General features: G+C 67.6%; 45 protein-coding genes (2 of these 45 cut by a window edge). 23 read left to right on the top strand and 22 right to left on the bottom strand.

The window, feature by feature from the left end; all coding sequences use genetic code 11:
• Positions 1–768: the 3' portion of an alpha/beta fold hydrolase gene (locus ACWF82_RS07080; protein ID WP_452498819.1), read on the top strand. It extends 117 nt beyond the left edge of the window; the window shows 768 of its 885 coding nt (coding positions 118–885); its start codon lies beyond the left edge, outside the window; the stop codon is at positions 766–768.
• Between the two features lie 55 nt (positions 769–823).
• On the opposite strand, the gene ACWF82_RS07075 is transcribed toward ACWF82_RS07080, so the two are convergent.
• Entirely contained in the window at positions 824–2,212 is a 1,389-nt protein-coding gene (locus ACWF82_RS07075; RefSeq protein ID WP_452498817.1) for a WS/DGAT/MGAT family O-acyltransferase, read from the bottom strand.
• Between the two features lie 209 nt (positions 2,213–2,421).
• Between ACWF82_RS07075 and ACWF82_RS07070 the strand changes: the two genes are divergently transcribed.
• Positions 2,422–3,699, top strand: a complete 1,278-nt coding sequence (locus tag ACWF82_RS07070) for a PucR family transcriptional regulator (protein ID WP_452498815.1) — start codon at positions 2,422–2,424, stop codon at positions 3,697–3,699.
• A gap of 170 nt (positions 3,700–3,869) precedes the next feature.
• Entirely contained in the window at positions 3,870–4,559 is a 690-nt protein-coding gene (locus ACWF82_RS07065; protein WP_452498814.1) for an esterase/lipase family protein, read from the top strand.
• Positions 4,560–4,664: 105 nt separating this feature from the next.
• Here the strand turns inward: ACWF82_RS07065 and ACWF82_RS07060 are convergent, their stop codons facing one another.
• The 4 genes from ACWF82_RS07060 to ACWF82_RS07045 all read right to left on the bottom strand — a co-directional run bounded on the left by ACWF82_RS07060 (position 4,665) and on the right by ACWF82_RS07045 (position 7,287).
• On the bottom strand, positions 4,665–5,141 hold the full coding sequence (locus ACWF82_RS07060) for a hypothetical protein (RefSeq protein ID WP_452498812.1): 477 nt from the start codon (positions 5,139–5,141) through the stop codon (positions 4,665–4,667).
• Positions 5,142–5,523: 382 nt separating this feature from the next.
• The gene (locus ACWF82_RS07055) at positions 5,524–5,997 is read right to left on the bottom strand and encodes a hypothetical protein (protein WP_452498810.1); all 474 of its coding nucleotides are present in this window, start codon (positions 5,995–5,997) and stop codon (positions 5,524–5,526) included.
• Positions 5,998–6,257: 260 nt separating this feature from the next.
• Positions 6,258–6,491: a class II fructose-bisphosphate aldolase gene (locus ACWF82_RS07050; protein ID WP_452498808.1), complete on the bottom strand. Its 234-nt coding sequence runs from the start codon at positions 6,489–6,491 to the stop codon at positions 6,258–6,260.
• Positions 6,492–6,561: 70 nt separating this feature from the next.
• On the bottom strand, positions 6,562–7,287 hold the full coding sequence (locus ACWF82_RS07045) for an SDR family NAD(P)-dependent oxidoreductase (protein ID WP_452498806.1): 726 nt from the start codon (positions 7,285–7,287) through the stop codon (positions 6,562–6,564).
• 102 nt (positions 7,288–7,389) lie between these two features.
• Between ACWF82_RS07045 and ACWF82_RS07040 the strand changes: the two genes are divergently transcribed.
• A complete protein-coding gene (locus tag ACWF82_RS07040; protein WP_452499161.1) occupies positions 7,390–8,232 on the top strand; it encodes a LysR family transcriptional regulator in 843 nt (280 codons plus the stop codon).
• Between the two features lie 30 nt (positions 8,233–8,262).
• On the opposite strand, the gene ACWF82_RS07035 is transcribed toward ACWF82_RS07040, so the two are convergent.
• The 3 genes from ACWF82_RS07035 to ACWF82_RS07025 all read right to left on the bottom strand — a co-directional run bounded on the left by ACWF82_RS07035 (position 8,263) and on the right by ACWF82_RS07025 (position 11,366).
• Positions 8,263–9,306, bottom strand: a complete 1,044-nt coding sequence (locus tag ACWF82_RS07035; RefSeq protein ID WP_452498803.1) for an MCE family protein — start codon at positions 9,304–9,306, stop codon at positions 8,263–8,265.
• A 75-nt stretch (positions 9,307–9,381) separates the two neighbouring features.
• Positions 9,382–10,293 (bottom strand): alpha/beta hydrolase, encoded by a 912-nt coding sequence (locus tag ACWF82_RS07030; protein ID WP_452498801.1) that lies wholly within the window; start codon positions 10,291–10,293, stop codon positions 9,382–9,384.
• Positions 10,290–11,366: a saccharopine dehydrogenase NADP-binding domain-containing protein gene (locus ACWF82_RS07025; protein WP_452498799.1), complete on the bottom strand. Its 1,077-nt coding sequence runs from the start codon at positions 11,364–11,366 to the stop codon at positions 10,290–10,292. The genes ACWF82_RS07030 and ACWF82_RS07025 overlap by 4 nt, the downstream gene beginning before the upstream one ends.
• Positions 11,367–11,429: 63 nt before the next feature.
• Between ACWF82_RS07025 and ACWF82_RS07020 the strand changes: the two genes are divergently transcribed.
• From ACWF82_RS07020 to ACWF82_RS07000, 5 genes are all read left to right on the top strand, one after another.
• Entirely contained in the window at positions 11,430–12,038 is a 609-nt protein-coding gene (locus ACWF82_RS07020) for a TetR/AcrR family transcriptional regulator (protein WP_452498798.1), read from the top strand.
• A 134-nt stretch (positions 12,039–12,172) separates the two neighbouring features.
• The gene (locus ACWF82_RS07015; RefSeq protein ID WP_452498796.1) at positions 12,173–12,946 is read left to right on the top strand and encodes a hypothetical protein; all 774 of its coding nucleotides are present in this window, start codon (positions 12,173–12,175) and stop codon (positions 12,944–12,946) included.
• Positions 12,947–12,951: 5 nt separating this feature from the next.
• The gene (locus ACWF82_RS07010) at positions 12,952–13,521 is read left to right on the top strand and encodes a hypothetical protein (RefSeq protein ID WP_452498794.1); all 570 of its coding nucleotides are present in this window, start codon (positions 12,952–12,954) and stop codon (positions 13,519–13,521) included.
• Positions 13,522–13,528: 7 nt separating this feature from the next.
• Positions 13,529–14,332 carry an HTTM domain-containing protein gene (locus ACWF82_RS07005; RefSeq protein ID WP_452498792.1) on the top strand — a complete coding sequence of 268 codons (804 nt, stop codon included), beginning with the start codon at positions 13,529–13,531 and terminating at the stop codon, positions 14,330–14,332.
• 115 nt (positions 14,333–14,447) lie between these two features.
• Entirely contained in the window at positions 14,448–15,629 is a 1,182-nt protein-coding gene (locus ACWF82_RS07000) for a GGDEF domain-containing protein (protein ID WP_452498790.1), read from the top strand.
• On the opposite strand, the gene ACWF82_RS06995 is transcribed toward ACWF82_RS07000, so the two are convergent.
• The 3 genes from ACWF82_RS06995 to ACWF82_RS06985 all read right to left on the bottom strand — a co-directional run bounded on the left by ACWF82_RS06995 (position 15,608) and on the right by ACWF82_RS06985 (position 17,743).
• On the bottom strand, positions 15,608–15,847 hold the full coding sequence (locus ACWF82_RS06995) for an ester cyclase (protein ID WP_452498788.1): 240 nt from the start codon (positions 15,845–15,847) through the stop codon (positions 15,608–15,610). The two genes, ACWF82_RS07000 and ACWF82_RS06995, sit on opposite strands and share 22 nt — an antisense overlap.
• Positions 15,848–15,965: 118 nt before the next feature.
• On the bottom strand, positions 15,966–16,859 hold the full coding sequence (locus tag ACWF82_RS06990; RefSeq protein ID WP_452498785.1) for a hypothetical protein: 894 nt from the start codon (positions 16,857–16,859) through the stop codon (positions 15,966–15,968).
• Positions 16,860–16,939: 80 nt separating this feature from the next.
• Complete coding sequence (locus ACWF82_RS06985; RefSeq protein ID WP_452498784.1) at positions 16,940–17,743, bottom strand: bestrophin-like domain; 804 nt, start codon at positions 17,741–17,743, stop codon at positions 16,940–16,942.
• A 219-nt stretch (positions 17,744–17,962) separates the two neighbouring features.
• Here ACWF82_RS06985 and ACWF82_RS06980 point away from each other — a divergent pair, with 219 nt between their 5' ends.
• The 5 genes from ACWF82_RS06980 to ACWF82_RS06960 all read left to right on the top strand — a co-directional run bounded on the left by ACWF82_RS06980 (position 17,963) and on the right by ACWF82_RS06960 (position 23,041).
• Entirely contained in the window at positions 17,963–18,913 is a 951-nt protein-coding gene (locus tag ACWF82_RS06980) for an ATP-binding cassette domain-containing protein (protein ID WP_452498782.1), read from the top strand.
• A complete protein-coding gene (locus tag ACWF82_RS06975) occupies positions 18,910–19,722 on the top strand; it encodes an ABC transporter permease (RefSeq protein WP_452498781.1) in 813 nt (270 codons plus the stop codon). Before ACWF82_RS06980 ends, ACWF82_RS06975 begins: the two co-directional genes overlap by 4 nt.
• Positions 19,719–20,516, top strand: a complete 798-nt coding sequence (locus ACWF82_RS06970) for an ABC transporter permease (protein ID WP_452498779.1) — start codon at positions 19,719–19,721, stop codon at positions 20,514–20,516. Before ACWF82_RS06975 ends, ACWF82_RS06970 begins: the two co-directional genes overlap by 4 nt.
• Before the next feature lie 189 nt (positions 20,517–20,705).
• Positions 20,706–22,079 (top strand): cutinase family protein, encoded by a 1,374-nt coding sequence (locus ACWF82_RS06965; RefSeq protein ID WP_452498777.1) that lies wholly within the window; start codon positions 20,706–20,708, stop codon positions 22,077–22,079.
• A gap of 83 nt (positions 22,080–22,162) precedes the next feature.
• The gene (locus tag ACWF82_RS06960) at positions 22,163–23,041 is read left to right on the top strand and encodes a bile acid:sodium symporter family protein (RefSeq protein WP_452498775.1); all 879 of its coding nucleotides are present in this window, start codon (positions 22,163–22,165) and stop codon (positions 23,039–23,041) included.
• A 177-nt stretch (positions 23,042–23,218) separates the two neighbouring features.
• Here the strand turns inward: ACWF82_RS06960 and ACWF82_RS06955 are convergent, their stop codons facing one another.
• Positions 23,219–24,508, bottom strand: a complete 1,290-nt coding sequence (locus ACWF82_RS06955; protein WP_452498773.1) for a YbfB/YjiJ family MFS transporter — start codon at positions 24,506–24,508, stop codon at positions 23,219–23,221.
• 69 nt (positions 24,509–24,577) lie between these two features.
• On the opposite strand from ACWF82_RS06955, the gene ACWF82_RS06950 reads away from it, so the two are divergent.
• Complete coding sequence (locus ACWF82_RS06950; RefSeq protein WP_452498771.1) at positions 24,578–25,429, top strand: LysR family transcriptional regulator; 852 nt, start codon at positions 24,578–24,580, stop codon at positions 25,427–25,429.
• Between the two features lie 76 nt (positions 25,430–25,505).
• Here the strand turns inward: ACWF82_RS06950 and ACWF82_RS06945 are convergent, their stop codons facing one another.
• On the bottom strand, positions 25,506–26,606 hold the full coding sequence (locus tag ACWF82_RS06945) for an NAD-dependent epimerase/dehydratase family protein (RefSeq protein WP_452498769.1): 1,101 nt from the start codon (positions 26,604–26,606) through the stop codon (positions 25,506–25,508).
• 112 nt (positions 26,607–26,718) lie between these two features.
• Here ACWF82_RS06945 and ACWF82_RS06940 point away from each other — a divergent pair, with 112 nt between their 5' ends.
• A complete protein-coding gene (locus ACWF82_RS06940) occupies positions 26,719–27,738 on the top strand; it encodes a dienelactone hydrolase family protein (RefSeq protein WP_452498767.1) in 1,020 nt (339 codons plus the stop codon).
• Positions 27,739–27,849: 111 nt separating this feature from the next.
• Here the strand turns inward: ACWF82_RS06940 and ACWF82_RS06935 are convergent, their stop codons facing one another.
• On the bottom strand, positions 27,850–28,434 hold the full coding sequence (locus ACWF82_RS06935) for a QsdR family transcriptional regulator (RefSeq protein ID WP_452498765.1): 585 nt from the start codon (positions 28,432–28,434) through the stop codon (positions 27,850–27,852).
• Positions 28,435–28,540: 106 nt separating this feature from the next.
• Between ACWF82_RS06935 and ACWF82_RS06930 the strand changes: the two genes are divergently transcribed.
• Positions 28,541–29,689, top strand: a complete 1,149-nt coding sequence (locus tag ACWF82_RS06930) for a zinc-binding dehydrogenase (protein WP_452499159.1) — start codon at positions 28,541–28,543, stop codon at positions 29,687–29,689.
• The gene (locus ACWF82_RS06925) at positions 29,686–31,143 is read left to right on the top strand and encodes an NAD-dependent succinate-semialdehyde dehydrogenase (RefSeq protein ID WP_452498763.1); all 1,458 of its coding nucleotides are present in this window, start codon (positions 29,686–29,688) and stop codon (positions 31,141–31,143) included. Before ACWF82_RS06930 ends, ACWF82_RS06925 begins: the two co-directional genes overlap by 4 nt.
• A 61-nt stretch (positions 31,144–31,204) precedes the next feature.
• Here the strand turns inward: ACWF82_RS06925 and ACWF82_RS06920 are convergent, their stop codons facing one another.
• Complete coding sequence (locus ACWF82_RS06920; RefSeq protein ID WP_452498761.1) at positions 31,205–33,235, bottom strand: oxidoreductase; 2,031 nt, start codon at positions 33,233–33,235, stop codon at positions 31,205–31,207.
• Between the two features lie 183 nt (positions 33,236–33,418).
• Here ACWF82_RS06920 and ACWF82_RS06915 point away from each other — a divergent pair, with 183 nt between their 5' ends.
• Both ACWF82_RS06915 and ACWF82_RS06910 read left to right on the top strand, forming a co-directional pair.
• Positions 33,419–33,850, top strand: a complete 432-nt coding sequence (locus ACWF82_RS06915) for a nuclear transport factor 2 family protein (RefSeq protein WP_452498759.1) — start codon at positions 33,419–33,421, stop codon at positions 33,848–33,850.
• Entirely contained in the window at positions 33,847–35,682 is a 1,836-nt protein-coding gene (locus ACWF82_RS06910; RefSeq protein ID WP_452498757.1) for an acyl-CoA dehydrogenase, read from the top strand. Before ACWF82_RS06915 ends, ACWF82_RS06910 begins: the two co-directional genes overlap by 4 nt.
• Before the next feature lie 100 nt (positions 35,683–35,782).
• On the opposite strand, the gene ACWF82_RS06905 is transcribed toward ACWF82_RS06910, so the two are convergent.
• Together ACWF82_RS06905 and ACWF82_RS06900 are read right to left on the bottom strand one after the other, a co-directional pair.
• Positions 35,783–37,336 carry a long-chain-fatty-acid--CoA ligase gene (locus tag ACWF82_RS06905; RefSeq protein WP_452498755.1) on the bottom strand — a complete coding sequence of 518 codons (1,554 nt, stop codon included), beginning with the start codon at positions 37,334–37,336 and terminating at the stop codon, positions 35,783–35,785.
• Positions 37,337–37,512: 176 nt separating this feature from the next.
• The gene (locus ACWF82_RS06900; RefSeq protein WP_452498753.1) at positions 37,513–38,709 is read right to left on the bottom strand and encodes a PucR family transcriptional regulator; all 1,197 of its coding nucleotides are present in this window, start codon (positions 38,707–38,709) and stop codon (positions 37,513–37,515) included.
• Positions 38,710–38,896: 187 nt separating this feature from the next.
• Here ACWF82_RS06900 and ACWF82_RS06895 point away from each other — a divergent pair, with 187 nt between their 5' ends.
• Complete coding sequence (locus ACWF82_RS06895) at positions 38,897–40,072, top strand: PucR family transcriptional regulator (RefSeq protein WP_452498752.1); 1,176 nt, start codon at positions 38,897–38,899, stop codon at positions 40,070–40,072.
• A gap of 135 nt (positions 40,073–40,207) precedes the next feature.
• On the opposite strand, the gene ACWF82_RS06890 is transcribed toward ACWF82_RS06895, so the two are convergent.
• The 4 genes from ACWF82_RS06890 to ACWF82_RS06875 form a co-directional block, all read right to left on the bottom strand.
• The gene (locus tag ACWF82_RS06890; protein ID WP_452498750.1) at positions 40,208–42,697 is read right to left on the bottom strand and encodes an FAD-dependent monooxygenase; all 2,490 of its coding nucleotides are present in this window, start codon (positions 42,695–42,697) and stop codon (positions 40,208–40,210) included.
• 32 nt (positions 42,698–42,729) lie between these two features.
• A complete protein-coding gene (locus tag ACWF82_RS06885) occupies positions 42,730–49,890 on the bottom strand; it encodes an amino acid adenylation domain-containing protein (protein ID WP_452498748.1) in 7,161 nt (2,386 codons plus the stop codon).
• 310 nt (positions 49,891–50,200) lie between these two features.
• Positions 50,201–52,294, bottom strand: a complete 2,094-nt coding sequence (locus tag ACWF82_RS06880; RefSeq protein ID WP_452498746.1) for an MMPL family transporter — start codon at positions 52,292–52,294, stop codon at positions 50,201–50,203.
• A 333-nt stretch (positions 52,295–52,627) separates the two neighbouring features.
• Entirely contained in the window at positions 52,628–53,884 is a 1,257-nt protein-coding gene (locus ACWF82_RS06875; protein ID WP_452498744.1) for a glycosyltransferase, read from the bottom strand.
• A gap of 70 nt (positions 53,885–53,954) precedes the next feature.
• Here ACWF82_RS06875 and ACWF82_RS06870 point away from each other — a divergent pair, with 70 nt between their 5' ends.
• Positions 53,955–55,721 (top strand): tetratricopeptide repeat protein, encoded by a 1,767-nt coding sequence (locus ACWF82_RS06870; protein WP_452498742.1) that lies wholly within the window; start codon positions 53,955–53,957, stop codon positions 55,719–55,721.
• A gap of 11 nt (positions 55,722–55,732) precedes the next feature.
• Here the strand turns inward: ACWF82_RS06870 and ACWF82_RS06865 are convergent, their stop codons facing one another.
• Entirely contained in the window at positions 55,733–56,761 is a 1,029-nt protein-coding gene (locus ACWF82_RS06865; RefSeq protein WP_452498740.1) for a TauD/TfdA family dioxygenase, read from the bottom strand.
• 233 nt (positions 56,762–56,994) lie between these two features.
• Between ACWF82_RS06865 and ACWF82_RS06860 the strand changes: the two genes are divergently transcribed.
• On the top strand, positions 56,995–57,671 hold the 5' portion of the coding sequence (locus tag ACWF82_RS06860) for an ATP-binding protein (RefSeq protein WP_452498739.1). It continues 1,690 nt past the right edge of the window; the window shows 677 of its 2,367 coding nt (coding positions 1–677); its start codon is at positions 56,995–56,997; the stop codon falls past the right edge of the window.

Here is a 57,671-nt window from a genome sequence, read left to right as displayed (position 1 = left end):
CCGGGACCAGCGGGCGCACCCGTGCTGATACTGCTGCACGGCACCGCCTGCACGGCGGCCCTGAACTGGTTTCCGGCGCTGGAAACGCTGAGCGCGCGATATCGCGTGGTGCTGTTCGATCAGCGCTGGCACGGGCGCGGGATCCAATCGGCGCGGTTCCGGCTCGACGACTGTGCCGACGATGTGGTCGCGGTCGCCGACGCGCTCGGCCTGGATCGCTTTGTCTGCGTCGGCTATTCCCTCGGCGGTATCGTCTCCCTGCTCGCCGCCCATCGTCATCCGAACCGGGTGGCCGGGCTGGTGCTCTGCGCGACTCCGTATCGCTTCCAGGAGAAGTGGCGCGAGCGGGCGTTCCATCGTGGTTTCACCACCGTCGCCGAGGCGCTGGGCGACTATCCGTATCGCCGGGCCCGGCGGTTGACGCGTGGCCTGCCGGTCCTGCCGCCCGCCCTGGTGCCGGGGCAGCTACGGCGGTGGGCGGTGGGCGAATTCCGCAGTACGAGCGGATGGGCGCTGGCGCCCGTGCTGGCCGAGATCGGGACGTTCGACGCTACCGCGTGGCTGCCGGAGCTGCGGGTGCCGACCGCGGTGGTCATCACAACCAGGGACAGGGCGATCCCGGTGTACCGGCAGATCGAACTCGCGGCCGCGGTTCCCGGGTCGAGCGTTCATCCGGTCGCGGCGGGTCATGCGGCGTGCGCTGTCGCGCCGGACCGGTTCGTACCGGTATTGGCGGACGCGTGCCGGGCGGTGGCCGCGCGGCTGTAGTCGACGACCCTGTTCGACGCCGATGGCGAACAGGGCGGTCTTTCGGAGCGGGTGATCAGCCCCGAGCGCGTGCCGCGGCCAGCAGTTCGTCGATCACGGCGGGCACCGCGTCGGCCAGCGCGTCGACATCGGGAACCAGGTCACGGCAGGCGATGAACCCGAAATCCAGGTCACCGCAGTTCGACAGCACGGTGACGGTGAGCCCGGCGCCGTGGAAGACCGGGCCGAACGGGTACATGCCGTCCACCCGGACACCGAGGAAGTACAGCGGCATCGGCGGACCGGGCACATTCGAGACCACCAGGTTGTGTACCACCGGGTGCCGTTCGGCCAGCTTCAGCGACGAGTAGACGCGCGACGCGAGGCGAAAGGTGTTGGGCGGGGCGTACTTCGACCAGTCCTGGAGGAAGTCGGCGCCGATCAGATCATGTTCGGCCTTGGCGTCGCGGTTGGCGACGGCCAGCATCTCCAGCCGCTCGACCGGATCGGCGATATCGGTACCGAGGCGGCAGAACAGGGTCGAGACCTTGTTGATTCCCTCGGTGTGCCGGGTGGATTCGTGCACGGAAACCGGCACCGAGGCGACCAGAGAGCGGTCGGGCAGCTCGCCCCGATCCGCCAGATAGCGGCGCAGCACGCCACCGACCACGGTCAGCACGACATCGTTCACCTTCACCCCGAACGCGGCCTTGATCTCCTTGATCACGCCCAGGTCCGTCTTGGTGAACGAGACCGACCGTGTCCCGGTGACGGCCTGATTGAACGGCGTGCGTGGCGCGGAGAACGGAAGCGCCATCCCCGCCTGGTCGTTCCGCCGCCGTTGCGCGACACCCGCGACCATGCCGAGGGTTTTGGGAACCATGCCGAGCATCCCGGCCCTGCCGGGAAACCGGACCGCGGCACGCGCAATGAGCTCGAGATCGCCGGGCACCGGTTCCGGTTGCCACGGTTCGGGTTCCGGGCGACTGAGCCCCGGCTCCAGATCGCACAGGTGCATCATCATGTTCGTGCCGGTGATGCCGTCGACGGCCGAATGATGGTACTTGCAGACAACCGCCACCTTGCCGTCGTCGAGCCCCTCCACCACCGACATCTCCCACAGCGGCCGGCTCTGATCCATCGGCCGGCTTGCGATGTCACCGATCAGCGCGGCCAGACCGGCTTGCCCGCCCGGCTCCGGCAGGTCGACGCGCCGGATGTGGTTGTCGATGTCGAAGTCCATGTCGTCGACCCAGAGCGGATGGTCGAGGTTGAACGGCACCGGGTGGACCCGGCGGCGCATGTGCGGGATGAGAGGTAATCGCCTGCGCAGTTCGTCGCGGAGGTGCGCGAACGAGTACGGGCCGTCGGCCGGGTCGAGAATCAGCAGGGCACAGACGTGTAGATGCTGGGTATCGGTCTCCAGATAGAGGAAACTGGCATCCAATCCAGTGAGTCGTTCCATAGCCGAACCCTACTAGAACACGTTCTAATTTTGCTGTATGTCGGGCCGAAGTAGACGACTCTCACACTGCAGTCGGCCAGGCACCCACATCTACCCGCAGGTCCTCGATCGCCGGATATCCTGGGCGACGATCAGTGATGCAGGATCGCTGATCTCTTCGAGGCCGCCGGTGACTTCACAGCCGGACCGCAACGGGCAAGAATGGGGCGATGTCCGTGGATGAGGGCACCAGGCAGCCGCCGGCACTGCGGGTGCTGCTGTCGCAGCGCCGCTCCGCTGTCGCTCAGCAGATACAACACAGCGTGCGAACCGCGAGCGAGGCCGCAGGCTTACCCGAGCAGTACGTCAAGGCCGAGTGCGCGCCCACGATCAGCGCATGTGCTCGGGTGCTTCTCGACGCCATGAGCACTGAGCGATCGCTTGGTCGCACCGACATCGCGCGGGTGATCGCACCACTGGCCGAGCGTCACGCGGAGCACCGGCTGCCCTTGGCGGCCCTGCTGGAACTGGTGCACGCAACGGCGCGGGCGGCGGTGTCAGGGGCAGTCGCGCTGGCCACCACGCCCGAGCAGAGGTCCGAGCTCGCCGACATCGAGCAGCGGGTGCTCGATGTGACCGGGCATATCGGCATCATCGCGGCCGGGTCCTATTCTGTGGTCGAGCGGGAGATAGCCGGGCGCGACCAGGGTGCGCGCCGGGAGTTGCTGGCCGCGTTGCTGTCGGGTTCCCCGGCACAAGCCCACGCGGCGAAGGCCGGGATCTCACTGGCGGGCTCCTACACCGTGCTCGCGATCGACCTGCACGCCACTGCTGCCCACGAGGTGCCCGAGCTCGTTGCCCGGCGCCGCGAACATGTCATCGCCCGTGGTCTCGACGAGCTCTCCACCTCGACCGTCCTGTTCCAGTTCGACGGCAGCGCAGGGATCGCGTTGCTCGCCGACACCGCGATCGCCCCGGATCGATTCGATCAGCTCGCCGAGAGGCTGCGCTCCGCGCTGGATGCCACCCCCTATCTCGGACTCCTGCCTGGCGTCGCTCTCGAGGAGATCCCTTCCGCCGTCTCCGATGCCCGCGAACTCGCTTTGTTCGCCCGGCTCAGGGGCCGCCCGCCCGCTTGCTACCGTCTCGACGACCTCCTGCTCGAACTGCAGATCACCCGGCCCGGCCGGGCCAAACAACGCCTGATCGAACTGCTGGAGCCAGTGGCCGGATATCCGCACCTGCTCGCCGCCCTGCAGGCGAACCTGCAGCACGGCGCCGACCGGCAAGCAGCCGCACGGGAGCTGTTCGTGCATCCGAATACCTTCACCTACCGGCTCAACCGGATCACCGAACTCACCGGTCTGGACCCGACGCAGCCCCGCGAAGGCCGAACCTTGGCAGCGGCACTGACCATCCGCATCCTCGAAGGCCCGACGGCCGGTCGGAATCTGGCCAGTCCGAGCGACGATGCCGCCGCGTCGGACACCATCGAAGACGACTCGTGACCCCTCAGTCACCGCGTGTGCGACAGGCGAACACGGAGTCTGGTGCGCCTCGATAATTCCAAGAATACGGCGACAAGTTGAACGATTTAATTTCACAGTGCACGGGATGATTCCCCGCGAAGTATCTTCTTTCTGCTCGCAGTGCCGCGAGCAGATCGGAGTCTTTTTTCATGCACAACACATCGATCGCGCGTCGTATCGCGACGGCCGCAATCACCCTGATCGCGACCGCTACCGCTGCAATTGGCGTCGCAACGCCACAGGCCGCTGCGGCCCCGGTGCGGGATCCGATTCTTTTCGTTCACGGCTGGCAGGGATCGGCGTCGAACTGGGATTACATGCGGGGCCGGTTCCTTGCGGCCGGATACTCCTTCGAAGAGCTGGCACGATTCAGCTACGACACCTCCCAATCGAACGAGAACATCGCGCTGGAGGTGAAAGCGCAAGTCGATGCGCTGCGCGCGAAAACAGGTGCAGCCAAAGTCGACATCATCAGCCACTCGATGGGTGGCCTCAATAGCCGCTGGTACCTGAAGAAGCTCGACGGCCTGAGTTTCGTCGACGACTGGGTCTCCATCGGCGGCCCCAATCACGGCACCGAAGTTGCCGGCGGATGCTCTGACGCCTCGTGCGTGGAGATGCGGCCCGGCTCGGCATTCCTGGCCGAGCTCAACAGCGGCGACGAAACCCCGGGACAGGTGAACTACGGCACTTGGTGGTCACCGTGCGACGAAATCATCAACCCCGATACGAGCACCATTCTCAGCGGTGCCACCAACACCCAGACGCTGTGCATCGGCCATATCTCGCTGCTGTCGTCGGCGACGGTTTTCGACGGCGTGCGCAACTTCGTGAGGTAGCGGCCTGATCAGGGCCCGGCCCCCTCTCGCAGCAGTGCGACGGGGCCGGGCTCTCGCGATCGATCCTCGGCGAATTCGACAGTCCCCCAAGCGATCCCGCTGAACTCACCGGCGCACATTCGCCTGCTCGACGGGCTGTCGAGACGCATCGTGACCTGTCAAGACTACTTCGCTTGTGGCGCCGGCCAGCCAGCTGATTCCGGGCCAGGACTTGGGCAATTTGATCAAGCCGCCCATGGCCAGCAGCACCAGGTCCTCATAGCCCTCACGCATTTCCGCGAGGTGATCCCAGGCGCGGTGCCGCTGGACGGCATCCTCCATATGATGCAGAGCCCAATGCGCGCACGCCGAGGCTTCGGCGACCCGCGCGATCACCCCACCCACCGAATCGGTGCCCCGCGGCGTCCCGGCCCGCGGCCGGGGAAGCTGCGCGGCGATCCACGCATCGATCTCGTGGACGACCCCAGCGACTTGCCGACGAATCGTCTCCGCCGACGGGTCACCGACCCACGCCCGATACAACGAGCCGAGCGTTCCCGCCCACGCCGCCAGCGGGCAATCACTGTCGGTGGATCCACTCACCGCGCGCAGCAAATCCTGCGGTGACAGAAACGGACCGTACTGGGGAGGTATCCGCAAACCAGGATTGTGCACCATCGTCGGAGTCACCAGGCGAGTTCGTTCGGCGACAACCCGGCCATGTCAACTTTTCGGGCCACGCGATTCAGAATTGTGTCAACATGCACGATGATCTCCTGAACAGGCACTTCGGAAGTCCGAACACGCGCCTGTGAAAAATAGCTAGCTTCTAGATTCGGAACGGACACCACTGTCCTTCCGCGCGACCCTGCGAGATCACAAGATGCTGGGTCGTTTGCCCTATTCTGCGGCTGCAGCAAGTGCTTCAGGATTCAGTCCTCGCCTGATCTTTGTTCACCAATCGATCCTCCTTGGATCGGGGTCGTCACTGGTCATCGAGAGAACCGATGACCTGCGGCTCCGGTACGGAAAAACCCTCCCAGAGCTCGCGTGCAGTGGGTCCGGTGATGCCGCCCGCGGCGGAGCCGATGTCATCCCAGGAAGCATCGGTGCTGCGAGCGAATCGGACCGCTTCGGTCAAGCGAAGCTGAGCTTCGAGCAGAAGCTCGTGCGCGAGGCGCACCGGCATGACTGTCCAGACGCGATGAACGTGGCTGTCCCAGTCCTCCAGTACCGCCTGCCGTGACGCGGGCGACAACTCCCCGTCTGCGCTGAACAGGACGCGTTCGGGCACGTTGTGATCGAGCGGTCGAGTCGTGCGCTGCCACAGCTTGCCGCGCCATTGTCCGCAACTGCATTCGACCTGCCACCCGAAGATCTGACCGGTCGGGGTGCGGAGCCTGCCGTCGGAGCAGAGCTGTCTTCGAGCATGCGCCTCCATCTCCGGCAGCGAGATCACGGCGCGGATGTACCACTCGTGCCGCCCCACTGGATCGACCACTCCACAACCTCCGACCACTAGAATTGTTCGAGGAAACGCATGGTGGCCGGTGGAGCGAGGCCAACCGTGGTGGCAATTCGAGTTCGTGACCACCCACTCGGTGCGACGAACTCACGCTGAGACTTCTAGAGGAGTCGATCCTCCAGTACCGACCGGTCCCGTTGCAACCAACGGTGGGGCAGTCTGGCGTGCGGTCCAACCGATGTTGGTCGAGTTTGTCATCGGTGATAGACCGGGGCCCGATCCGAGGAATCGGCTGGGACGTGCTCCGTCAGGCGGACGGGTGGTCGGCACGGTTCGAAGAAGCGCGGTGTCATCCCGTGTCGCACCGCTGATCGCAGACCATCATCCGACACTCCGGACGATCCGTGGAGAACCAACGGGACGGGGAGGGCGGCGGCCGGAGTCGCGATCAACTCGTCGTCGAGAAGCCGATTCCGAACACGTTCCACGCCCAGTTTTGTCCTCCGGCGTGCGATGCGCGGCTACTCCTGGAACGGGAATGTTCCACATCGGTGCACGTCACCAGGGCACTGTTCCGGCGTCGTCGAAGAATCCACCGGTCGGTCCGTCGTCGGGCAGGGTCGCGAGGTGAATCGCGATCGCCGCTCCCTGTTGTGGTGTGCGGACGCCCCGGAAGCCGTTGAGGTCGGTGGCGGTGAAACCGGGGCAGCCGGAGTTGATCAGGATGTTGGTGTCGCTCAGTTCCTTGACGTATTGGATGGTGACGGCGTTGAGGAAGGTCTTCGACGCCAGGTACGCAGTGGGAACCGGGCCCATGTCGATGCCGGGCGTGGTCTGGAGGGCAAGCGAGCCCACGCTGCTGGACATGTTGACGATTCGCGGTGATGCCGAGCCGCGCAGCAGGGGCAACATCGCGTTGGTGACCCGGATGACGCCGATCACGTTGGTTTCCACGACAACTCGTACAGTCGCGGGATCGACCGTGGTGGGCGTCTGTGGCATAGCGCCGGTGATCGCGGCATTGTTGACCAGGACGTCGAGCCCGCCGGCATGGTCGGCGATCAGCTCGGCCGCGGCGGCGACACTCGCGTCGTCGTCCACGTCGAGCGGCACGCCGAACGCATCGGCCCCGGCCGCGCGCAGCTTCCCCACCGCGGTCTCGCGGCGTTGTCGATCCCTCGCGCCCACACCGATTCGCCAGCCAAGGGCGCCAAGGCCCGCCGCGATCTCGTATCCGATTCCTTTGTTCGCGCCGGTCACCAGCGCGATCGTCCGTTCACTCATGCCGTTGATCATGTTGCGAACTCGACTGGGGCGTCCAAGACCGACCGGGTGGGCGGCGATACCGCACGGGTATTGGCCGTGGTGAGCGCCAACTACGATGCCATGGTGGAGACACGGGAGTTGCGCTACTTCGTCGCCGTCGCCGAGGAGTTGCACTTCGGGCGAGCGGCACAGCGGCTCACGATGGCGCAACCACCGCTGTCGCGGGCGATCCAGCAACTCGAACGGCGACTCGGAGTCGTTCTGCTGCACCGTAGTTCTCGCGCGATCACGTTGACCGAGGCCGGGACGGTGCTTCTGCGGGAGGCCCGGCATGCTCTCGAAGCGGTCGAAGCCGCCGAGCGCCGCACCCGCCGCGCCGCTGCCGACCGGCCCGGCGTGGTGCTGGCCACCAAGGCGGGAGCGTCCAGCGAGCTGTTGTCGAAACTGCTCGACGCCTATGCCGCCGATCCCGGCGCTGCCGCAGTCGAGGTGATGCTGTGCGGGCCCGGCGAACCGGAAAGCCTGCTACGCGACGGGCGTGCCGACGTTGCCCTGCTCCACCGGCCCTACGACACGACGACCGGATTCGACACCGAGGACCTGCACACCGAACAGCAGGTCGTGGTCCTGCCCGCAGGGCACCCCCTCGCCAACAGATCCCACCTGTCGATGGCCGAGGTCAACGCCCTGACCGACCTGCCCCTGCCACGCTGGCCCCGACGGGATGGAAGTTATCCGGACGGTCCCGGCCCGCAGGTTCGCGACCATACCCAGTTGACCCAGCTGATCACGCTCGGACGGGCCTGCGCGGTCGTGCCAGAGTCGCTTCGAGCCCAGCTACGCGACGATCACGCCACCGTGCCGGTGCCGGACGCACCGTCCGTCACGACCGTCATCGCCTGGCCACCACACAGCAGATCCAAAGCCGTCGCCGACCTCGTCCGCACGGCGATACGCCTCTAACGGAAGTCGCGGATCGAACCTACGGTTCCGTCATCCGGTCAGCCCGAGCAGGGCAGCGGTGAAACCGAGATCAGGTCCCATATCTTCGACTCTGCCTGTTCGGCACCCATCGGACTTCAACTGCACTCGCTCACAGAACACGCTGATCACTTCGCCGCTGGCTGCGGTGGCCACGAGGAGATGGCCACGGAAGAATCGATCGTCCCGGTCGATCGCTCCGTCGATGTTCTGCATCAGCAGCGGCGTGAGGTCGACCAACTCGATGAGAGCCGAGGAATTGGCTCGCAGTTGATCGGTAACTGCGGTCAGACCGGTCAGGGCATCGCCGAGTTCTCGCTCCCGTTGCGCGACTACGGTTGCGGTGCCGCCAACGACGGAGTTCAGTTGATGCAAAGTCGCCTGCAGTCCCAGAGCCTGCTCCGCCAGAAGCTCCGACATCCGAGTCATCGAAGCACTGAATTCTCGGGTGGATTGCTCGTTCTCCGCGAGGATTGCGGTCAGCTCTTGCAGCCGGATGATGATATTCGCGATCGCGTCCTTGTCGTGGACGCCGACCTCGAGCGCTGCCGAGAGTGCGTCCAGGGTCTCCCGGATGCGCTGCCCTCGACCGTCGAGGACCGCAAAGGTCACGTTCCCCGACAGTGGTCCACTCCCCGTGCCGGGTACCGGGGCGAGAGATCGGGCGAATTGGTCGATGGTGGCGATCACGGTATCCATCTCGACCGGGGTCCGTGTGCGCGTCAGCGGCAGATGCGCATCATCGGCCAGGATAGGCCCGCCGGTATAGGGCGGCGTGAGCTCGATATGGCGGTCGGTCACGATCGACGGCGAGATCAATGCCGCGATCACGGTGTCCGGAAGGTCTATCGCCGGATCCACGCTGAGATGGACCTCGACGTAGCCGGGCCGGGGAATGATCTTTTCGACCTCGCCTACGTCGAGCCCGAGCACCGTCACGGAATTGCCGACGAAAAGACCTGCGGAATTCTCGAAGTCCGCAGTGATGCGATGCGGAGGTGGTGCGGTAACCGCACATCCGGCGGAGAGGACGAACGAGGCGCCGGCAACCGCCATACCGGCAAGTCGAGTAACGCGGTGGTGAGTCGGAATTCGCATGGACAGGGTCCTCTCAGGAACCGACGAGGGAGCCTATCGACCGTGGCCGGCGGAGTGTCTGGTGAGGAATTCCAGTTCGACGCGGAGCACATCGGAGTGGTCGAGTCCGCCGGCGTAGACGTCGTAGTGCCCGCCTCGGCTGCGGTAGAGCTCGCCGCGGGGTGCTCGCGCGGCGGCCTGGGTGGCGGGTCCGGTGGGGGCCATGGTGTCGGTTTCGGCGACGACCATCAGCAGGGGGCATCGGATCCGGCCGGCACTGCGGACGGGGCGGTGGACAGCGATGTCGAGCACTGATCGCGCGGTGATGCGGTTCGGCCACGGCTCGCCGTCAGTCGGAGAGAGTCGGTGTAGTCCGCTGAGTGCGTCGTTTGTGGCGATCACGCCGATGCTGTCGGGTCCGACGCTGAGCGGCAGATACTTCGGCGGTTTGCCGGCGACGCCGCCGAGCAGGTCAACCACCGCGGTGGCGGTCAGGCGCAGCGCGCGCGGCGGGTGCACCTTTCCCGTCCCGGCCAGGCCGTCGACGAGTGGGCATTGTGCGATGGCTCCGGCCAGTGCCGGATCGGTGGCAGCGATATCGAGGATGTGCATGCCGGCGAAGGAAGTTCCCCAGATGAACAGGCGATCGTTGTCGAGCGAGTCGTGGCGACGCGCCCAGGCCAGGGCGGTGCGGTAGTCCTCTCGCTGGCGGCGGATCGAGAGGAGTTCGCGCGGAGTGCCGCCGGACCGCCCCCAGTGCCGGTAGTCGAAGACGAGGGCGGCAAAGCCGTTGTCGGCGAAGAACTCCGCGAACGGGGCCAGGCCGGCAGCTTTGATTCCGCCGATGCCGTGGGCCATCACCACCGTCGGATGCGGCGCCGGTGATGACGGGAGGTACAGCCAGCAGTCCAATTCGGTGTCCGCGCCTGCCGGGATACGCACATGCTCGCGGGTGGTGTCAGTCATCGGGGGTCCTTCGCGGTCGGGTCGAGAGTGATGGTGGCGCCCGCGGATCGGGCGAGGTCGGCGCCGAACAACGCGGCGGGGGTGAACGCGCCGGGGCGGGCATCGCCGTCGGCCAGCCGGCGCGCGACCGTGGCGGCAACACGGCCGGTGAACTGGTAGCCCTCGCCGGTCTGCAACCATGCCCGACGCATTTCCCCGTCCTGCCATTCCGCGGACGCGTAGGCCCACGACGCCTCGCCCGGCGTGCTCGGTGGTGTCAGCTGCCAGCGGTTGATACATCGGACCGCGGTGCGCCGCAACGCATCTACTCGCAGCACCGCACCCATGATCGGCAGTGCGGCTCTAGCCGCTCGGCCGGTAGGCACCTCACTGGAGGTCGCGATCACCTCGGCGGCACCGGAGGCCCGGCGCGCGGCCTCCAGCTCACCGGTGGGTACCGCCACGGTGGCACGCGTTGTACCGTCCGGTAGCGGAATGTGCTGCAGGTGCGCACCCAGCCGGGTCCGCACGAGGCGACCGTTTCGGTAGGTCAGCCCGCCGGTCGCCGCCGCGTCGACCACGCTGGCCAGCACGGCCGGCCCCAAGCCGTCCACGACAGGGATCGCTGCCACTCGGACACGGATCGGAGCGGGACGCCCCGTGCACAACTCGTAGACCAGCGCCTCGCTCGCCAGCGTGCCGAACCCCGCACCCGTCACCAGCGTCGACCCGGCGGCGCGGGCCGCCGAATCCAGCTCCAGCAACGACCGCACCGGCTGGAATTCGTTGGCCAGGTCCACGTAGTGACTGCCCGCGGCCACGCACGCCTGTGCGGTCGGGATGGTCGTCGCGCTGAAGGGGCCGACCGTGTTGACGACGACATCCGGTCCGCCCGTGGCGATCCGGCCGACCGGTTCATCGGTGATCAGCGTCCGCGGCGGTGCCCCGCCCAGCGCCTCGAGCGCCGCCGCGGCCTCGGACAATCGCTGAGCATTGCGGCCGACCAGCACGATCCGATGCCCGCAGCCGCGCAACTCGGCACCGATGTTTCGCCCGGCGCGACCGGTCGCGCCGATGATCCAGATTTCACCCATGAACATACGCTACAACGTGTAGCGTATGTCCGACAAGGGTTGAACCGCTACGATGTGTCGCGTATGTCTGACAAGGGAAAACCCGCCGGAATGGGCCGCCCCCGCAATACGGCCCTGGACACCGCCATCACCGCCGCCGTCGAGCAGCTACTGCTGACAGACGGCTATAGCGCGATCACTATCGACAAGGTCGCCGCGCTGGCCGGTACCACGCGCACCGCGCTGTACCGCCGCTTCCCTGGACGCGTCGCGCTGATTGCCAACAGCATGGCTACGCACTTCGGCACCGATCCTGCGCCCGATACCGGCAACCTGCGTGACGACCTGATCTCGCTGCAACGCGCACAGGTCGAGTTCTTCACCACCCCGATCATCGCAGCGGGCATCGCAGGCCTGCTCGGCGATCTCAGCACCGACCCGCAGTGGAGCGCGCTGTTCCACGAGGCCTTCATGGCCCCTCGCCGCCGGTCGACGCAGGCGATGTTTCAGCGCGCGGTCGACCGCGGCGAAATACCACCGGTCACTCATCCCAACCTCGTCGCGGACATCTTGACCGGCCCCCTACTCCTGCACGCCATGCTCCCCGCCACCGGACCGCTGGACGACACCCTCGTCGCCGCCACAGTCGACGCCGCCCTGCACCTGCTCGAGGTCGGTATTCGCGACGCTTGATACCCCACCGATCCGGTTGCCGCGGTCGCCCGATGGCCCGTCTGACTCGAAATGCCGTCTCGTCGACGAGGCCGTGTGCTACGTTTCCGCCTGGTCTGGTCAGAAGGCGTCACCCTTAGCCGGGAGGTCGAGACATGGATCAACAAACACTGTTGCAGCTCGCTGCTGACGAGCTTGCGATGCGATCGCTCGAGTATCGCGAGATCGAGATTCTGGACTACGTTCCTACGCAGCCTGACCGTGCGCTGCTGTGCCTGCCCGGATCCGTCAGGGTTTTCGTCGCCGCCCAGGGTGATCCGATTCTGCAGCGAGTTCGAGATGCCGCCACCCTGCGTAATGGCGACGATGTCACCCTGGTCGAGAACGAGCTCCGGCCCCGTTTCGAGGGTCGCACGAGACTTTCGACTTACCAGGCCTGGCGTCTACTTCAGCGTTCTCCCGTATTCGCGAGCGTTCGATATGGCGGCCGGACCCTCGCAACGAACATCTTCCCGCCGGACGACCTCGGCGTAGTCATCCTGGACAATCCGTACAACGGTGGACAGCTGAGCCCGGAATCTCTGACTCTCGTCGAACACCGACGTGACGATACCGACGAGGCATTGGCGGCCGTGGCTCTCAAACACGTGCCGCCGCTGACCCCTGCCGAACGGGCTGCGCTGGCGCAGGTGCCGGAGGATCAGCTGGAGGCGAACCTGACGGCCGACGCAAGTTGTTGCGAGAACGGCACTTTTGTCGCGTGGGCTGCCATGGCCGTCACCGTCGCTGTCCTGTGTACGGCAGCTGTCATGGCCGCAGAGGAGGAGGAGCGGCACCTTTCGGACGAACAAATTCAGAGATTGGGCCCGGCCGCGACAGCACGGGAATTGCTCGATCTCCGCCGTGAAGCTCTCGGGCATGTGCATTGATCAAGATGGCGATCGACCATCTGATATTCGCTGCGCTCGCCATATTTCTGTCGGTGTGGTTTTCCGTTTCCGCCGTCTGCCAGATACCCCGTAATGTCGAGAAATGGGAAGCCGGCAGGGCGGAGCAGTGGATTCGCGCGCACGATGTATTCGGATTCATACCGCGCTGGAACTTCTTTGCGCCTACACCGGCGACGGACGATCTTCATCTGCTGTACCGCGATCGACTGCCGGATGGACGCATAACTCGTTGGTGCGAGGTTCGTCCGCGCCCGTCTCCGAAATGGATAGGACCGGTCTGGAATCCCGGCAGGCGGCACAACAAGGCGCTGATCGACGTGACGGTCGAACTCGTCAAGGCCAGCTTGTCGCTGAACCGTGACACCGCCCAGATGCAACTCACGCTGCCGTATATCGCGACACTCAACTTTGTCTGCAGCCTGCCGCGCGACTATTGTGCCCAGGCCACCCAGTTTCTCATCATGCGGTCGAAGGGAGCTGACGAGGATCCGGATCACCACGTGATTTTCTTGTCGACCATGCATCTGTCGGAACAGGTGCTCCGCGAGAGGTAAGCAGCCGATGTTCACCAGCTCGGATGCGCTGCATCTTTCGGCGGCTATCGGCTCCGTCGCCGTCATCATCGGGTCGATGGAGAGGCTGGCGATGCCGCGGCATCTTTCCGATGGCGCCCTCGCCAGCTGGCCTGTCTCGACTACGAGTGTCGCCATGCTGACGAGAAAGCCCTTCCAACACAGCGCCGGACGGCTGCTGGCGTATCCGAGAGTGCTCGGTCTTGTCGCCGTCTGCCTGGCCTGCGGGGTCCTCTTGGCGCTCCACCCCTCGTCGGTCTTCAATTCCTTGGCTGCCGGCGTGATTGCCGTGACCTACATCTTGCTGAGTATGCGCTCGCGCTTCGGAGGCGACGGGGCCGACCAGTTGACGATCATCGTCTTCGCATCGTTGACTCTCGCCTTCGGCATCAGGCAAGAGCGCGCCAACGAGATCGTTCTCTGGTTCCTGGCGGCACAGGTATGTCTCGCGTATTTCACGGCAGGCGCGGCGAAGCTGGTCAGCCCGTCGTGGCGCAGCGGAGCGGCGTTACCGGGCGTCTTGGCGACACAGGCCTATGGGCACCCGCGGGCCGGCAAGATCTTGGCGCGCCATCGAGGCATCGCGACCGTGATGTGCTGGTCGGTCATCCTGCTGGAGTGCGGTTTTCCCCTGGCACTCCTCGGCATTGGACCGCTCACCTACGCACTCTTGATCAGCGGAGCTCTCCTCCACATCGGTACTGCTGTCCTCATGCGCCTGTCCACTTTCCCCTGGGCGTTCGTCGCCACCTATCCAGCAGTAATCTTCTGCGCGACCGGCACGGGCGTGTGACAGAGGCGAGTCACACCCCACAGCGGCGAGGCGATATACGCCCGACACGTCGATAGTGGGCTGCGACATACACGCACGCGTCGTGCATGAACGGGTCCGACCTAGAATACTGCCGATGAGCTGGTGGGACTTCCGGATTTCCCCCAAACGGCGCGGGCGGCAGTGGGCAACGCGGTCGGGGACCGAGGGTGGGGCGACGAAGGACGGCAACACGCTGCGCGCCTGGTGGAAGGACCCGGTCGACTACCGATGGCTGGTCGGCACCCTGGCGGCTCGATCAGCGCTGGGACCGCTCAAGGTACTGATCGGCATCGCGGGAGCGGCGATCGCGGTGATGGGCGCGGTGATCGCGGGAACTCCGGTGGGGCCGCCCGGCGATCCCGGCATCGCTTCGACGATCGGAGTGCTGGCCGGGGCGCTGTGGGCAGTGCGCTGGTGGCTACTGCCGTGGCCGACCAAGACCGAGTCGCTGGTGTTGATCGCCTGCGCCGACGTGCTGTTCACGGTCGAATTCCTGCAGCTGCAGGATCGGCTGTTCGGGGCGATGGGCACAGTGCTGCTCCTGGTCACCGGCAGCTACCTGAGCTTCTTCCACAGCGCGCGAGCACTGGCCGTGCATTCGGCCTGGTCGGTGCTGTCGGTACTGGTGTTCTCGGTGCGCATCGCCACCGGCGGCGGCGATGTCCACCTAGCGGTCGCGGTCGGGCTCCTGCTCGCGTCGGTGGCCGGCGCGATGCCCGCGTACCAGCTCCTCTATTGGCTCCTGCGCACCGAGTCGCTGTCCGACCCGCTGACCGAACTGCTCAATCGCCGGGGCCTCGAGAACCGGCTGCCGCAGCTGATGGACCGCAGTCCCGCGATCTGTGTCATCTGCTTCGATCTCGACCGGTTCAAGAACGTCAACGACACCTGGGGGCACAGCATCGGCGACACGGTCCTGGTCCGGACCGCGCGCCGGTTGCGCGATGCCGCCGGGGAGACGGCGGTGGTGGCGCGCACCGGCGGTGAGGAATTCGTCGTGGCCGCCCCCTTCGCCGCAGCGGCCGCTCGCATCGAGGCCGAGCGGTTGTGCCAAGTTGTCGCCGAACCACCGGAGACCGCGGTGGTGGTCACCGCGAGCGTCGGCGTGGCCGTCTTCGACGCGACGCTCTGCGCACAGTGCCCGAGCCCGACTCCGGAACGGCTGCTGCAATCCGCCGACGCCGCGATGTATCGGGCCAAACAATCCGGCGGGAACCTGGTGATGGTCGACGATCTCTCGCCGCCGCTGGATCATCACCACCCCAACTCCGGATGACCGCCGGTAGCAACTGATTCCAGAACTCGTGGGAGAGCCCCGACCTGCATGGACATCCCGAGATCGTCACGGTTGGCCCAGTGCTCGATGACCTTGCCGTCGGCGATCCGGATCCAGTGCGTCCGAGTGATCGCGAAGGACTTGCCTGTTGCTGGAAATGCTTGCGCGACATCACCGTTGGTGTCGAAGGCGACGAATGTGCCGATCTCTACGTTCATTCCAATCTTGGGAGGCCACGATCATGGCGAACGAATACAGCGCGATCGCAGACCTGGCAGTGCGGTCGATCATCTATCAATGAGAACGTTCATCCATCATTCGAGCACTCGGCAACTACTACCGCCCACGCAGGCGAGCACGCGCGCCCGCGATGATCGTGATGATCATGACCGTCATCACCTGCAGCGCGGTGAGCGGAGGTGCGGGGGGTGACTGAACAGGTGCGGCGTACTCGTCCGGCGGCCGCGGCATCGGCAGCGGCGGGATCGCTGCTGGAATCGATGGGTTCACCTCGGGCAGTCGCTCTCGGATAGGCACGACGGTCGGCGCCACCGCTGCCGGTGGAATGATCAGGGGGATACCGGGCTCCGGCAGACCTGGGACCGGGAGCAACAGCATGCAGGTCAGCAGGGCGCTGCCGGTCGCGGCGCTGCCGACCGCCACACTGCCCGCACCGGCCGAGCCCGAGCCGACGCTTCCGCTGGAACCGAGGCCGATCAGGCTCGAGCCCATGCCACTGCCGGTGACGATGCCAGACCCCAGCGCGGCGCTGCCGACTGCCGCGCTGCCGACACAGGCGGGAAGCACATGATCGGGGTTGGGGAGCAGCAGGCCGCCAAGCGTGCCCGGGGCGGCGGTCGGAGTCGTCGGTGCCGTACCAGGTGCGCGATCGGATGCCCTGGGATCCACGGCGGTCGGATCGGCCATCGCGCGGGCAGCGTCTACGCCGCCGGTCGTTGTCGGGCCGAGGCCGAGGGCTTGCCCGGCCGCCGGGTTCGGGAACAACCCAGCCGAGCTGCCGGTCGGCACCGCAGACCAGACCGGTTCACTCGCGAGGCTGCTGCCGGTGCCGAGCCCCAGTTCCAGCCCGTCTGATGGTGCGTCACCCGGGGCAGCCACGGTGCCCGGAGCCGCACTGCCGCTGACGATCTGGTCGATTGCCGGTATTCCCGGGGCAGCCGCAGCGAGCGGTGCGTGGACGGCGATCAGAGCCGCCGCCGCCGCCGACACCGCCGCGAATCCCCCTACAGTTCTTCGTTTTTCGCCCACCGTGCCTCCGAAAGCCTGATACTGATCGCTGTTTGACCCGGTCAACGAGGAATATCGCCGCTGGACGACGGTTCCGCGGCAAGGTGCTGGAAGCGCGCGAGCGCGAGTTCGTAGGCGTCCTTGGCGACGTGAGTACCACCGGCGAACGGCCGATCCAGTTGGTAGACAGCCACAATGACCGCACCGATCACCAGTCCGAACAACCCGGTCATGAGGATGCTGCGCTTGGTGACCACAACACCGGAGAAGACGGTGCCGAACAACAGCATGGCAGTGGCGAACCACAGGGCGACGTAGAGGAAGCCGGGCAACCGGTAACCGGCGTCAAGGCCACGGTCGAAGCGGGCCTCGGTGATCGCCGCGACGGCAGCGGCAGTCTCGTCCTGGTCCGCTTTCGCCTCCGCGGTGTCGGCAGACACGGAATTCACCGCCTCCCGCAGATCATCCAGCGTTGCCTGCGTGGACGGGCTCAGCCGACGCTGTTCGTCCATGACCTCCCACTCGTCGTCGATCACCTGCCGGGTGTAGGCGGTCACCAGGGATCGGACCTTCTCACGATCCGGCTCGGGCATGCTGTTCGCGGACTCATACACGCTCACCAGGGCTTTGCCCTCCGACACGGTGTGCGCATGCGAGGTGTCGTATTGCTGCCACAGGATCACCACCACGAACGCCACGATGGCGGCGAAGAACATGTTGACCATGTCCAGCATCATCGAACCAGCACCTGCATCGTCGTCGTGCCGCCACGATTCGGGCCGCACCCGATCCCCCAGCACGAAGATCCCCACCGCGACGGCCACGAAAAGCGCCAATACCGCCAGCTGCAACAGAATTCCTAGCATTCCGCGACTCCGTTCCTGCCGGGATGGAAGCGATCACAGGGTATTCGCGGCAGCCGCGCGGATGGATTGCGAGCCGATTCCTTTCCACCCCAACGGTTTACAACCGACCGGTCGCTTTAGGCGCGCTGCCGCCGTGCCAACTCCGCGCTCGCTCCACGTTCACCGCTCGACCTCATCGCAGCCTAGCTATTCAGGTTAGGTTAGGTTAGGTTTACCTCCATGGTTGACAATGCCGTAGAGGCGGAAGGTCTCGTCAAACGGTTCGGCGGGGTGACCGCGCTGGATGGGCTCGGTTTCGCGGTGGAACGGGGCACGATCGCGGGGGTGCTCGGACCGAACGGGGCGGGAAAAACGACAACGATAGATGTACTGACCACATTGCTGGTTCCCGACGCGGGGTACGCGCGGGTCGCCGGTCACGATGTGGTGGCCGACGCGGGAGCGGTCCGGTCCGTGATCGGTTTGACCGGGCAGTTCGTCGCCCTGGACGAGAACCTGACCGCGCGCGAGAACCTGACCCTGTTCGGGCGGCTGCTGAAACTGGGACGTCGGCAGGCGGCGGAGCGCGCCGAGGAACTCCTGAACCGCTTCGATCTCACCGAGGCCGCCGATCGGCGCAGCGGTACCTTCTCCGGCGGCATGCGGCGACGGCTCGACCTCGCGGCATCCCTGATCGGACAACCGGAAGTGCTCTTCCTCGACGAACCGACCACCGGGCTCGACCCGCGTAGCCGCGCCGTGCTGTGGGACGTGGTCCGGGACCTGCGCGACGACGGCATGACCATCTTGCTCACCACCCAATACCTGGACGAGGCAGACGAACTGGCCGACCGGATCGTGGTGGTCGACCACGGCCGTGTCATCGCGGACGGGACCGCCGACGAGCTCAAGGACCAGGCCGGAGGCTCGGTCTGCCACGTCACCGCGGCCGAGGGCGACCGCCCCCGGATCGCCGCCGCGCTGGCGGACATGGCCGGACTCGCCCAACTGAGCGACGGCGTCGCCGTCGCCGCGTCCGGTGCCGCGACGCTGGTCGATGTCGTGCGCAAGCTCGACGCCGCCGAGATCGCCGTCGACGACATCGCCCTGCGCCGCCCGACCCTCGACGACGTGTTCTTCCGGCTGACCGGGCATCCGAGCGTCCCCGGCGAGCCCGAGGACGCCCTGTGACGACGATCGCCCCATCGAAAACCGTTGCCGCGGTGCCCCGTCCCGCTCCGTCGATGTGGGCCGACACCGCGATCCTGGCCGGTCGCCACCTGCGGTTGATGAGCAGACGCCCCGCGTCCATCATCGGCGCCGTCGTGCTGCCGCTGGTCTTCGCGACGATGTTCTACGTCGTATTCGGCACCGTGGTCGAGCGCCGGATCGGCAGCGATTACGGGCAGTATCTGCTGCCCGCGGTCATTCTGCAGGCGATGCTGTTCACGGCCATGTCGGCGGCCATCTTGTCGGTCGAGGACGTGACCGGCGGCATGATCCGCAGGCTCCGGTCCATGGCGGTCTCGCCGGTCGCCCCGGTACTGGGACTGGTCGGCGCGGAGCTGACCCGTGCGCTGCTGACGATCGTGGTCCTGCTTCCGGCCGGTGCCGTAATGGGATTCCGCCTCGGTGGCGGCGTGCTCGCATCGGTCAGATTCGTGCTCATCGCACTGTTTTTCGCCGCGGTGGTGTGCACCGGGTTCATCGCGATCGGTTTCGCGGCGGGCAAGGTGGACTCGGTGCAGGTGATCACCAATGTCATCTTCTTCCCGTTCCTGCTCGTGTCGAATGCCTTCACACCGACCGAGGCGTTCCCGGAGTGGTTGCAGCCGTTCGTCGCCAACCAGCCGCTCAGCCGCACCGTCGACGCGCTGCGGGCACTGGCCGACGCGGAGGCAGCTCTCGCCAGGCCGGTCACCATCGCCCTGCTGTGGCTGAGCGGCGGGTTCGTCCTGTGTGTCGCGATGGCGGCCCGGGCCTATCGGAGGTCACTGTGAACGAAACCCGTACCGCGACGGGACCGCGCCCGCAGGTGCTCATCGACAGTTGGGCGCTCACGATCCGCGCCATCCGGGTGACGCTGCGCAATCCCGTCCTGCTGATGATGGCGACGTTCTTCCCTCTCATCTTGCTGGTGCTGATCACGGTGTCGTTCGGCTCGCTGGTCGCCCCCGGTGGTAGCCGGGCCGACTACGTGAACTTCAGCCTGCCGCTGTTCGCCGTGATGGGCATCATGTTCGCCGGTCTCGGCACCGCCATGACGACCTACGACGATCTGCAATCGGGCTTCGACCGCAGGCTACGAGCGATGCCGATCGCACGCGCGGCCCCGCTGATCGGGCGCATCGCCGGCGACGCGGTGCGCAATCTGATCACCCTGCTCGCGGTGATCGGGGTCGGCTATCTGCTCGGATTCCGTTTCACGGGCGGGGCACTCGGCGTGATCGGATTCCTCGTGCTGCCGCTGATCTTCGGCACCGGGGTCGCCTGGATGATGGTGGCGATCGCGGTCCACGCCAAGTCCGGGGAGGCGGTGGGTTCGGCGCTCAACGCGATCCTGCTGGTGGCCTCGTTCCTGTCGACCGGATTCGTGCCCCGCCAGGATCTTCCCTCGTGGATCCAGCCTGTCGCCGCCGCCAACCCGGTGTCGTCGGTGGTGGAGGCGATGCGTGGGATGGCATCGTCGGGACCGGTCGCATCGCCCACCTGGCGCGCGCTGGCCTGGACGGTGGCGCTGACAGTAGTTTTCGCGACGTTCGCCATTCGCGGATACCGAGGGCGCGGGCGCTGACAGACGGACCCGGCCGCACAGCCCGACACTGTGCGGTCCGGTGCCCCTGCACAAAATCTGAAATGAAAATGTGTCTGAAAGTGTCGGCGAAACCGGCGGCGAGTGGCCAGAATTGGCCACGACGGTCCGGCACGATTCAGCACCTGCCGCACCGTCGCGAATCCCCTTCGGCAACAGAGGAATTGGGCGATGAACAGGGTGTCGAGATCCGCCGCGGCGACATTGGTTGCCGTCGTCGTCGCGGCCGGGACTGCGGCGGCCGGCGTCGCGCGGGCGGAAACGCCCGGCGCGCAGCCCTGCACCCCGTACACCGCGATTTTCGGGCCGGGGACCTGGGAGACCACGCTGGGCGCCGATCCCGAGGTGCCCGTCGGCATGCTCCGGCCCGTCGGCGACGGCCTGGAACGGCAGTTCGGCCGTGACATCACGGTGCGCTACGCCCCCTATGCCGCAAGCGCTTTCGACCAGGGTATGAGCTACGCGGAGTCTCTGAGCACCCTCGAATCCAGCTTGCGCCAGATGATGCGTGGCCTGTGCAGCTCGACGCGGGTCATCCTCGCCGGCTACAGCCAGGGCGCCGACGGCATCGGCGATCTCGCCACCGAGATCGGCAATGGCGACGGCCCCATCGATGCCGAGCGCGTGGTCGGTGTCGGACTGCTGGCCGATCCGCATCGCGATCCGAATACCACGCTCTCCCTGGGAAATCCGCAGCCCGGCCACGGCATAGCCGGAACACGGAGCCGGGATTTCGGTGCGTTGACCGAGCGGGTTCGCACCCTGTGTGCCGACGGCGATCTGTACTGCTCCCTCGATGCCGCCACCTCCCCGTTCCTCGCCGTGCTGGGCAGGGTCCTGAGCGGAGATCCCGCACCGATCGCGAACTTCATCCCCGCCACGGCCGATCCCAGCAGCCTGATCGCGCAAGCCGTCACCATGGGCGCCGGCTGGACCGCCACCGCGGCGAACCTGCCTACCATTCTCGACGACCTCACCCGCCTGCCGGAGTTCATCGCGGCGGGCGACATTCGCGGTGCGCACCGGACCGCGCGCGACCTGAACGTCGCTCTGGCCCCGCTGGTCCAGGCCGCCGCGGGTGTAGACCGGGCCCTGGTCGCCCAGGTCATCCGCGCGGCCGCCGCCGTCGACCCCTCCGGCCGGACCGCAGGCGTCAGCGTCATCGCCGACGCCCTCCTGCACATCGATTTTCTGAGCATCGCCGACAGCGTCGGCCACCTTCAGGAAATCCTGTGGCGTGCGGTCGAATCCCTCGATCGCAACGACCCGATCGCTGCCGCCGCGGACCTGGCGACCGTGGCCGTCACCGGCGCCGACCTCACCGGCTCCGTGCTCGGCCCCGTCGCCGCGGGCATCCGAGCCGACCTCAACGCAACCACCCGAACCCTGCTCAGCATCGCCGACCCCGCCACCGTCGATGAGCTCGTCCAACTGGGCCGCCAGGGCGTGGATATGGCCAACTTCTACGCGTCCGAAGCCCACATCGACTACGGCGACGACGTCCACATCCTCCTGAGCTACCTGAGCTCCCAGGTCGTTTCGTGAGCAGCTGATCGTCGACGGGCTCATGCACCGGGGTCTTCTGGTACACCCTTGACACTAATGTTAGCAGTAATTACATTGCGCGCATGGAATCATCTGCCCTGATCACCATCGGGTTACCGAGCGCGCTCGCCGTCATCATGTTCGGGCTGGGCCTCACCCTGACCGTCGGCGACTTTCGCCGCATCGGACAGTCACCACGTGCGGTTCTGGTTGCGTTGGCACTGCAGCTCTTCGCGCTTCCAGCCTTGGCGTTCGGCCTGATCCAGCTCTTCGACATGCCCCCACTCCTGGCTATCGGGATGATGTTGCTGGCCGCCTCCCCCGGTGGAACGACCGCCAATCTCTACAGCCACCTGTTCCGCGGTGACGTCGCCCTCAACATCACACTCACCGCGATCAACGCCGTCCTGGCCGCCGTCACCGTCCCGATCATCACCAACTTCGCCATCACCTACTTCGGCGCGGACGGGGAGGTAGGCCTTCAGCTGGGCAAAGTGGTGCAGGTGATCGCGATTGTTCTTGCGCCGGTAGCGATCGGGATGGTGGTGCGCCGGCTCTCCCCCTCCTTCGCAGCGTCCGCGGATCGGCCGGTCCGGATCTTCTCGGTCGCCGTGCTGGCCTTGGTCTCTGTCGGCGCGCTGGTCGCCGAGCGCGACAACGTCGCCGATTACGCGCGCCAGGTCGGGCTGGTCGCCGCCATCTTCTGCTTGTCGAGCCTCGCCCTCGGCTACGCCGGAGCACGCGTGCTCCGGCTGGCCCGGCCACAAGCGATCGCGACGTCGATGGAAGTGGGCATCCACAACACGGCCGTGGCGATGACGATCGCACTCAGCGTTCTCGAGAGTTCCGAGGCCGCGATCCCCGCCGCGGTGTACTCGGTCCTGATGTACGTCCTGGCCGCCGCCTTCGGCTACCTGATCACCCGAACTGCCCGCGCTACGTCGACCTACATTGTCGCCTGATCTGGAGGCTCACTTCGCTGTTCCCTGGGCAGGTGTCGCGCTGGTCGCCATGAACACGCGCCTGGCCGCCGCCGAGATCGCCTATGTCCTCGACCACGCGAAAGTATCTGTGGAAGGACGGAACGACAGCGACCGTGGACGAACTGATCGAGTTCGTCCGACAGCGACTGGCCCGATTCAAGGCTCCGAAGACCGGGACGTTCGGTCCGCTACCGCGAACGTCGACAGGCAAAATCCAGAAGTATGTGCTGCGGGACGCGGCCTGGGCGGGGGTGGATCGGCGAATCCGGTGAATGTGGCTGCGCGTGTCGCTGCCGCCGCCAGACCGGCCGACACGGCGACGATGACCGCGGCGATCGCGAATGCCGTGTCATAGGAGTTCCTGATGAACGGTGCCACGATCAGCGGACCGATCATCTGCCCGACAGCGAAGACAGCGGTCAGGGTGGCTGCCGACCGAGGCACCGGAAGCCGATTACCCGCATCGACGGCGAGCATCACGATGGCCATGAAGGTCGCCCCGAAGGTGACCGCGGCGATCAGCGCCCCGAGCACACTGTCGCTCACGGCCGGCGCTGCGGTCCCGGCGCATTGAATGAGCAGGGCGGCGACGAGGGCTCGGCCGGTGCCGATGCGCCGTGCCACGGCGTGCCAGATCATCGTCGCGGGCACCGCCGCCACACCGACCAGAGCCCACAACAGCGCTCCCGCCGAGGAATGTCCACCACCGTGACCGGCCACAGCGGCGACCAGGAACGTTCCCAGAATGATGTAGCCCAGACCCTGGGCGAAGTAGGCGCTCAGCAGAAGCAGCCATGCCCGACGCACATTCGGGTCCTGGTATGACAGGCCCGCCGGGGCGCTGCCGAGGTCGCCGTCGGTTTCGTCGCGGATGTCGAGCATCCAGGCCGGGACCAGCAACGCCGCGGTCAATACCGCCGATCCCACCCACAAGCCCTGCCAGGACAGCCAGGTCCCGGCAGCGAGGGTGAACACACCCGTGATCGCGATACCCGCACCGACACCCGCGAACGCGACCCCCATGGACGCGCCTTCGCGGCGGTGCTGAGCGACAGTGGAGGCGCAAGCGATGAATATCGCCGCGCTGGCCGCGCCCGCGGCGAAACGCAGCCCCGCTTGGGCAACCACCTGCGCCGACAGCGCCATCGCCGCCTCACTGGCGATCAGCATCACCGACCACGCGAAAAAGGTTGTCCGCCGGCTCAGATGCGGCATCCGGGTCAACAGCACCGCGCCCACCAGGTAGCCCGCGTAGTTACTGGTCGCGATGACCGCCCCATCACCCGCGCTGATCCCCGCCGCGGAGGTCATGATCGGCAGCAACGGGGTGAACACGAACCGGCCGACACCCATTGCGGCCGCGAGACCCGCCGCGGCGGCCACTCCGACCCGGGGACCGGTGATCCGAGATCGCGGAGCGCGTGGCAGAGAGAGCGATGATGTCACCTCCGCCACGCTACGAGAGTTCCTCGCACCGAGAAAATACCTTCTCAACATGGGATATACGCTGAGAGCATGGACTTGAAGCTCCGGCATCTCGAAGCATTCGTGGCGCTACAAGAAGAAGGCACCTTCACTCGCGCCGCAACGCGCTTGCATGTCTCCCAGCCCTCGCTCAGCCGGACGATCCAAGATCTCGAACGCATCCTCGACTGCAGCCTGATCGATCGTTCGGCAGCCACGCTCGAGCTCACGGCCAACGGCGAATTGTTCCTCCGGAGAAGCCGCGCCATCCTCACCGACATGACCGAACTGCTGGCGGAGATGCGTGCCCTGACCCGGGTCAGGGTCGGATTCGCCTGGTTGCTGCCCACCGACTGGTTCGCCGCCACCCGCACACGCTACGAACAGCTCGGCGGGCAACTCACCCTGGTGCGCAGCGACAATCCCACCGCGGATCTGAGCAACGGTGCCGTCGACGTCGCGGTCGTGCGCAACATCCGGCAGTCGACCGGGTCGATCGTCTGGCGTCGCATCGGCGCCGAAGAACGCGTGCTTGCCGTGTCCGTCCACTCCGACCTCGCGCGAACTCCAGGACTGTGCTGGGCCGACCTCGCCCGCCACCGCTTGGTCGTCAATACCGAATCAGGAACCACCACACCCGATTCCTGGTCCGACCCAGACCCCGACCGCGAAACCGTCACCTGCCGAAACTTCGACGAATGGATCGAACTGATCGCCGCGGATCGCGGAATCGGCGTTGTTCCCGCACTTGCCGCCCAACGCGCGCCGCATCCCGACGTCGTCTACCGGGAACTGCCCGACATTCCCACCTCGACCCTCTACCTCGGCTGGCGGCGCACCCCCGAGCCCTCTCGATCGACCCGCCTCTTCGTCGACACCGCATTGACGGCTTCGCGGGACTGACCAGCGCACGCGGCGCCGCGGCGGCTGCCGATCGGCCTCCAGCATCCAGCCGGGCGTCACAACAGGTCCGCGCGGCTCAGTCCGCCTTGATGGCGGCGACGCCTTCGGCGTAGGTCGTTACCCGGAACTCCGGGAATGCCCGCTTGAATTTGTCCGAGACGAAGAAATTGTCCACTTCGTATCTCGGCAGCAGCTCCCACAATTCGCGCACGCCCTGGTTGAACAGCCGAGCGACGAAGAACGCGGGCCGTTTCATCACCGAGTAGCCGATCTCGCGGCCCCAGGAGGCGGAGGCCAGCTCGATCAATCCCCGGTACGTCACCCGGTTGTCGTCGCACGGCAGATGCCAGGTCTGCCCGTAGGCCGACGGCGTATTGCCGATCAGGGCCATGGCGCGGCTGGCATCCGGCGTCCAGATCAAGGTCCGCAGGGTGTCGTCGCGCAACGGAACGCGCGACTTCTTGCCCGCCGCGATCGGGTCGAACACCAACGTGTTGGTGAAGCTCTGTGTCTTGCCCGGCCCGTAGAACTCCGGTGCGCGGCAGATGACCGCCTCGACCCGACCTGCGGCCATGGCTTCCAACAGCATCGTTGCCATCTTCGCCCGGGTGTGCGCCTTGCTCCCGGCCGGGGCGAATCGCGTCTGCTCGGTCTGTGGGTCACCGGTCATCGGATACATGTAGGTGTTGTCGAAGAACACGAGTTTGACCCCGTGCTTTTCGCACGCCGCGATCGTGTTCTCCATCATCACCGGGAGCTGATCCGCCCACAGCTTCGCGTTCGGCGGCAGGCCGACGGTCAGGTACGCGATCTCGCTGCCCGCGACCGCCGCTGCGGTCTGTTCGGCGTCCATAAGGTCCGCCGTGACCAGCTCGTCGGTGTCGTGCAGCCGTTTGGGATTACGGCTCACCAGCCTGATGTCCTTGGTGAACCGCTGATGGAGCTCGCGAGCGAGCTCGGTCCCGATCTGTCCGTTCGCTCCGAGAATCGTCTGCACGGGAGGAAACCTTTCGATTGCCGACAATTGACAAGAGACCACAGTAACACCAATGTAAGCACCATAAACATCAGGTGAGCGGCGACACAAATCCCCAGGCCGGAGCCCCGCCTCGCCGCGGCACGACGAACCGATCTCAGCGGAGGTGCTCCGCCGATGCCGTTCGTAGCGGGAACCCACCTCCCGGACGGTCCGCGCATGCCCGGCTGCGCGGCAGCGGGATTGCCGCCACGGGGTGTTCTCGGCGACGGCTGATCACCGCATCCCGCTCAGCGCTCACCGCGATGACTGGATGCGTTGGGGTGGGCGCACCGTGGTGACAGTGTTGTCGGGTGATGCACGTCCGGACGGAAAAGATCGTCGCCCGCGCTGCAGAATCTCGGGCCGCGGCCGCGCAATATTTCCCTCGCACTACTCAAAGGCGAGAGGAAATTCCTTGTCCAGCAAGACTATTCAGTGGCTCCGGATCGCACCCTTCGTCGCGGCCATCGCCGTGTCGCTCGGTGTTGTCACACCATCCCACGCGGCTGACAACCCCTATGAGAAGGGCCCGAACCCCACGGAGGCGAGCGTGACCGCAGAGAAGGGAACGTTCGCCATAGCCGAGGCCCCGGCACCTCCTGGCGCCAGCAACAAATTCAACAAGGGCACCGTCTACTACCCGACGGCCACCGACCAGGGCACGTTCGGCGCGGTCGCCGTGGCCCCTGGTTTCACCAACCCCGAATCCATCATCAGCTGGCTCGGTCCACGCCTGGCGTCACAGGGGTTCGTCGTCATCACCCTCGAGACGAACACCACGCTGGATCTGCCCGAATCCCGCGGCGACCAGCTGCTCGGCGCCCTCGACTGGCTGACCACCCAGAGTCAGTACAAGGACCGCATCGATCCCACCCGGACCGCCGTGGTCGGGTTCTCCATGGGCGGTGGTGGCGCGCTGCGGGCCGCCGAGGACCGGCCCGCACTGAAAGCCGTCGTCGGTCTCGCGCCCTGGGAGCCCTACTCCGCCTGGCAGAAAGTGACCACACCGACGTTGCTGATCGGCGCCGCCGACGACGTCATCGCGCCGACCGGAGCACACTCCGAACCCTTCTACGATCACCTGACCAGCGCCAGGGACAGGGCGTACCTGGAGTACAACTTCGGCAACCACTTCAAGCCGGTGGAGGCCAACGCGACCAACACGAAGTTCACCCTGTCCTGGCTGAAGCGGTTCGTCGACAACGACACCCGCTACGACCAGTTCCTGTGCCCCGGCCCGTCGCGGTCGGCGGAGTTCCAGGAATACCGCAACACCTGCCCGCTGGGCTGAGCGGCGATCACGGAGGGTCGGCCGATGCCGGCCCTCCCCTACGCCCCCAGCGGCTCTACCGGGCGTCATCGACCGCCGCCTCGGCGCCCAGATGTGAGCGTTGCCGCGAGATCAAGCACGCAACAGCGCCGATTGGACCGTCTGTAGTCGTTCGACGTCGCCACGGAATCCAGCCACAGCGTCGTTGTACAGGAACGCTTCCCACAATCGCACGAGGGCGTAGGCCAGCGTCGCCGAGTCGATCGGTGGTCGATAGCCGTGCGTTTCAGCCTGTTCGATCAGCTTCTCGACGATAGCGACTGCCGCCTGATGCACCAGTCCGTCGCTGCGGGTGACCAGCCGCAAGGCCGCGGTCGACTCGTTGTCGAAATAGGTTCGGAGCGAGTCGTCTTCGACGAGTAGGTGGATGGTGCGGTCAAGCACCTCGCCCAGCCGCTCGCCGCCGACGCCCCGAGCGTGCCGGTCGGCGTAGGCCACGGTGCGTTCGAGCTGGTGCGCGATGGCCGCCCCGAGCAACCCGTCGCGCGACCCGAACCACCGGTAGATGCTGGCGCGGGCGACGCCGAGCTCGGTGGCGATGGCGTTCACGTCGAGCCGTTTGCCCGCCAGGAACATCGCGACGGCCGCCTTCAGCACGTCCTCCGGGCTCGCCGATGCCGGTCGGCCCGGCGCCCTGGACCCCTCTGCGCGTTTCACCCGGAAAGCATAGGAGCCCGCGGCAGTTGCTCCGGTTCGCGCTCCGGCTACCCCTCACAAAAAGGTATTTGAGACACTCAAGGCTCTGTGTATCATACTCCGCATGATGCGCATTCGGGGAGCCGTGCTCGAGGAAACCGGCAGAGCCCGCCCCTACATCGACACCCGTCCGATCACCGTGTGCGACCTCGATCTCGACGGCCCCGGCCCCACCGAGGTACTGGTCGCGGTCAAGGCGGCCGGGGTGTGCCACTCCGATTTGAGCGTGGTCGACGGCAACCGCCCGCGGCCGCTGCCCATGCTGCTCGGACACGAGGCGGCCGGTACGGTGCTGGCAGTCGGCGAGGCGGTGACCGATGTCGCCGCCGGCAGCCAAGTGGTCATGACGTTTCTGCCCCGCTGCGGGACCTGCGACGCCTGCGGTCACAGCGGGCTCGATGGGAGTCGTGACGGCAGGCTGCCGTGCACCGAGGGCACCCGCGCCAATGCGGCCGGGGAACTGCTGCACCATCGAGGGCATCTGGTCCGTGACGGTGGACGAGTGCGGCATCACCTCGGGGTGTCGGGGTTCGCCACCCACGCCGTCGTGGATCGCGCATCGCTGGTGGTGGTCGGCGACGACGTGCCCGCCGAAGTGGCGGCGCTGTTCGGATGCGCGGTGCTGACCGGTGGCGGAGCGGTACTCAACGTCGCGCGACCGCAACCGTCGGACAGTCTGATGGTGGTGGGTCTCGGCGGCGTCGGGATGGCGGCGCTGTTGGTGGCCAAGGCGATCGGCGTCGAACGGGTCATCGCGGTCGACCGCGTGGCCGGCAAACTCGACACGGCGCTGTCCCTCGGTGCCACGGAAGCCATGACCCCGGACGAGGTCCTCGCCTCAGGAACCCGGTGCCAGTACGTCATCGAATGCGCGGGGCACCCCGCGGCCCTGGAAACCGCCTATGCCGCTACCCAACCCGGCGGCACGACCGTCACCGTGGGACTTCCGGCGCCGGACGCCACGATCACGCTGCCGCCGCTGAGCCTCACCGCCGAGGCCCGCACTCTCGTCGGCAGCTACCTGGGTTCAGCGATTCCGGCACGCGATGTTCCGCGCTACGAGCAGCTCTGGCGGGAGGGGAAGTTGCCGGTGGAACGGCTGATCTCCGCCCGCATCGAACTGTCCGCCATCAACGACGCGATGGACGCGCTCGCCGACGGCACGGCCATCCGGCAGATCATCGTCTTCGACCAGCAAGATCAGGAGCTTCCATGACCCGCACTCTCGACAAGCTGTACGACGGGCTGCCGACAGGTCAGTTCATCGGCGGTGAATGGCACACCGGCAACGCACATCTGCCGGTGGAGAACCCGGCCACCGGCGCCGTGATCGCTACCGTCGCCGATGGCGGCCCCGACACTGCCACGGCCGCGCTGGACGCGGCAGTCGCCGCCGCGAACGACTGGGCAGCGACAGATCCGCGCACCCGATCCGACATCCTCATGAAGGCCTTCCACCTGCTGCACGAGCGGGCGCAACGGATCGCGCAGATTCTGACGCTGGAGATGGGCAAGCCGTATGCCGAGTCCCGCGGTGAGGTCGTCTACGGTGCCGAGTTCCTGCGGTGGTTCGCCGAGCAGGGCGTGCAGGCGGACGGCGAGTACTTCCGGGCGCCCACCGGCGGACAACGAATTCTGGTGACGAAACAGCCGGTCGGCCCCGTGCTCGCCATCACGCCGTGGAACTTCCCCCTCGCCATGGTGACCCGCAAAGTCGCGCCCGCACTGGCCGCCGGGTGCACCGTGGTGCTCAAGCCGGCCTCCCAAACACCGCTCACCGCAGTGGAGTTGATGCGTGTGTTCCAGGACGCCGGCGTGCCCGCCGGTGTGGTCAACTGTGTCACCACCAGCCGATCCGCGGCGGTCGCGACCACCATCATCACCGACGAACGCCTGCGCAAGCTCACTTTCACCGGCTCCACCGGGGTGGGCCGCAAGCTGCTGGCCCAGGCGTCCGAGCGCGTCCTGCGCACCTCCATGGAACTGGGCGGGAACGCGCCGTTCGTGGTGCTGGCCTCCGCCGACCTGGACAAGGCCGTCACGGGAGCGCTGGCGGCCAAGATGCGCAACGGCGGACAGGCGTGTGTGGCGGCCAATCGCTTTCTCGTGCACGAATCCCTGGCCGCGGAGTTCACCGACCGGCTGGCCGCGGGGATATCGGCGCTGCGGATCGGCGACGGCATGGATCCGGCGACCGCGCTCGGGCCACTGATCGATCGTGCCGCGGTCGATCAGATGCACTGGCTGATCGAAGACGCGGTGGCGCGCGGTGCGCGAGTCCACTCGACCGCCGAACTACCCGATGGCCCAGGTCATTTCGCGCGTCCGGTAGTCCTTACGGCAGTGGATCCCGCAGCGCAGGTGTGGCGTGAAGAGATCTTCGGCCCCATCGCTCCGGTCCGCAGCTTCACCGACGTCGACGAAGCTCTCGCGCTCGCGCAGGACACCGAATCCGGTTTGGCCGCCTATGTATTCGGAGAGAAGCTCGGTGAGACGATGACCTTCGCCGAAGGTCTGCAAGCCGGCATGGTCGGCGTCAACACCGGGATCATCTCCGATCCGGCGGCGCCTTTCGGTGGTGTCAAAGCCTCCGGTCTCGGGCGCGAGGGCGGAAGCACCGGTCTCGACGAGTACCTCGAGACCAAGTACCTGGCGCTGCGGCTGTCCTAGCCGGAAACCGCAGCGACCGGTCGGCGCGCTGCCGACCGGTCGCTGCGTTGTCGAACGAACGTCAGATCGCCAGTGCCAGGCGGGTTCCCTGATCGATGGCCCGTTTGGCGTCGAGCTCGGCGGCTACGTCCGCGCCGCCGATGACGTGAACACTCATGCCCCGACCGACCAGCTCCGAGTGCAGCGACCGATTGGGCTCCTGCCCGGTGCACAGCACGATGTTGTCGACCTCGAGGACGTGGGCGGTGTCGTCGAGCCGGTAGTGCAGCCCGAGGTCGTCGATGCGTTCATAGCTGGCCCCGGCGATCATGGTGACGCCGCGGTGCTTGAGTTCGGTGCGATGGATCCATCCGGTCGTCTTGCCGAGGCCCGCGCCGACTTTGCTCGACTTGCGCTGCAGCAGAGTGACTTCGCGTGCCGATGCCGTCCGCATGACACCGGTGAGGCCACCGCGTTCGCGATGTTCGGCGTCGACACCCCATTCGGCGAGGAAGGTGGCGACATCGGGTTGCGCCGCGGGGTCGGGCGAGGTGAGGAATTCGGCGACGTCGAAGCCGATTCCGCCGGCGCCGAGCACTGCCACCCGATTCCCGACGATCGCTTTGTCCCGCAGGACGTCCAGATAGCTCAACACCATCGGATGGTCGATGCCGGGGAGCTCATCGGGGATCCGGGGGACGACCCCGGTGGCAAGGACGATCTCGTCGAAAGTCCCGTCGGTGAGACATTCCACGGTGGCCGGAATGTTGAGGCGCAGCCGAACTCCCGTCTCGGCGAGACGATGCCGGTAGTAGCGCAGCGTTTCGTCGAACTCGTTCTTGCCCGGAACCTGACGGGCGATATTGAGCTGCCCGCCGATCTCTCCGGCACTGTCGAAGAGGGTGACCGTATGGCCACGTTCCGCGGCGGTGGTGGCGAAAGCCAGACCCGCCGGGCCCGCGCCGACCACGGCGAGACGCTGACGACTGCGAGTCGGGCCGAGGACGAGTTCGGTTTCGTGGCAGGCGCGCGGATTCACCAGGCACGACGTGATTTTCATGCTGAAGGTGTGGTCAAGGCAGGCCTGGTTGCAGCCGATGCAGGTGTTGATGCGTTCGGGCGTGCCCGCCGAGGCCTTGTTCACGAATTCGGGGTCGGCGAGGAAGGGCCTGGCCAGCGACACCATGTCGGCGTAGCCGTCGGCGAGCAGTTCCTCGGCCTTGTCCGGGGTGTTGATGCGGTTGCTGGTCACCAGCGGTACCGAGACCGCGCCCATCAGCTTCTTGGTCACCCACGCGTACGCGCCGCGCGGCACCGAGGTGGCGATGGTCGGGATCCGCGCCTCGTGCCAGCCGATTCCGGTGTTGATGATCGTCGCGCCCGCGGCTTCGATCCGCCGGGCGAGGTCGACGACCTCGTCGAAGGTGGAACCGTCGGGTACGAGGTCGAGCATCGAGAGCCGGTAGATGACGATGAAGTCCTCCCCGACCGCGGCCCTGACCCGGCGAACGATCTCGACCGGGAACCGGACACGGTTGTCGTAGCTGCCGCCCCAGCGGTCGGTGCGCTTGTTGGTGTGGGCGGCGATGAACTCGTTGATCAGGTAGCCCTCCGAGCCCATGATCTCCACCCCGTCGTACCCGGCGCGCTTGGCGAGCACGGCGCAGCGCACGAAGTCCTCGATTGTCTGCTCGACCTCGGCGTCGGTGAGTTCGCGTGGCGGGAACGGGCTGATCGGGGCCTGCAACGGGCTCGGCGCGACCAGGTCGGGGTGGTAGGCGTAGCGCCCGAAATGCAGGATCTGCAGGGCGATCTTGCCGCCGGCGGCGTGCACGGCCTCGGTGACGACGCGGTGGCGGTCCGCTTCGGACGCCTCGGTCAGCATCGCCCCACCCGGGTAGGGGCGGGCTTGTTCGTTGGGCGCGATGCCGCCGGTGACGATCAGGCCGACACCGCCGCGGGCGCGTTCGGCGTAGAAGGCCGCCATCCGCTCGAAGCCCCGGGGTGCTTCCTCGAGCCCGACATGCATCGACCCCATCAGCACGCGGTTACGCAGCGTGGTGAAGCCCAGGTCGAGCGGTGCGAGCAGGTGCGGGTAGTGCGTCGTGTTCATCGAAGGACCTACCGATCATTCCAGGGAGCGGGCAGTGCCGACACGTGCCCAGATAGTAAATTTTGCTACTATGTTGGCACGATAGCTTCTACCGACTATCGCTGTCCACGGGATGTTGACCAAACACAGGCCTCTCGATAGGGTTCATTTCGTTTAATCAACGATTTGAATATGAGGTGTGCGATGCATCCGTTCCGCGCGGCCGTCGAGGCCGAAGACATGGTCGCGCTCGAGGCGCTGCTTGCCGACAATGTCGTCTTCCGCAGCCCGGTGGCTTTCCCTCCGTACCCGGGCAAGCCGATCACCGCGGCGATCCTGCGTGGTGTGACGCGGGTGTTCGAGGGTTTCCGCTACGTCCGTGAGATCGAGGACGCCGGGGGCCGTGATCACGCTTTCCTGTTCGAGGCGACCGTCGACGGCAAACAGGTGTCCGGCTGCGACTTCCTGCATTTCGACGAAGACGGCAAGATCGACGAGTTCACCGTGATGGTGCGTCCGCTCTCGGCCGCCAAGGCGCTGAGCGAGGCGATGGCCGCGCAGTACCCGCGCATCCAGGCCGAAGCGGCCGAGCAGGTGCAGCGCGAGGCGGCCGATGCCGGAGCCGAGCAGCGGTGACGCATTACAAGAGCAATATCCGGGATCTGACGTTCAACCTGTTCGAGGTCCTCGGTCTCGGCGAGTTGCTCGACGCCGGCACGTTCGGCGACCTCGACACCGATTCGGTGCTGGACATGCTCGAGGAATTGCGACGCGTCGCCGAAGGCCCGCTCGGCGCCTCGTTCGCCGATGCCGACCGCAATCCCCCGGTGTTCGACCCCGAGACCAACTCCGTCACCTTGCCCGAGTCCTTCAAGGACAGCTTCCGGGCACTGCGTGAGATGGGCTGGGAACGGCTGGGCCTGCCGTCCGATCTCGGCGGTATTCCCCTGCCGCGCGCTGTGTACTGGGCACTGAGCGAATTGGTCCTCGGGGCCAATCCCGCGGCCTACATCTACGCGCTCGGTCCCGGGTCGTCGGCGGTGTTCGCCGCTACCGGCAGCGACCTGCAGCATGCGATCGTGCGGACCGCCGTCGAGCGGGGCTGGGGTGGCACCATGGTGCTGACCGAGGCCGATGCCGGCTCCGACGTCGGAGCGCTGCGTACCAAGGCGATTCGCCAACCCGACGGCACCTGGCACATCGAAGGTGTGAAGCGGTTCATCAGCTCCGCCGATTCCGACGACCTGTTCGACAACATCGTGCACCTGGTCCTGGCGCGAGCCGAGGGATCAGGGCCGGGGACGAAGGGTCTGTCGCTGTTCTTCGTCCCGAAGTACCGATTCGACCCGCACACCGGAGAACTGGGCGAGCGCAACGGCGCGTTCGTCACCAATGTCGAGCACAAGATGGGCCTGAAGGTCTCGGCGACCTGTGAGTTGAGCTTCAGCGCGCACGGTATTCCCGCGACCGGGTGGCTGGTTGGCGAGCTCGACAACGGCATCGCGCAGATGTTCCACATCATCGAGCACGCGCGAATGATGGTCGGCACGAAGGCCATCGCGACGCTGTCCAGCGGATATCTCCACGCGCTCGCCTATGCCCGGGCGCGGGTGCAGGGCGCGGATCTGACCCGCGCCGCCGACAAGTCCGCCCCCCGGGTGCCGATCATCGCCCATCCGGATGTGCGGCGTTCGCTGATGCTGCAGAAGGCCTACGCCGAAGGACTGCGGGCGGTGTACCTGTATACCGCCGCGCACCAGGATCCCGCACTGGCGCACCACGTTTCGGGCGCCGATCCGGAGCTGGCCGCGCGGGTCAACGATCTGCTGCTGCCGGTGGTGAAGGGAGTGGGCTCGGAGCGGGCCTACCGCTATCTCGCCGAGTCGCTGCAGACGCTGGGCGGTTCGGGCTATCTGCAGGACTATCCGATCGAACAGTATCTGCGGGACGCGAAGATCGACTCGATCTATGAGGGCACGACCGCGATCCAGGCACAGGACTTCTTCTTCCGCAAGATCGTTCGTGACCGGGGTGTGGCGTTCACACACCTGTCGCAGCAGATCGTGGAGTTCGGCCAGGACCCGGCCGGCGCCGCGGAGCTGAAGAACGAACGGGTGCTGCTCGCCACGGCGCTCGACGACGTGCAGGCGATGACGGCGACACTGACCGCGCATGTCCTGGCGGCCGGTGAGGATCCGCGTGGTCTGTACACGGTCGGGCTCGCCTCGGTGCGCTACCTGCTGGCAGTCGGCGACCTGCTGATCGGCTGGCGGCTGCTGCAGCACGCCGAGATCGCGCTCGGGGTCCTGCGTGATCCCGCGACAGGCACCGACACGGAGTTCTATCTCGGCAAGGTCGCGGTCGCGCAGTTCTTCGCCCGAAATGTGCTCCCCGACCTGCACGCTCTTCGCTCTGTGCTGTCCGCCCTGGACAACGACATCATGCGGGTCGACGAAGCCGTGTTCTGAGCACGCGGCCGGACCTGGGTCCCGTCGGGGGTGTTCAGGTAGTCGCGCTACGAAATGCCCGGGCGACGGTTTCCGTCCGCCCGGGCATTCTCGCTTGCCGCTATCGGCTCAGTTCCCTCTTCTTGATCTTTCCGGTCGAGGTCATCGGGAGCACGGTGCGGAATTCGACGATTCGCGGGTACTTGTAGGCGGCGAATTGCTCCTTGCCCCAGGCGATCAACTCCTCTTCGGACGTCGTGTCCCCCAGGGTCTTGAGCACGACCGCCTTGACCTCCTCGCCGAGCGACGCGTGCGCGACACCGATGACCGCGACCAGCGACACTGCCGGGTGGGTCATCAGCACCTCCTCGATCTCCCGTGGGTAGACGTTGTAACCGCCGCGGATGATGACTTCCTTGGCGCGGTCGACGATGAAGTAATAGCCGTCGGCGTCGCGGCGGGCGAGGTCGCCGGTCCGGAACCAGCCATCGCGCAGGACCTCTGCGGTGGCTTCGATCCGGTTGTAGTAGCCCTTCATGATCGGGTGACCCTTGATCGCGATCTCGCCGATCGCTGCGGGCTCGTCCGCTATTTCGGCCCAGTCGGCATCGATCAGCTTCATCTGTACTCCCCAGATCGGCTTGCCGATGGATCCGGGCCGGTTCGGTCCCGCCAGTGGTGAAAAGCAAGCCGCCGGCGACGTCTCCGACAATCCGTAGCCTTCGAGCACTCGAACACCGAGCCGCTCGGTGATCTGCCGGAGCAACTCGACCGGCATCGCGGCACCGCCCGAGATCGCGAATCGCAATGTCTCGGTGAACGCTTCGGGTGCATCGACTTCGACCAGCGCGCCAAGGAGGGCGTGATACATGGTCGGGACGCCGGCGAAGTGGGTGACCGACTCGGCGCGCATGAGCTGCAACGCCTCTTGCGGCACGAAGCGCGGCATCAGCACCACGGTCGCGGCGGAGGCGAAGGCGGTGTGCAACTGCAGCGTTTGCCCGAAGGCGTGGAACAGCGGAAGCGCGACGAGGTGGACCTCGGCGCCGTCGGGTGCGCTGACCAGCCGCTGGGAGGTCATAGCGTTGAGTACGAGGTTCGCGTGGGTCAACTCGGCGCCCTTGGGCTGCCCGGTGGTACCGGAGGTATAGAGCACGACGGCGGAATCCGTCGATTCCGTGGCGGCGGATTCGAAAGCCGTCGAACGACCCGCGAGAGCCTGCGCCCGGGTTTCGATGCCAGGCAGCGGCGACGGCGCGGACGGATCGGCGGTGATGACGAACAGGTGTTCGCAGCCGTCGGCCTCGTCGAACCCGGCCCGGCCCTCGGTGGCCATCGGCAGATCGGTCGTGCCCTGAAAACAGAAGTAGGCCACCGCGTCACTGTCGCGCAGGTGGTAGCCGATCTCCCTGGCCTTGAGCAGGACGTTCAACGGGACCACGACGCCACCGGCCTTGAGGATGCCGTAGTAGACGATCGGGAACCACGGGGTGTTCGGGCACGACAGCGCGACCTTGTCACCGGTCCCGATTCCACGCTCGACCAGCAGCCCCGCCACTTGGTTGGCGGCGGCGTCTATCTCGGCATAGGTGAAACGGGCGTCACCGACCACCAGGGCGTCGCGGTCGGGATGGTTGCGTGCGGCATCTTCCAGGAGGACAGCGAGATTGAGCACGTCAGGCGTCCTGTCCTCGGTCGGCGCGCCGCGGCACGGGGACCGTCGGCGAAGAGCTGTGTCGGTGAAGGCTTCTGCGCATCCTCACTCCAATACTCAATTATGTTAGTAGGTGCGTTGGCGATCGTATGGGATCAATCACCCAGGCGTATACGGAACTCAACTAGTCAAGGAGTTCAATATTTCCCACGGGTCATGAGCCAATGCCGGACGGCGATCTGCAGGGTCATCTGACGATCGGGCGCGTGCAAGTCCTCGCCGAAGAGTTCGTTGAGCCGGCGGATGCGATGCCGGACCGTCTGGGCGTGGACGCCGAGGCGCCGTGCCGCGGCCGGGGCGTTGAATCGGCACTCGAGGCAGGCGAGCAAGGTTTCGGCGAGACGGTACGGTTCGGGGCCTTCGCCCGCCAAGGGTGCGAGGTGTTCGGCGGCCAGCTCGGCCATGAGGTTGCCGTTCTGCAAGATCAGCAGGTCGGGAACGTGGTCGAGGGCGCGGACAGGTGGCTCTGATCGAATTCGTCTGTCTCGCACCAGGTTCATGGTGCGTTGCGCCCAGTCCAACGAGTCGGCGACCCCGCCAGGGTCGACGGTCGGGCCGATGGCACCGATCCGGCCGTGCAGCAGAGAGCGCAGCGCCTCGGCGGTTTCCGGGCTGCCGGGATCGGTCACGATGAAACACTGCCGCTCGAGGTGCAGGCCGGACACCCAATCGCGAGGGATCTCGATGTCGGATCGCCGATAGGGATCGCGGGTCCACTCGTCGACGGCGACAGCCGCGACAGCTTCCGGCCATGGCCAATCGGCCGCGGCGGCCGCCGCACGGATGGCGGCGAGGTCGGGGTCCGGGTCGACGAGCAGTTCGAGCAGTCGGCTGCGCCGCCGGGTCCGTTCGCCGCCGGCGGCGATATCGGCATAGCCCTCCCGCAGCGCGGCCATGACCATGTTCTGGAAGATCAGGACCTGCTGGGCCACCTGCCCGATCGTCGCCGCCGTCACCGCGGGCAACGTCATCGAGAGTTCGGCGAAGCGCGCGATGGATACCCCGGTGCCGATCCGGAAGGCCGTCTGCCGCAACTCGGGGGCGAAGCCCTCCGCCGCGTCCGTGCGGCCCACTTCCCGCAGGAACGCTCGCAAGTCGGTCAATGGGGTCTCGTCATCTTCGAGCAGGTCGAGAAATGTGGTGTTGCACCACTGGACAATCAAGGCGCCGATCTCGTGGTCGCGGCGGCCGAGAGGGCGAAGCTGATCGGCGAGCTCGGTTTCGATCGCTTCGAGAGCGGCTCGGGAGACCTCGGCGTTGTGGGCTCTCAACAAGGCGATGACCTCGGCGGACTCGGACTCGGTGAGCTCGTGATCGATCAGGTTGTACCGCACTGGCGCCTCCGGGGCGTCCGCGCCGGTCGGCTGTGTCGGCCTCGGACTTCGGCCGAAAATGTCACGAAGAGGTCACGGACGAGATAGATTGAATACTCAACTTGTCAACTAGTAATAGAGATTACCTGTCCGGGCGACGATGCCGTGTGGGAAACCGGACGCGCCGTCGTGATGGCGGGAGGGCACGATGACCGCACAACTCGACCGACGACTGCCTGATCTGCTCCGGTCGCGCACCGCTGCCGTGATCGACGAGATCGAGCGGGACTTCCGGCTCCGAACGCCCGGCATCGCCGACACCTGGGAAGCCGCCACCAGCTGGTCGCTACACACGATCATCGACGAGACGATCACCGGCTTTCTCGACGAGCTCACCTGCGAGCCGCCGATCTGGTCGGCGGCGACCTCGCTCTACCGGCGACTCGGCGCGGAACTGGGTAATCAGGAGCGTGATCTGGAACCGTTGCAGGCCGCGCTGCAGGTCGGCGGGCAGGTCGCCACCCGCAGATTCATCAGCGCCGCCTATCGCCACGGCTGGACCGAGGATGTCCTCGCCACACTCACCGACCGCCTTTTCGCGCTGATCGCCACGGCGACGGAGGCCGCCAATCAGGGGTATCTCCGGCAGCGGGGACAGGTGGTCACCGATCGCGACCGGCATCGAACGAGTCTGCGAAATCTCCTGATTGGCGATCGGGAGCCCGAACTCGACGAGATCCACGAGGTCGCGCGAGCAGCATCGTGGCCGGTTCCGAAACGGATCGCGGTGATGGCTCTCGCCCGCAGCGACGGGCGGTGCCAGGCCATCCTGCCGCCCGACGTGCTGGTCGACTGGGAGGCATCGACGCCGTATCTGATCGTGCCGGACCCTGACCGGCCGCAGCTGATCCGGCAGCTCGTCAACCTCACCCGGCAACGACACGCCACGATCGGGCCGACCGCGGCGGTCACCAGGGGCGCCCATTCGCTGCATTGGGCGAGCTACGCGATCACCCTGATCGAGCGCGGCATTCTCCCCGCCGGTCCCGGCCTCCGCTGTGTCGAGCACGCCGCGACGATCTCGGCTTCGATGGCCGAAGACCTGATGGACGCCTCCGCACAGGAACTACTGGGCGAGCTGGCGGCGTTGCCGCCCCGGCGAGCGCAGCCGTTGCTGGAAACACTGTTGGCCTACCTCGAATGCGGCGGCAATGCCCTTGTCGCCGGCGAGCGATTGGGCATCCACAGCCAGACCGTGCGCTATCGGCTGCGCCGAATCACCGAGCTGATGGGCCGGCCCATCGACGATCCCGACCGCCGGCTCGACCTGATGAGCATCGTGAACTGGCAATGCCGCACCATCACCGGCACCCAGGTCGCATGACACGGGACCGCGGCACTACCGCTTTCGAGAGGCCCTGCCGGTCGGATCTCCCCCAGCGTGGCGGCTACCACCCGCGACGCGCACTATGAGCACAACCATCGGCAAGTGTTCTGGCTGCCGATGGTTGTGCTCATCTCAGCGCGCCGAGGCGATCTCCGTCGCGGGGACGACACTGCGCAGGGCATCGACGACGGTGTCGATCAGCGCGTCGGCGCGTTCGGACGAGAACAGACCATCGATATAGCCGAGATTCAGCGACAACTCGCTGGTGCCGACGCCAACGGTCAGCATCATGAGACCGCTGATCGACATGCCGGAGACGAATTCGGCGCCCGAGATCTCCCAGTCACCGATGCGGGCGGGGAAATCGCGGGTATCGAGCGAGGTCAGGCACAGGTTGCCCGGACCGCGGGCGTCCAGTAGCCCGACCGCCTTGTCCGCGCGCGCCGGTGTCGCGGGCAGCATGAAGCCGATTCCGCCCAGATTGGCCAGGTGCTGGCGTTCTTCGATACGGCGCGCGAAGTCGGCGTCGAACGCGATGGCCGTCGACCACAGAGGTTGGCCTGCCGGCGTCGGCAGGGCGACCATCGCCTGATAGGCGCCGGTGTGGGCCGGCGTCAGCGGCCGGTCGAGCTGCTCGCGGAACAGTACCGAGACGCCGACCGGGAAATGAGCGTCCGGCACACCGGCATCGCTACCGGCGGCCCGCGCCAGCGCGGCGGCGACCAGACTCGACAGGGGCACCGCACGCTCGTCGCAGGCGGCCAGGAGCGCCTGGTACTCGGTCCCGTCCAGCACTCGCCGCGTCAGCTTGGTGAAACGCTGCGCCGGCGCCACCTCGGCACCGGCGCCGAGCCGCACCGGCTTGACCCGGAGATCACGCACCCCGTCGACCGCGAGGCGGGCGATGGCCTTGCGCTTGCCGCGCCAGCCGTGGAAAGGCTTGGGGAACAGGGCTTCCGGTGCGGGCGGTGCAGGCACCTCGGCGACCCAGCCATCCGCACCGGCGGCGAGCTCGAGCACCTGCCTGGCCAACGACAGCACGGTGACCGCGTCGGCGATGGTGTAGGTGGAGGTCAGCACGAGATCGTGGACGTCGGGGGTGACGGTGATCAGGGTGGCCCGCAGCAGCGGCGCCTCCGCGTCGAATCGGGTCCGCAACTCGGCGTCGGCCTCGGCGACCCAGTCACCGGACGCCACCTCGCGCAACGGAATCGGGCGCATCGCGACCGGAACGAAGCGTGGATCGCGGCCGCCGTCGCTGCGCACTACGGCGTGCAGCATCGGGTGCCGCCGGACCAGCGCGTCCAGACCGGCGCGCACCGAGTCCGCGTCGATACCGCCGGTGACGCGCACTCGCGACACGATGTGCAGGGGCGCCACCTGGTCCACGGTCCAGTGCCAGCGTTCCAGCGTGGACAACGGCCGCGGCAGCGCCGCCACCGGCGCGGGATCGCCGAGGCCCGGCCAGGTCATCGGCTCGGCCAGACTCGCCTGCAGCTTGGCCTCGTTGCCCTTGGCGATGAAGCTGTCGCGGATCGCGATCACCGCACGATTGCGGGTCTGTTCGAGCCTGCCGAGCTTGCGGGAACCGTCGACGAGCATGGTGGTGCGCGGAATCCGTCGCTGCTCGTAGACCCGCAGCGCGGTCTCGGCGTCGTCGTGGGTGGCCAGCGCGTGCGCGAGCACCACCGCGTCCTCGATCGCCGAGTTCGCGCCCTGTCCCAGGCTGGGGAGCATCGGGTGGGCGGCGTCGCCGAGCAGGGTCACCCGACCGCGACCCCAGGCGGTCAGCGGTGGCCGGTCCTGCGCGGGCAGCGCGAGAATGTCCGATTCCGGAGTAGCGGTGATGATTTCGGTGATCTCCGGTGCCCAGCTCGCGAATCTGCGCAGCAGGTCGTCTTTGCCGTGCCGCCAGTCGGCGGCCTGCTCGGCCGTCGTGGTCATGGTGGCCCACCAGTAGACGTTGCCGTGCCCGATGTCGTGGATGCCGAAACGCATCCCCCGGCCCCAGTAGTGGATCGAAGCACCCGGTTCGATCGCCGGATGGGCGAACGGCACCAGTGCCAGCCAGCACACGAACTTGCCCGGTCGAGGAGCCTGCGATCCGTGCAGCTGAGCACGGATGGCGGAGTTGATGCCGTCCGCGCCGACGAGGACATCGGCGGAAAGAACACGGCCGTCGGCGAATTCGACCTGCACCGCGTCGGCGGTCTCGGTGAAGCCGACCGCCTCGGCGCCCAGCTCGACCCGCAAGTCCTCGCCGCACGCCGCCAGCAACACATCGTGCAGGCTCTTGCGGCTGACCGCGACGGCGGGCGCACCCAGTTCGGCATCGATGGCCGCCACGTCGACGCGCCGCAGCTCCGAACCGCCGGGCCTGCGGAAGGTGAACGATCGGGCCTGCCCGCCGGCCCGGAGCAGTTCCTCGTCGATGCCAAGATCCAGGGTGCGCAGTGCGTTCATCGCGTTCGACTGCACCGACAACCCGAAGCCGGCCGCGCGCAGTTCGGGACCGCGCTCGCACAGCACGACATCGATTCCGGCCCGGCGCAGAGCCGCGGTGGCGGTGAGTCCGCCGATTCCGGCGCCGACCACTAGTGCCGATTTCGCGGGAGAGTTCACTGGATTTCCTTGCTGGGTAGTGGGATTCGTCGTCATGCGGTCGCCGCCGCCTGGCCGAGCAAGCGGGCGAGGCGGGCGGCCACCTCGGCGACCTGCGGGGACTGGATCAAGGTCAGGTGGTCACCGGGTACTTCGATGACCTCGAGATGCCCTGCCGCGTAGGCGTCCCAGCCGTTGGTGGGATCTCGATGCAGGGTGCCCGCTCGATCATGGGCGGGGCGAAGCACCTGCGGCAGCGGCTCTGCGGCACGCAGCAGGGTGATGTCGCCGTCGTAGGCCTGCGGCCGGTAGGCGTCGATCGCCCGCCACCCGGCCACGAACACCTCGAACAGCCGCCGGACCAGAGCACGGGATCCGGTGGGCGGCAGCACGCCCGCGTCGACGGCCGTGGCGAGGATGAAGTCGAAGACCTCCTCCTCGGTGGCGAGGTCGACCGGGATCTCGATCACCGCGGTGTCGGCGCCGCGCGCCAGCCACAGCAGCTCCCAGAGGAAGAACTCGTAGAGCGCGTGCTCCGGCACCGGCATGCCGTCGCCGTGGCGCACCGTCATGGTGTCGATCAGGACCAGGGTGCCGATCTCGTGACCGGCTTCGGCCAGCTGGCGGGCCATCTCGAAGGCGACCATGCCGCCCAGCGACCAGCCGCCGAGGTGGTAGGGCCCGGCAGGCTGGACGCGGCGCATCGCGGCGATGTAGTTGCCCGCCATCTCGGCGATGGACCCGGCCGGGGTGCTGCCGGTCTCCAGGCCGGCCGCCTGCAAGCCGTACAGCGGTTGTCCGTCGGGCAGATGTTTGCTCAATTCGACATAGCAGAGCACATTTCCGCCGATCGGGTGCACCAGGAACAGCGGGGTTCCGGTTCCCGGACGCAACGGCACCAGTGGATCGAATCCTGTCTCGGCCCGTTCGTCGAGCTGTCCGGCGAGCGCGGCGACCGTGGGACCGGTGGCCAGGGTCGAGACCGGCAGTGACACCCCGTAGCGCTGTTCGATGGACACGATCAGCCGCATCGCGGTCAGCGAGGTACCGCCGAGGGCGAAGAAGTCGTCGTGCACACCGACCTCGGGCAGGCCGAGTGCTTCCGCCATCAGGGCCGCCAGTCCGGACTCGGCGGGTGTGCGCGGGCGGACCCGGTTCGCCGAGACGGCGGCGGGCAGTGCCATCCCGGCCAGGACCGCGTCGGCCCGTTTGCCGCTCGGTGTCAGCGGCAGCGCGTCGAGCCAGACCAGCCGGCTGGGAATCATGTAGTCCGGCAACCATTCCCGCAGCGCCGCGACGATCCCCGGCTCGTCGACCTCGGTGCGGGAGCCGACCAGGAACGCCACCAGCAGCGTCTGCGCGCTGGAACCCTCCGCGGCGGTGTGCGCCACCACCGCGACCTCGCTGACGCCGGGCAGGTCCGCGGTGACGCGGTGCAGCGCAAGCTCGACCTCCATCGGCTCCACCCGGTGACCGCGGATCTTGACCTGGCCACCGCGGCGGCCGTCGCTGACCACCTCGCCGCCGGGCAGCCTGCGACCGATGTCGCCGGTCCGGTACAGCCGCCGCCCCGGTGCGAACGGGTGCGGGACGAACGCCGCCTCGGTGAGGTCGGGCCGGTGCTCGTAGCCGTGCGCGAGTGCGGCTCCGCCGAGGTAGATCTCGCCGGGCGCACCGTCGGGGACCGGGCGCAGCCGGTCGTCGAGGACGAGGATCTCCACACCGTCGACGGCGGTGCCGATCGGTGGCAGCGCCGGGAACAGCGCGGGGTCGCCGGTCATGGTGTAGCGGGTGGCGACGTGGGTTTCGGTGGGGCCGTACTGGTTCTCCAGCACGACATCGGTTCCGGCCGCGCACAGCGCCTTGATTTCCTCGGTGACGCGCAGCTGCTCGCCGGAGGAGATGATCACCCGCAGCCCGGCCGGTGCGGTCCCGAGCCGGATCGCGGCCTCGGCCAGCTGCTGCAAGGCCACATAGGGCAGGAAGATCCGTTCCGCGCCGGTGCTCGCGAGCACCCGGGCCAGCGCGGGCAGGTCGCGGCGCTGGTCCTCGTCGAGCAGGATGAGGCGGCCGCCACCGCACAGTGTCGAGTAGATCTCCTGGAACGACACGTCGAACGACAGCGGTGCGAATTGTGTCGTGGCCGGCGCGATGTCCCGGCCGGGAAGCCGCCCGCTCGCCGTCGAGAGTTGCCAGCGGATCAGATTGGCCAGTGCGCGATGGGGCATGGCCACGCCCTTCGGAGTCCCGGTGGACCCCGAGGTGAACAACACGTAGGCGGTGGCTTCGGGATCGCCGTCGGGCAGCGCGACGGTGGCGCCGTGGGCAACCAGCTCATCGAGGGACAGGCGTGCATGCTCGGGTGGCACCAGGGTTTCGTGGCCCGCACCGGTGATCACCGCGAACGGCCGCGCTTGCGTGAGCATCGCGTGCAGCCGCGAGGGCGGATAGGTGACGTCGAGCGGCACGCAGGCGGCGCCCGCCTTGGCGATGCCGAGCACCGTCGCGATCTGTTCGGGAGACCGGTCCACCGCCAGCGCGATGCGGTCGCCCGGCCGTGCGCCGCGTGCCACCAGGGCGGTTGCGATGCGGTCGGCCTTGGTGCGCAATTCCGCGTAAGTCAGTATCACGGAGCCGAATTCGATGGCTACCGCATCCGGTGTACGGACCGCGGCGGCATCGAACAAGCCGATCACGGTGCCCGGGGAGATCGCGGTGGGCAGGATCTCAGGGGGCCTGCCCAAGGCGCTGAAGTCCACCGTTGCCATGGGGTCGCCGGTGAGCAGGTCGAGAACGCGCAGGTAGGTCTCGCCGATGCCGGCCAGCTGGTCGCGGGTGTACGCGACGGGGTCGCCGTCGATGCGCAGCGCCAGCGTCCCGTCGAGGGGGTTGCGGATGGCGTTGACCAGCAGGGCGAAGTTGGTGTCCTCGCGAATATCGATCCCGAGCAGGGTCACGTCGAGCGCGTTCATGGCCGCGCCCGCGGCGTGGAAGTGCACGTAGTTGAACGCGGTGTCGAGGACGACGCCGATCTCGCGCTGGATGTCGGTGAGCGGGAACCGCTTGTGCGCAGCGCTGTTGCGTTCCCGCTCGAAGACATTCGTCAGCACCTCGCGCCTGCTGCGGTCGGCGAAGTCCAGCCGCAGCGGCATCGTGTTCAGGAACAGTCCGGCCATCCGCTCGGCATCGATGCGCTCGGGCCGCCCGTGGGTGACGACGCCGGTGGTGACATCCGTGCGGCCGGACAGCAGGCCGACGGTGCACAGGTGCGCCGCCAGCAGGACGGCCTTGACCGGGATGTGCGCGGCGGCGGCGGCCTCGTCGGCGCGGGTCAGCAGCTCGGCGCCGACCGGAACCGACACCGACACCCGCGCGTCCTGTGGCCCGGCGGCGGGTGTTGCGCCGACGGGAACGTGGGGGCGCAGTCCGGGGATGCGGATCGTTTCGGCGCCGTCTAGTTCTCTGGCCCAGTGGTCCCGATCGGCCGGATCGGTCAATGAATCACGCTCGGCACGAACATATTCCGCGAACGACGGCAGCTCGGCCGGGAAGGTCGCGGCGCCCCGGTAGTCCGCCAGCAGTTCGGAGACCAGCGTCGCCACACTCCAGCCGTCGAGGATGGCGTGGTGGAACGACAGCACCAGCTCGGTCCGGTCGGCGAGGCGGAACACGGCGAGATCGAACAGGCCTGGTTGTTCGAAGGCGTATCGACGCAAGCGTCGTTGCTCGACATGGTCGCGAACCAGCGTCTCGGCCTCGTCGGTGCCGGCCGCACGCAGGTCGGTGACCGTCAGCGGCGGCTCGAGGTCGGCGTGCACGAGTTGCAGCGGCTCGGAGTAGCCGGCCAATTCGAAGGAGGTGCGCAGCACGGGGTGCCGGGCGATCGAACGCAGCACCGCGGCGCGCAGGGCGTCCTCGTCCCACGGCATCCGCAGCGAGTACCGGAAAACATCGTGGTAGAGCGATGATTCGGCCCGTTCGCGGCTGTGGAACAGCATGCCCAGCTGCAACCTGGTCAACGGATAGGCATCCACGACGTGCCGCAGGCGCGCCCGGTCGATCCCGGCCACCAGTTCGAAGGGTGAGAGCGCGACGGCGGCGACGGCGCCGGTGCCTGCCCGCTCGGCCAGTTCGGCGATGGTGGGGCATTCGGCGATGTCCCGAGCGCTGATCACCAGTCCCCTGGCCTCGGCCCTGGCCCGCACGCGCAGCAACAGGATCGAGTCACCGCCGAGGTCGTAGAAGTTGTCGAACACCGATACCGACTCGCGGTCGAGCACCTCGCGCCAGATCAGCGCCAGCTGTTCTTCGACCGGCGTGCGGGGCGCCGCGTGCCCGACGGACCGGTTCTCCGTGGTGATCGCGGCCAGCGCGGCGCGGTCGGTCTTTCCGCTCGGGGTCAGCGGGATCGCGTCGACCCGGACGAACAGTGACGGAATCATGTACTCCGGCAGCGTCGCCGCCAACGCCTTGCGCAGTGCGCCGGGATCCGGAGCGGATCCGGCGACGTAGTAGGCGACCAGATACGCGCCGCGGTCCGGCGAGTGCTTGTCGATGACCGCCGCGGCGGCGATGCCGGGCAGCGCGGCCAGCGCGTTCTCGACCTCACCCAACTCGACCCGGTTGCCGCGAATCTTCACCTGCCGGTCGATGCGGCCCAGGTACTCCAGTTCACCGTCGGCGAGGCGGCGGGCCAGATCGCCGGTGCGGTACATCCGCTCGCCCGGATGGAAGGGGTCGGCGACGAACTTCTCCGTCGTCAGCTCCGGGCGGTCGCGGTAGCCGCGCGCCAGACCGACGCCGGCGATGCACAGTTCACCCGCGACGCCGACCGGCTGGGGCTGGTCCGCGGGACCGAGCACGTAGAGGCGCGTGTTGTCGATCGGTCGGCCGATCGGCACCCGGGTCACCGTCTCGGCCGGGTCCGTCGGGCAGTCGTGGAAGGACACGTCCACGGTGGCTTCGGTCGGGCCGTACAGGTTGACCAGCCGGGGCGCGTCGGCCCCGAGGCCTGCGAAAGCCCGGTTCCACCGGTTGACCTGATGCGGGAGCAGCGCTTCACCGCTGCAGAACACCGTGCGCAGACCAGCGGCCCTTGGCACCGCGGTCGGGTCGGACTCCAGCAGATCCAGGAAGGGCGTCAGCATCGACGGGACGAAATGCATGACAGTGATACCGAAGTCGGCGACAGCGGCGAGCAGTTCGCGCGGATCCTTCTCGCCGCCCGGCCGCAGCAGTGCCACCTGGGCACCCTCGACGGCCCACCAGAACAGCTCCCACACCGACACGTCGAACGAGGACGGCGTCTTCTGCAGGATCACATCGGTGGGGCGCAGCGGGTACCGCCGCTGCATCCAGCCGATCCGGTTGATCACTGAATGATGTTCTACGACAACCCCTTTGGGTTTTCCGGTGGAACCAGAAGTGTAGATCACGTAGGCGGGGTCGGAGCCGACGGGTACCGGAGTTCGCGTCGGCGTTCCCGTCGACCAGCGCTCCGGCGACAGCACGATCGCGTCGCCGGACACCTCGGCGGCGGTCAGCACCACCTTGGCGGCGCTGTCGGCCAGGAGGTAGGCGACCCGATCGGCCGGGTAGCCGGGATCGATCGGGACGTAGGCGGCGCCGGCATGCAGGGCGGCCAGGATCGCCACGAGCATGTCCGGCCCGCGCTCGAGCAGCACAGCGACCAGATCGCCCGCCTCGACCCCGGATTCGCGGAGCAACCCGGACAGGATGGCGGTGCGGTCGGTGAGATCGCGGTAGGTGATCGTGTCCCCGGTCGCGGTGTGTACCGCGACCGCGTCCGGCGTGTGCTCGGCCTTGGCCAGGATCCTGCCGATGACGGTGGCCTGGTCCGCATAGGGCTGCGATGTCGCGCCGGCGCGGTCGACCAGCAGGTCGTGCTCGGTCCCCGACAGCATCGGCAGCAGCGAAGGATCGGTGTCGACGGCGTCGACACCGGCACGCAACAAGGCGACCAGATGGTCGGCGACGGATTCGATCGGATAGTCGGCATCGAAGATGTCGGTGGCGTGATCGAGCCGGATCAGCAATGGGCCGTCGTCGTCGATTTCGGAGATCGTCCAGGCCATCGCCAGCGGGCTGTAGCCCTGCGAGGGTTGCCGCACCTCCTCCAGCCCCTCGATCAAGCCCGCGGCCGAGGGCAGGCGTGGATAGGCGACCGTCACGTCGAACAGCTGTTTCGCCGGATTGCCGCTGCGGCGCAGCTCGCCCATGAGATCGCCGAGCGGATAGCGCTCGTGCTGCTTCATCCGGCGCACATCGGCTTTCACCGCCGAGACCAGCTCGCGAACCGTGGCACGGCCGCCGGTGCGGATCGGCAGCGGAAGGGTGTTGGCGAAGTGGCCGATGGTGGCCTGCTCGGTGGGGTTGCCGCGGTTGCCGAAGGGGATGCCGATGACGACGTCCTCGGCGCGCAGCACGCGCGAGAGGTAGAGGCCGAGCATCGCGCAGAAGTACGGGTACAACGACAGGCCTGCCGCACGAATCCGGTTGACCAGCAAGCGATCCAGGGTGAACTCGTAGGCGGTGACCGGCGCCAGACCCTCAGTGGCGCGCGGCCGGTCGAACAGCGCGGGGGTCGTCCCGGCGAGCTGGGACACCACCGCGTCACGGTCGATGCCGTACCGATCGCTCGCCCGGTACTCGCGTTCGAAGGACAGGCACCCCAGGAACGACGACCCGGGCAACTCGATCGGATTCCCCGACATCGTCGTGGCGTAGTCGGTGAGGACCTGGGCGCCGATGTGGAACAGTCCGGTCGCGTCGGCGGCTACATGGTGCGTGGCCAAGACGAGGTAGGACGACCCCGCTCCGGCATGGATGATGTACGCCCGGAAGGGCACCGCGCCGAGGAGGTCGACCGCGGACCCGGTGAGCAGCTCGATCCGGCGCTGCGCCTCGGCATGCGGATCGGGGGCGTCGCCGACGTCGATCACCTGGACCGGCGGCATCGGGTCGGTCGACAGCTCCTGGGCGGGGACACCGTCGAAGACGCGGTACCGCAGCCGCAGCCCGTCGTTGCGCGCCCAGGTCCGCTCGACCGCGGCGATCATCGCGGCGTCATCGATGGCGAGGGCGAAGCGGCCGACCACGCTGGAGAGATAGCTGGGCAGACCGGGAAAATGTTCCACCACGGTCCAGATGTCGCGCTGATAGGCGGTGAGTGGATAACGCATGGAAACGGACATGGATAAACCCCTGAGGTGAAGCGCTGAAGTGTGCTCGATCGCGCGGCACTGCTGCGATCCGAATGCTGTCCGGTAGCGGTTTCGCCCGGCTGATCGGGCGATGTCACGAGTGGTCCGTGTGCCCAATCGGCACTTCCGCCACTGTGTCACGCAAGCAGGCCGATAGCCAATGTTGTTGTGCCGTAACGGAAGTCACCCACAGGGGTAAATCAGCTGTATCGGTGTGGAATTGTCCGGATCTTTGGTCGTGTGCGACGAGACCGGAGCCGGAATACTGCACCGGAAACCAAACCGGCGCTCAGGAAGCCGGTCAGTCTTCGCGGACGGCGATGTGACGGTGGACTCTTCGGAGGAATCCCGGCGCCCACCAGTTGGCGGTGTTCAGCAGGCGCATGAAGGCGGGCACCAACACACCCCGGACCACGGTGGCGTCCATCAGCACCGCCAGCGTCAGGCCGACGCCCATCAGCTTGGTGAAGGCGACCTGTGAAAACGCCAGCCCCACGCAGACGATCGCCATCAGCGCGGCAGCGGCTGTGACGATACGGCCGGTGCGTTCGAGCCCATAGGCGACGGCGTCGGCCGTCACACCACGCACCCGGTACTCCTCGGCGATCCGCGACAGCAGGAACACCTCGTAGTCCATCGACAGCCCGAAAGCCAGGCAGAAGACGAGGACCGGCACCGGCGCGGCGAGATAGCCCGTCTCGGTGAAGTCACCGACCAGCCATTTCAGGTGCCCGTCCTGGAAGATGTAGACCATCGCACCGAAGGTCGCCGACAAGCTCAAGGTGTTGAGCAGCACCGCCTTCAGCGGGATCACCACGCTGCCGGTGAACGCGAACAACAGCACGAGCATCGCGATCACGATGAGCGCGACGACCAGGGGCAGTCGCCCCGCCAACCCGGATTTGGTGTCGGCGTTCTCGGCCGTGGCGCCGCCGACCAGCAGCGGCGCGGGCGAGGCCGTGCGCCGGATGTCGTCGAGCAGGTCCTCGGCTGCCTGCGAATACGGATCAAGGTCGGGGATGACCGTCAGGTGCGCGCCGTCGGGCCCGGGCAGACCGCGCACCAGCCGCACGTGGGGCAGGTTCTGGAGCCGCTGGGTCAGGTCGGACAGTTCGGCCGCGGAGATCGGCCCGTCGACCACCACGTCGAAGCGGCCCGCCGCGGTCGCCGGGAAGTCGGCGCGCAGGACGTCACCGACCTGTCTGCTCTCCACCGTCGTTGGCAGGGCGCGATCGTCGGTCAGGCCAAGCCGCAGTCCGGTGAACGGCAGGCCGAGCAGGATCACCACCAGCAACGCTGCGCCGCCGAAGATCCAGGGACGCACCGTGACTCGCCGCGCGCTGCGGTACCAGAAACCCTGCTCGGGTGGCATGGGGGCCGGTTCGGGGCGCCCGCGCAGCCGTCGCAGCCCGCGACGCAGATCGAGCGCATCGATGCGGTGACCGAACAGCATCAGCAAGGCCGGGAGCAAAGTCACCGTGGCGAGTGCGGCCAGCAGTGTCACCGAGAGACAGGCCATGGCCAGCGAGCGCAGGAACGGCATCGGGAACACCAGCATCGCCAGCATCGCGATGACGATCGTGGCGGCCGAGAACAGGACGGTGCGACCGGCGGTTGTCACGGTCGCCCGCACCGCGCTCGGCACGTCGCGACCCGCGCGCCGTTCCTCCCGGAACCGGCTGACCACGAACAGGCTGTAGTCGATGCCGAGACCGAGACCGAGCACCGTGGTGAGATTCAGCGCGTAGCTCGAGACCTGGGTGAACTCGGTGAGCACGCGCAGGATTCCGAAGGTGCCGATGATCGAGACCAGCCCGAGTACCAGCGGCAGCCCGGCGGCGACCAGGCTGCCGAAGACCAGCACCAGCAGGACGAGCAGAATCGGGATCGATACCGCCTCACCGACTTTCAAGTCGTGCGCGAGCTGTTCGGTGACATCGTGATAGCTCACCGCGGCGCCACCGAGGCGCAGGTGGAGCGCGTCGTAGTCCCGATCCCGATAGCTGTCGACCAGCCGCGCGACCACCGCGTCAACCACGATCTCGTCACCCGGAATGTCTACGGCGACCAGCGCCTTTCCGCGGTCGGCGTCGCGGAGGAACTCGGGCGATCCGGTGGACCAGTACGAGCTCACCGAACGCACACCCGGCACGGCGGCCAGCTCGGTGGTCAGCTGCCGACCGGTGGTGGCGACCGCGGGCGTGTCCACGGTCCCCGCCTCGGCCGGAACCTCCACCAGCACCAGGACATTCGGAGTTCCGGTGGTGTACTTCTCGGCCAGGATCCGGGCGGCGCGCGCGGATTCGGCGTCCGCGTTCCAGAATCCGCCGCCGGAGAGCCGCTGCTGCACCGACGCGCCGCCCGCGCCGGCGAGGAGTAGCAGCAACACGATCACCGCGACCACGGTTTTCGGTCGGCCCACAGTCAGTCGCGCGAGTACTCGCACTGTCCCTCATCTCATCGCGGGCACCGCACGTGCACTCCGGCGCCGGTCTCGGCACGACGACCATCTCCACCGCCGCTGCTCGGGCATGTCGGGGTCGGCGCCGGTGCCTCCCGCAACCCGGGTCGGAGCCAGTATCGATGCTCGAATGAACTGTGTCACTGCATCATTCGATGAATTTTCCGCTCGTGACTGTACTTCGGCGACAGGTCGCGATCCCCGGATGTGCGCCTCAGCCGGCCCCTGCTCGCCTCCCCCACGCCGCACGCTGTGCAGTCGGCACCGTCATCGACGAGCCGCCTCCGCTGACACACGCCGGGCGTGCACCTCGGTGTGCAGGTGGGCCGCGGTCCCCGACCAGCGCAACCGTGCGGCGAGCAGCTCGCGGATCGTGTGGGCGTGCGCGAACGCCGCGGGCAGATCGGCGCACACCCCGTCGACGGCGCGTGCCCATACCCGCCGGTCCCGGTCCAGATCGTCGGTGACCTCGACGATCATCGGCTCGGCCGCCGTCCCGAGTTTCTCGCGCAGCAGGTCCGCCGCCCCGCTCTGCGCGCTGACCAGCACCGGCGTGCCCGCCGCGATCGCCTCCCACGTGACAAGCCCGAATCCGTCGGCACGCGAAGGCATCAGGCACAGCGCGGCGGCACGCAGATCCCGGCCGACCGCGGCGGTGCCTGCATAGGGACGGACATCGATCCGGCCGCGGGCCAGTCCGGATACGTCGGTCAGTGTGCGGTGGACCGCCTCGCATTCCCCGGCGGGCGCGCCGCGGACTCGCAACGTGGGCGCGGTGACGCCAGCGCGCTGGGGTAGCGCCCCGATCGCGGCCGCGGCGATGTCGAGGCCTTTGAGCGGCACGTCGCCGGTTCGGCCGAGCACCAGGACGTCGATCTCGGTGGGGACGCAGCGGCGCCGGTCGAGGGTGCCCGGTTCGATGTCGAGTCCGGGGTCGAGGCGCACCACCGGCGCGGTGCGGTAGCCGTCGCTCAGGATGTGGGTCGCGTAGCGGGTCAGGCGCGGGCCGACCGCCGCGACCACCGTGGCGGCCTCGGCGATGCGGCGCGTAAACTCTTCACGCGCATCGGCTTTCGCGCCCGCTGCGCCGAGATCCTTGTACGGCTCGATCTGCGCGGGTGCGGTGTGCACGAGATGCACCAGGGCGCTGCCGTCGTACCGGCTGGCGTTGAGCCAGGCGATGTGCCCGGTGATCCGGTCATGTCCCACCACGACATCCGGTGCGGGCACTCCGATGTCGGCGACGGGCAGGTGCAGGCTCGGCCCGGACGGTGTCGTCGCCGCGGTGACCAGCGTGACGCCGTGTGCCTCGGCGTCGCACCGGTCAGCGGTGGTCGCGGTCTCCACCAGGCAGGTGACCGGGTTGCCGTTCTCGGCGGCGGCGACGGCGAGGGCGCGGTTCACCACGGCGATTCCGCCGGTGGTGGACAGCCATTCGTCGCAGACGAACAGGTACGACAGCGAGCCGGGGGCGGACGGCGGGAACGACTCGGGCGAGATCGGCAGGGGGCGCTGGATCGACATGGAGCCACTCGACAAGCGCGAAAGAATGAAGAAAATGGCGATCGAATGAATCGGCGGAAGGAGCGCTGCGGTGACCGAGGAATTCGAGGCCGAGTGGCGGATCTGGGCGAGTGGGCTTGTCCCGGTGCGGGATCTGGCGCGCAAACAACGACGCGGCTGTACCGCCGAGGAGGAACGCGCGGCCTGGGTGAAGGTGGCTCGAGCCCCCGCCTTCCACGGCCTCGGGCCGACTACCCAGCCCACGGACCGAGGACGATGGATCGCGGCCCGCATCCAGCAACGCCTCATCCTGGTGGCCGAATCCGTGAGCGACCGGGAATCCGCCGCGGGCCGGGCGATCCGGTGCTGGGCCCACTACGTCGAGGACGGACTCACCCCGGCCCAGCTGTACCGAGACCATCCGGAACTGTTCGTGCAGGAGCCGACCACCAGCACCACCGCCCAGCGGCAACGAGTCCAGGCCCTGATGTGGGCCGGTGGAGCCCGCGGCGACAAGGACTCCCTCGCCGGCCTGCGCCTGGTCGTGGCCGAACTGCGCTCGGCGCTGTCGACCGAGCTGCCCGGCGGAACGGTGATGGACGCGGTGACCTTCGACTACGAGTGGCGCAGGCTCGCCGGCCGCGCACCGGCGGCCCGCGATCTCTTGCAGGCCCTGGCCCGCCTCGCCCCCGCACAGCCGTTCCCGCTGGGGATGCTGCGCGAGGCGGGAGACTGCCTGCCCGGGCTGGCCGGCGACCTGTGCACCCGGCCCGCCGACCTGCGCGCCACGATCCGCGCACTGCGTGATCGTGGCCTGCTGGTCCAAGCGGACGACGCGGTGTACGTACCGGAATCAGTGCGACCGCTGGTGACCGCGCGGGTCACCGAACGCCAAGGCCCGCACTGGACAGCCGCGGTCCTGCGCTTCCTGACCCACGCACTTCCCCCGGCCACCCACGACCCGGCGACCTGGCCGCAGTGGGACCCGGCCCGCGCGCACGTACTGGCGGTCTGCGCCACCGCCCTGGACGAACGGGTCGGGCTCGGCGACGTCGTCTACCTGCTCGACCGCGCCTCGGTCCACGCCAGGGAAGCGCTCGAAGACGTCACCTCGGCGACCGAACTGGCCGAACGGGCAGTGCGAACCAGCACCGAGTCCGGCTGCGGCGATCCGGCTCTGCACGCCGACGCCCTGGGCAACCTCGCACTGGCCCACCGCAACGCGGGCCGCACGACCGAAGCGGTAACCGTATCCGAACAGGGATTGGCACTCCTGGAGAAGACCCTCGGCAACGACAGCGAGGACTACGCCGAGAGCCTGAACGTGCACGGCGGCCTGCTCGCCTTCGCCGGCCGCCGCGACGAGTCCGAGCAGGCGCACGAACGCGCGATCGCGATCCTGCGCGAACTCGGTGGGGCGAACCCCGCCGCCTCGACCCGCGGCCTGCTCGTAGAAGCACTCAACGACTACGCGGTGCGGGTGCTCGCGGGCGGCACCGAGGACGAATCCGCCCGGCCCGCGCGCGTCGAGCGTGCCCGGGAATCGTTGCGGGAAGCCTCTCGCTTGACGAGCAGGCACGAATACGGTTGGGCCCGCACCGAGTTGAACCTGGCGCTCGCCGACCGCGAAGCCGACGACGACGCCTCTGCCCGGACCAGGCTCGAAGCGATCCGCGCCTACTGCCGCGAGCACATGCCAGGACCGTCGACGCTCCTGGTGACCACGCTGCGGTTGCTCGCCCAGCTCTACGAGGACACAGGGCATCCCGCGGCGCGGGAGACCCTGCGCGCGGCGCACCGTCTCGACAACGAACTCGCCTTCTCCGGCGACCCGGCCGAAATCGGGCGCAGTAGCTGACCCCGGCCGGGTCAGCAGCCGTGCGGCTCGATCACCGGCGAGCGGCCGCGCCGTGCGAACCGGGTGTGTGCGAGCGATTTCGCGACCTGCCATCGCGCCAGCCAGCGGTCACCGCCGTCGTACTGCGGGTGGAATCGGGAGCGCCCGTGGACGACCCGGCTGTTGTCCAGAACGAGGATGTCGCCGGGCCGCAGCACCACCGAGGTTCTGGCCCGGTACCACAGCGCGCGCACCGCGGCCAGCGCCTCGGTGTGCCGGCGGGTGTGCCCGAACATGAGGTCCTCGTCGTAGCGCACGATCGGATCCTCAGCGGGACCGGCGAGCACCGCGAGCGGGCCACGCACCCGATTCTGCACCCCGCCCGCGACAAAACTCGCGTCGATGCGGGTGAAGAACTGTTCCTCGCGCAGCGCGGCCACCGTGTCGGCGGGCAGTTCCCGCGCGATGGTGCGCGCGGAGAGGGCATAGGTCGCCGCCCCCGGGTCACCGCGCAGACAGGCCAGCACGACGAAGTCGGGCCGCGAGACGAGGTTGAAGCACTGCTCGGTATGACTCTCCAGATCGACCGCACCGGTGGACATCTGCTGATGGGAGTGCGCCCGGACCGGGACGATCGTCTGGCACAGCAGGCCTGCCGATTCGCAGCGATACCCCACGAGATGGCCGAATCCCGCAGCTAGAATGGCGGACTGACGGGCCATCAGCGTCGCCTGCGTCGCGGTGGTCAGCGGGTCGGACGGCGTGTTCGGCAACGAGCCGACCACCGCACCGGAGACGAGCAGCAGCCCACCGCCCGCGATGTCGAATTCGTAGGCGGCGTCCGCAAGATTCGTCGGCAGCCGCCTGGACAGGAGGTGCGCGTGCCGCGCGAACTCGCTCGGCTTCAACGGCGCGTCCGGGTCGATCCGCCCGCCGAGGGCAGCCAGTTCTCCCTGCTCGAGCGCAGACAGCGGCCGCAGCGTGCAGACGGGAGGAACCTGTTCGTCCTCCGTAGACGGCTGCTCGGTGGTGTAGGTCCGTGCGTCGGTGCTGTATGTCATGTCGTTCGACCTCGTGTGTTGAGCGCGGCGCGGGGCCGGGAGCCGCTGGGCACGCGCACTCCCGACACCGTTGGCGCGAGTTCCGGATCGAAAGACACCCCGCGTGGACCCGATCCGGCCTGCTCTGACCTCGCGGCCCGATTCCGCGCCGCGGCACCCAGACTGCGCGCGCGGTCCCACCGCAGGCTCGGCCGACCGGAAAACGCCGGAACACACCGGACACGGAGTGGGCCGTGACCGATCACCGCGCGCGGACCGGCCAGGAGACCGCGCGCCGGGAGTTCGTCACCGCCCTGCAGGCCGCGATCCAGCGCTCCGAGCGCCGCGCCGGTCGCTCACACGATCGGCAGGCGCTGGCCCGTCGGCTCGCGATGGCGAAGTCGACGCTGTACGCCTACCTCAACGGCACGACCATTCCCTCGACGACGACGCTGGACGCTCTCCTCGACGCCTTCGGGATCGATCCGGCCGAGGTGGGCCGGATCGCCACCCTGCGCGACGCGGCCGAACTGGCCCGCCGGACGGGCCGATCGAACCGCAAGCCACCGACCACCGCCGACGTGACCGCGACCACCGGATCGGTGGTGCCGCGCCAACTTCCGCGAGTGACGCCCCGCGTCGTCGGCCGGGACGCCGAATTCGGCCGGCTCGACACCGTCGTGCGCGAGGCAGGCACGCTCGAGCCCGCCCTGATGATCATCGACGGGACAGCCGGCGTCGGGAAGACGACACTGGCCGTGACGTGGGCCGCACGCGTCGCGCCCGACTTTCCCGACGGCCAGCTGTTCATCGACCTGCGCGGATTCGACGCCGGCGCACCGCTGTCCGCCGGCCACGCGCTACACCAGGTGCTCGAGTCGCTGGGCGTCGCCGCGAGCACCATCCCCTCCGACACCGCCGCCAAGGCCGC

It is taken from the genome of Nocardia sp. NPDC055053 (assembly GCF_053608285.1).
This window is presented reverse-complemented; position numbering and strand designations above follow the sequence as displayed.

What these genes read in the sequence shown, in the direction of transcription:
- ACWF82_RS07075 (WP_452498817.1), bottom strand. Translation starts at nt 2,212, where the DNA reads ATGGAACGACTCACTGGATTGGATGCCAGTTTCCTCTATCTGGAGACC.
- ACWF82_RS07070 (WP_452498815.1), top strand. Translation starts at nt 2,422, where the DNA reads ATGTCCGTGGATGAGGGCACCAGGCAGCCGCCGGCACTGCGGGTGCTG.
- ACWF82_RS07065 (WP_452498814.1), top strand. Translation starts at nt 3,870, where the DNA reads ATGCACAACACATCGATCGCGCGTCGTATCGCGACGGCCGCAATCACC.
- ACWF82_RS07045 (WP_452498806.1), bottom strand. Translation starts at nt 7,287, where the DNA reads ATGAGTGAACGGACGATCGCGCTGGTGACCGGCGCGAACAAAGGAATC.
- ACWF82_RS07040 (WP_452499161.1), top strand. Translation starts at nt 7,390, where the DNA reads ATGGTGGAGACACGGGAGTTGCGCTACTTCGTCGCCGTCGCCGAGGAG.
- ACWF82_RS07035 (WP_452498803.1), bottom strand. Translation starts at nt 9,306, where the DNA reads ATGGCGGTTGCCGGCGCCTCGTTCGTCCTCTCCGCCGGATGTGCGGTT.
- ACWF82_RS07030 (WP_452498801.1), bottom strand. Translation starts at nt 10,293, where the DNA reads ATGACTGACACCACCCGCGAGCATGTGCGTATCCCGGCAGGCGCGGAC.
- ACWF82_RS07025 (WP_452498799.1), bottom strand. Translation starts at nt 11,366, where the DNA reads ATGGGTGAAATCTGGATCATCGGCGCGACCGGTCGCGCCGGGCGAAAC.
- ACWF82_RS07020 (WP_452498798.1), top strand. Translation starts at nt 11,430, where the DNA reads ATGTCTGACAAGGGAAAACCCGCCGGAATGGGCCGCCCCCGCAATACG.
- ACWF82_RS07015 (WP_452498796.1), top strand. Translation starts at nt 12,173, where the DNA reads ATGGATCAACAAACACTGTTGCAGCTCGCTGCTGACGAGCTTGCGATG.
- ACWF82_RS07010 (WP_452498794.1), top strand. Translation starts at nt 12,952, where the DNA reads ATGGCGATCGACCATCTGATATTCGCTGCGCTCGCCATATTTCTGTCG.
- ACWF82_RS07005 (WP_452498792.1), top strand. Translation starts at nt 13,529, where the DNA reads ATGTTCACCAGCTCGGATGCGCTGCATCTTTCGGCGGCTATCGGCTCC.
- ACWF82_RS07000 (WP_452498790.1), top strand. Translation starts at nt 14,448, where the DNA reads ATGAGCTGGTGGGACTTCCGGATTTCCCCCAAACGGCGCGGGCGGCAG.
- ACWF82_RS06995 (WP_452498788.1), bottom strand. Translation starts at nt 15,847, where the DNA reads ATGAACGTAGAGATCGGCACATTCGTCGCCTTCGACACCAACGGTGAT.
- ACWF82_RS06985 (WP_452498784.1), bottom strand. Translation starts at nt 17,743, where the DNA reads ATGCTAGGAATTCTGTTGCAGCTGGCGGTATTGGCGCTTTTCGTGGCC.
- ACWF82_RS06980 (WP_452498782.1), top strand. Translation starts at nt 17,963, where the DNA reads ATGGTTGACAATGCCGTAGAGGCGGAAGGTCTCGTCAAACGGTTCGGC.
- ACWF82_RS06965 (WP_452498777.1), top strand. Translation starts at nt 20,706, where the DNA reads ATGAACAGGGTGTCGAGATCCGCCGCGGCGACATTGGTTGCCGTCGTC.
- ACWF82_RS06960 (WP_452498775.1), top strand. Translation starts at nt 22,163, where the DNA reads ATGGAATCATCTGCCCTGATCACCATCGGGTTACCGAGCGCGCTCGCC.
- ACWF82_RS06950 (WP_452498771.1), top strand. Translation starts at nt 24,578, where the DNA reads ATGGACTTGAAGCTCCGGCATCTCGAAGCATTCGTGGCGCTACAAGAA.
- ACWF82_RS06940 (WP_452498767.1), top strand. Translation starts at nt 26,719, where the DNA reads ATGCGTTGGGGTGGGCGCACCGTGGTGACAGTGTTGTCGGGTGATGCA.
- ACWF82_RS06930 (WP_452499159.1), top strand. Translation starts at nt 28,541, where the DNA reads ATGCGCATTCGGGGAGCCGTGCTCGAGGAAACCGGCAGAGCCCGCCCC.
- ACWF82_RS06925 (WP_452498763.1), top strand. Translation starts at nt 29,686, where the DNA reads ATGACCCGCACTCTCGACAAGCTGTACGACGGGCTGCCGACAGGTCAG.
- ACWF82_RS06920 (WP_452498761.1), bottom strand. Translation starts at nt 33,235, where the DNA reads ATGAACACGACGCACTACCCGCACCTGCTCGCACCGCTCGACCTGGGC.
- ACWF82_RS06915 (WP_452498759.1), top strand. Translation starts at nt 33,419, where the DNA reads ATGCATCCGTTCCGCGCGGCCGTCGAGGCCGAAGACATGGTCGCGCTC.
- ACWF82_RS06895 (WP_452498752.1), top strand. Translation starts at nt 38,897, where the DNA reads ATGACCGCACAACTCGACCGACGACTGCCTGATCTGCTCCGGTCGCGC.
- ACWF82_RS06885 (WP_452498748.1), bottom strand. Translation starts at nt 49,890, where the DNA reads ATGTCCGTTTCCATGCGTTATCCACTCACCGCCTATCAGCGCGACATC.
- ACWF82_RS06875 (WP_452498744.1), bottom strand. Translation starts at nt 53,884, where the DNA reads ATGTCGATCCAGCGCCCCCTGCCGATCTCGCCCGAGTCGTTCCCGCCG.
- ACWF82_RS06865 (WP_452498740.1), bottom strand. Translation starts at nt 56,761, where the DNA reads ATGACATACAGCACCGACGCACGGACCTACACCACCGAGCAGCCGTCT.